Genomic DNA, 54,084 nt, shown 5'->3' with positions numbered 1-54,084 from the left:
CGGACGCTAGCCGGAGGCCGGGGAGACGGTCAAGGTGCGGGCGGCCGGCTCCGGCTGCCGGGCACTCGGCCCGGCCGGCGGGGCGCCGCTGGTCGCCATCAGGGGCTGCCGGGAGTCCGGCCGGGTCCTTCCACCTGTGTTCCTGAAGCCGCCGGGCCGGCCGCGGTGGCCCCGCGCCCGTCGCGGTCACCCAGGTGGGACGAGAGTCGCTGCCGGTCACCCGTGTAGTGCACCGCGCGCAACGCGAGCTCCACGTGGGCCGTGCAGACCTCGTCGACCGAGAGCTCCTTCGACGGGTCGAACCACCGGGTGAGCCCCATGCCGACATCCAGGAGGGCGAACGCCGCGACCGGCACGTGCGGCACGGTGAAGACGCCCTCCGCCACGCCGGCTGACACGATCGTCTGCAGTCTGCCCGCGTAGTCCCGCCGGCGCTCCATCACGGTGCGGTACCGGCGCGACTCCAGGCTCTGCAGCTGCCGGTTGGCGATGCCGGCCAGCCGGGGATGCATGGCGTGGAAGCGACTGTGGGCGTCGACGAAGGACACGAACTGCTCGACCGTTCCCGAAGCCGACGAGGCGGAGCTCATTTGCGCATCGCTCAGGGCTCGCCAGGACCGCTGCACGATCTCCCAGAGGATGTCCTCCTTGGACCGGTAGTGGTTGTAGAGGCTTGCCGGGGTGACCCCGACGGCAGCGGCGATCTCGCGCATGGACGCGCCCTCGTAGTTCCTGCCGACGAACAGATCGACGGCGGCGTCGAGGATCGCCTGCGCCGTGCCGGGCAGGCGGTCGTCCTCCGGGGCAGTGCTCACCGCGCGGCCCTCCCGATGGTGCAGGTACGTCGACGTCCGGTCGGAGCGTGAGGCAACCTAGCAGTGAACGTGCGTTTGTTCACACGTGCGTCGTCACCGAAACGTGACCCGGCCGATCGCAGGCGTGGCGTTGACGGTTGTCCGACCCCCACCTAGCTTCCGTGTGACCTGTTTAACAAACGTCGGTTAGCGGAGGGTTTCTGCATGAACGCAACAGCACGCATCGGCTGCGCCGGTGCATCGGTGGTAGCCGGTGGCCCTGGTGGGGGTCGTGGGGGGGTGATGACGCGGGCCCTCGCTCTCGGTGCAGCAGCTCTTCTCCTCGCTGCCTGCGGAACCTCCGGCGACGGTGGCGACACCACCGCGGCCGAGGGCGGCGGCGCCGACGGCGGCGGGTGCGAGGTGAACGGCGAGGCCTACCCCTCGGGGCCGATCGAGTACATCATGCCGTACGCGGCGGGCGGCGGGACCGACGTCCTGGGCCGCGCTCTCGCCCAGGGGATGAGCGACGAGCTCGGCGTCCAGGTCAACGTGGTGAACATGCCCGAGGGCTCGGCCGTCGTCGGCAAGACGGCGCTCGCGAACGCGGAGCCGGACGGCTCCACCATCGGCTCGGTCACCGTGCAGACGATGATCTATCCCCGCGTGGGACTGGGGAACGTGACCAAGGACGACCTGACGCCGATCTCCGTGGTCAGCACCGTCCCCGCCGGCGTCACCGTCCGCGCGGACGCCCCCTACGACTCGATCGAGGAACTGCTCGCCTACGCGGAGGAGAACCCGGGCGAGCTGGTGGGCTCGGGCACGGGTGCCGGCGGAGTCTGGGACATCGCCCGGGCCGGCATGCTGATCGAGGCCGGCCTGCCCCTCGACACCATTCGCTGGGTGCCGAGCCAGGGTGCCGCGCCCGCCCTCCAGGAGGTCCTGGCGGGTGGCATCGACATCTCCTTCGCCTCCCTGCAGGAGAACCAGGCCATGATCGAGGAGGGGCGGGTCAAGGCCCTCGCGGTCATGGCCGACGAGCGGGAGGAGGGCTTCCCGGACGTTCCCACGCTGACGGAGCAGGGGGTCGACTTCACGCACTCCGTGTGGCGCGGCGTCGGTGGTCCGGCGGGTCTGCCGGACTGCGTCGTCGAGACTCTGGACGGGGCGGTCGCCACGACCGTCGAGAGCCAGGAGTTCATCGACTTCATGGCCAACACCAACTCCGCCATCACGTACATGGACGCCGCTGAGACGGCGGAGTTCTGGGAGGAGCAGGACCAGGCCATGGCGGAGCTCATCGACCAGATGGGGATCGGGACCAGCTGAGCACCACGACCGACGAGGGACGTTTCGATGCAGCTCACGCGCACGCAACGGCGAGACGACACGGTCGTGGCACTCGTGTGCCTGGCTCTGGGATTGGCCGCGATCTGGGAATCACGATCCTTCCCCGAGGCTGCCGGCGGCTATCCCGGTCCGGGGCTGTTCCCGACCTTGGTCGGGGCCGTGTTCGTGGCGTGCGGGCTGCTGCTCCTGGCCCGGGTCCTGCTCAGTCTGCGCAGGACCCGGGCGCCGGAGGACGCGTTCACCACCCGGGGGGAGGCGGTCGAGCGCCCCACGCGTCGGGCACTGCTCAACGCGGCCGCGATCCTGCTGGCGGTGCCGGTGTACGTCTTCCTGTCCGACGTCCTCGGCTTCTTCCTGACCGTGGCGCTAGTCGTCGGTGGCCTGATGGTCGTGCTCGGCACCAAGGTGCTGAAGGTCGCCGTGCCGGTGGCCATCGGTGTCGCCGGCTTCGTCTGGTACATCTTCGGCGAGATCCTGCTGGTGCCTCTGCCCAGCGCCATCTGGGAGGGCTGACGCGTGGGCAACCTGACCGACGCCGCGCTCATGATCCTGGATCCGACGGTCCTGCTGGTCATCTTCCTGTCGGCGATCTACGGCCTGTTCATGGGCGCGATCCCCGGCCTGACCGCGACGCTGGCCACCGCGCTGCTGGTGCCGTTCGCCTTCTTCCTCGAGCCGGTGGCCGCACTGGCGTCGATCATCACGATGTCGGCGATGGCCATCTTCGCGGGGGACATCCCGAGCGCGCTGGTGCGCATGCCCGGCACCCCGGCCAGCGCGGCCTACACCGATGACGCCTACTTCCTGACCCGGCAGGGAAAGGGCGACCTCGCGCTGGGCATCGGCCTGGTCGGATCGGCCGTCGCCGGGATCATGGGCAGTGTCGTGCTCATCCTGGCGGCCCCGATCGTGGCCGAGTTCGCGCTGCAGTTCACCTCCTTCGAGTACTTCTGGTTCGCCGTCCTCGGCCTCAGCACCGCCGTGGTGATCTCACGCGGCTCGCAGGTCAAGGGCGTCATCGCCCTGTCGCTGGGGCTGCTGCTGGGCACCGTCGGGCTGGACCCGACCATGGGCTTTCCCCGCTTCACCTTCGGATCGGATGGACTGCTCGGCGGGATCAACTTCATCCCCGCGATGATCGGCCTCTTCGGGCTGTCCGAGGTGCTGCGCAACGTGCTCGCCAAGCATGTGGTGCAGCGGCCGCCGCGCATCGACATGAAGGGGTTCTGGCGCCGCATCGGCCGTCATAGCCGTCGCGAGAGCCGGCACATGCTGCGCGGCGGTGCCATCGGTTCTGTCGTCGGAGCCCTGCCCGGGGCAGGTGGCGACGTGGCCGCCTGGGTGTCCTACGGCACCGCCAAGAACGGGGCCAAGGAGCCGGGGAAGTTCGGCAAGGGCAGCACCGAGGGCATCGCCGCCGCCGGCTCGGCCAACAACTCCTCGCTGGCGTCGGCCTGGGTTCCGACGCTCACCCTCGGTATCCCCGGCGACACCATCACGGCCATCCTGATCGGTGTCCTGTACCTCAAGGGGCTCACGCCCGGTCCGGCCATCTTCCGTGACCAGCCGGAGCTGGTCACGGCCGTCTACCTGATCTTCATCCTGGCCAACCTGCTGCTGATCCCCCTCGGCTACCTCGCCATTCGGATGAGCGGGTTCGTCCTGCGGGTCCCACGGCATGTACTGCTGCCGGTCATCGTCGTCTTCTGTGTCGTCGGCAGCTATTCGGTCAACAACAGCTTGCTCGGCATCTGGGTGATGCTGGGGATGGGAATCGTCGGCTTCCTGATGGAGCGCGCCGGCATTCCGCTGGCACCTGTCGTGCTCGGACTGGTGCTCGGCCCGATCGTGGAGCGGAACTTCACCGCCGCCGTGACCGTGACGAACTGGGACCTGGCGCAGTTCTTCACCCGGCCGGTGAGCGCCGCCCTCATCGTCGCGGTCCTGCTGACGTGGATGTGGCCGCTGTTCTCGATGCTCCGCGGCCGTACGAAGGGATCAGGTGATCGACCTGGCGACGGGGACGGCGGAGGGGCGGATGGGACGGGCGCGGATGACGAGCCGGGGACTCCCGTGTCCGTGGAGGCCGACGCGAGTCCGTCCACGCCCACGGCACGGGAGGTTCGTGTCGACCGCGGGATCAGGCCCCCCGGGGATGGTCCGTAGCGTTCGTCGCGGCCCAGGGGTGTCGGGGACTTCTCGCCTCGGGGCCCGGTTGGGAACGGCTGCGGACCGGGCGCCGTCTCGGACAGTGGGACCTCCGGGGGCCTTCGCGATCGCGAAGGCCCCCGGCGGCTCTCCCCGGCCTGCGGGGCCTGCAGCTTGCTCAGCCGGCGAGGCGCTTCATCGTCTCCACGGTCTTCAGGCGGCCCGCACGGCTGCCGTCGAGGGGCTGGAGCATGAGGGTGGTGACCCCGGCCTCGCGGAAGGCCGCGATGCGCTCCGCGACGTGGCCCTCGGGGCCGATGAGCGACGACGCCCGCACCAGCTCGTCCGGCACCGCGGCGGCGGCCTCGTCCTTCTTCCCGCCGAGGTAGAGGTCCTGGATGGTCTTCGCCTCCGCCTCGTAGCCGTACCGAACGGCGAGGTCGTTGTAGAAGTTCTTGCCCCGTGCCCCCATGCCACCGATGTACAGCGCCAGCGACGGCTTCACGAACTCCAGCATCGGCTCGACGTCCTCGCCGATCGCCACGGGGACGCCGGTGGTGACCTGCAGGTCGCCGAGCGCCGGGTCCCGCCTGGCCTTGCCGGCGGCGAGGGACTCGCCCCACACCGACGCCGCCTTCTCGGGCACGAAGAAGATGGGCTCCCAGGCCTCGGCGATCTCGGCAGCGAGCTCGACGTTCTTGGGGCCCAGCGCGGCCAGCATCACCGGGATGCGCTCGCGCACCGGGGTGTTGATGAGCTTGAGCGGCTTGCCCAGGCCGGTGCCCTGATCGGCCGGCAGCGGGATCGTGTACTTCCTGCCCTGGTGGTCCAGGCGGTCGCGACGCCACACCTGCCGGCAGACCTCCACGACCTCGCGGGTGCGCTGCAGCGGGGCGTCGTAGGGGACGCCGTGCCAGCCCTCGATCACCTGCGGGCCCGAAGCGCCCAGGCCGAGGGTGAAGCGCCCGCCGGAGACGAAGTCCAGGCCGGCCGCGGTCATCGCGGTGAGCGCCGGGGTCCGGCTGTAGATGGGGAAGATCGCGCTCAACAGCTCGACCCGCTCGGTGACCGCCGCGAGGTAGCCCAGCTGGCTCACCGCGTCGAAGGTGTAGACCTCGGCCACCGCGGCCAGGTCGAGCCCCGCGGACTCGAGGTCGCGGATCTCCGTCGCCGTCTCCTGGAAGCCGCCGCTGTAGCTGGCCTGGATGCCGATGCGCACGTGCACTCCTCTGTGTCGCGGCGCCACCGTCGGCGCCGCCCCGCACGCTATCGGGCGCCGCGCGGGAAGAGTGGAGGAGCTGTGCCTCGGCGGCACGCAGCGGTAGCGTGCGGACAGTTCGTCCCTGCCCGGCCCCTCCGGTCGACGCGTCGACGTGTGTGAGGGACCCGCCTTTGACCGTCTCCACCGGCACGGGTATCGTGGTCAGCCGTGCCCAGGGTGCCCTGGGCCTGCTCCCGTTCGGGGTGCGCCTGGGTGGCCAGAGGTGAGAACTTCAGGCCGCCGGGGACCGCCCTTCCGGACCTGATCCGGAGGGTGGCGGCGCCGAGTCGCGAGGGGCAACCGAGTTCGGTCCGACACCGGACCGGTCCCGGGAAGGGCGACACACCCGACCGCGTGGACCGGACGTTGGAACACGACCGCCCCCGGGAAGGTTCCGCCGAGGAGCCGGCACCCCAGCACCACCGCAGAGCAGTCAGCAGGTATTCGACAGCACCACCCAGCGCAGGTAGGAGATCCAGGCCACCCATGCCCACGATCAACCAGCTGGTCCGCAAGGGCCGCGAGGACAAGGTCGAGAAGACCAACACCCCGGCGCTGAAGGGTTCGCCCCAGCGTCGCGGTGTCTGCACGCGCGTGTACACGACGACGCCGAAGAAGCCGAACTCGGCGCTGCGCAAGGTCGCTCGCGTCCGCCTCACCAGTGGCATCGAGGTGACCGCCTACATCCCGGGCGTCGGCCACAACCTGCAGGAGCACTCGATGGTGCTCGTGCGCGGCGGCCGTGTGAAGGACCTGCCCGGCGTGCGGTACAAGATCATCCGCGGCTCGCTGGACACCCAGGGTGTCCGCAACCGCAAGCAGGCTCGCAGCCGGTACGGCGCGAAGAAGGAGAAGAGCTAATGCCGCGCAAGGGCCCCGCACCGAAGCGTCCGCTGGTCGCCGACCCGGTGTACCAGTCGCCGCTGGTCACCCAGCTGGTGAACAAGGTGCTGGTCGACGGCAAGCGTTCGGTCGCCGAGGCGATCGTCTACGGCGCCCTCGAGGGCGCCCGCGCCAAGACCGACACCGACCCGGTCGTCACGCTGAAGCGCGCGCTGGACAACGTGAAGCCGGCCCTCGAGGTCCGCAGCCGCCGCGTCGGTGGTGCGACCTACCAGGTCCCGGTCGAGGTCCGAGCCTCCCGCAGCACGACGCTCGGGCTGCGCTGGCTCATCCAGTACAGCCGGGCCCGTCGCGAGAAGACGATGACCGAGCGCCTGATGAACGAGCTGCTCGACGCGAGCAACGGCCTGGGTGCCGCCGTGAAGCGGCGCGAGGACACGCACAAGATGGCCGAGTCGAACAAGGCCTTCGCGCACTACCGCTGGTGACGTCCGTCCACCAGCACCCGCGGCCGGCGGGAAGTCCGGGCCACCCCCGGACCCCGCTCGCGGACCAGAGCAAAGAGGAGAAGTAATGGCCAGCAACGAGGCCCAGCTGCGTAAGACCCGCAACATCGGGATCATGGCGCACATCGACGCCGGCAAGACCACGACGACCGAGCGCATCCTCTTCTACACCGGCATCACGTACAAGATCGGTGAGGTCCACGACGGCGCGGCCACGATGGACTGGATGGAGCAGGAGCAGGAGCGCGGCATCACCATCACGTCGGCCGCGACGAAGTGCTCCTGGAACGGCCACGACATCAACATCATCGACACCCCCGGGCACGTCGACTTCACCGTCGAGGTGGAGCGGTCGCTGCGGGTGCTCGACGGCGCGGTCGCGGTCTACGACGGTGTCGCCGGTGTGGAGCCGCAGACCGAGCAGGTGTGGCGGCAGGCCGAGAAGTACGGCGTCCCGCGCATGTGCTTTGTCAACAAGCTCGACCGCACGGGCGCCGACTTCTTCCGCTGCGTCGACATGATGGTGGAGCGGCTGGCCGCCAACCCGCTGGTGCTGCAGCTGCCGATCGGTGCCGAGGCCGACTTCATCGGCGTCGTCGACCTGGTCGAGATGCGCGCCCTCACGTGGCGCGGCGAAACCAAGATGGGCGAGGACTACGCGGTCGAGGAGATCCCGGCCGAGCTCGCCGACCAGGCCGCCGAGTACCGCGAGAAGCTGCTCGAGAACATCGCGGACTTCGACGACTCGCTCATGGAGGACTACCTCGGTGGCGAGGAGATCTCCGTGGACCGGCTCAAGGCCGCCATCCGCAAGGCCACCATCGGTGGTCAGGTGAACCCGGTCCTGACCGGCACCGCCTTCAAGAACAAGGGCGTGCAGCCCCTGCTCGACGCGGTCGTCGACTACCTGCCCAGCCCGTTGGACATCGAGGCGATCGTGGGCACGGCCCTCGACGGCGAGACCGAGGTGCTGCGGCACGCCGACGAGGACGAGCCGTTCTCCGCTCTGGCGTTCAAGATCCAGACCGACCAGCACCTGGGCAAGCTGACCTACATCCGCGTCTACTCCGGCCGGCTCGACGCCGGGTCCCCGGTGCTGAACAGCACCAAGGACCGCAAGGAGCGGATCGGCAAGATCTACCAGATGCACGCCAACAAGCGCGAAGAGCGCGAGGGCGTGGGCGCCGGCCAGATCGTGGCCGTCAACGGCCTGAAGCAGACGACGACGGGTGACACCCTCTGCGACCCGCAGAAGCCGGTGATCCTCGAGTCGATGACCTTCCCGGCCCCGGTCATCTCGGTCGCCATCGAGCCCAAGACCAAGAGCGACCAGGAGAAGCTGGGCACCGCGATCCAGAAGCTCGCCGAGGAGGACCCGACCTTCCAGGTGAAGCTGGACGAGGAGACCGGGCAGACCGTCATCTCCGGCATGGGCGAGCTCCACCTGGAGATCCTGGTGGACCGGATGCGCCGCGAGTTCAACGTCGAGGCCAACGTCGGCAAGCCGCAGGTGGCCTACCGCGAGACGATCCGCAAGGCCGTCGAGCGCTACGACTACACGCACAAGAAGCAGACGGGTGGCTCCGGGCAGTTCGCGAAGGTCCAGATCGCGATCGAGCCGCTCGAGATGAGCGCCGACTCTGCGACCTACGAGTTCGAGAACAAGGTCACCGGTGGTCGCATCCCGAGGGAGTACATCCCCTCGGTCGACCAGGGCATGCAGGACGCGATGCAGTACGGCGTCCTGGCCGGCTACCCCATGGTGGGCGTCAAGGCCAGCCTGCTCGACGGCCAGTACCACGAGGTCGACTCGTCGGAGATGGCCTTCAAGATCGCCGGCTCCATCGCCTTCAAGGAGGCAGCGCGCAAGGCCAGCCCGGCCCTGCTCGAGCCCCTGATGGCGGTCGAGGTCACGACGCCCGAGGACAACATGGGCGACGTGATCGGCGACCTGAACTCCCGCCGCGGGATCATCCAGGCGATGGAGGAGCGCTCCGGCGCCCGCGTCGTCCGGGCCCTGGTCCCGCTGTCGGAGATGTTCGGCTACGTGGGCGACCTGCGCAGCCGCACCCAGGGACGGGCGAGCTACTCGATGGTGTTCGACTCGTACGCCGAGGTCCCGGCCAACGTCGCCAAGGAGATCATCGCGAAGGCGACGGGAGAGTGAGCATCGCAGGGCCGTCCGCGGCCCGAGGAGCGGAGCGATCCCGGAGCCGAGTCACGAACTCCGCGAAGGCGTCCGGCGAGTAACCGGGGGGCGGGCCGACAGCCCGCGACCTCCTGAGCAGAGCCCCACCCCAGAGCACGCACCACCTGCGTAACCACGAGGAGAGGAACCCAGTGGCCAAGGCCAAGTTCGAGCGGAACAAGCCGCACGTCAACATCGGCACCATCGGGCACATCGACCACGGCAAGACGACGCTGACCGCGGCGATCACCAAGGTCCTGCACGACAAGTACCCGAACCTCAACGAGGCGTCCGCGTTCGACCAGATCGACAAGGCGCCCGAGGAGAAGGCTCGCGGGATCACGATCTCGATCGCGCACGTCGAGTACCAGACCGAGAACCGGCACTACGCGCACGTCGACTGCCCCGGGCACGCCGACTACATCAAGAACATGATCACCGGTGCCGCGCAGATGGACGGTGCGATCCTGGTCGTGGCCGCCACCGACGGCCCGATGCCGCAGACCAAGGAGCACGTCCTCCTGGCCCGCCAGGTCGGCGTCCCCTACATCGTCGTGGCGCTCAACAAGGCCGACATGGTCGACGACGAGGAGATCCTCGAGCTCGTCGAGCTGGAGGTCCGCGAGCTGCTCAGCGAGTACGAGTTCCCGGGCGACGACGTCCCCGTGGTCCGCGTCTCCGCGCTGAAGGCCCTCGAGGGCGACGCCGAGTGGGGCGACAAGCTCATGGAGCTCATGGACGCCGTCGACTCGGCGATCCCCGAGCCGGAGCGCGAGATCGACAAGCCGTTCCTCATGCCCGTCGAGGACGTCTTCACGATCACCGGTCGCGGCACCGTCGTCACCGGTCGCGTGGAGCGCGGCATCGTGAAGGTCTCCGAGGAGATCGAGATCGTCGGTATCCGCGAGGGTTCGACGAAGACGACCGTCACCGGCGTCGAGATGTTCCGCAAGCTGCTCGACCAGGGCCAGGCCGGCGACAACGTGGGCCTGCTCCTCCGCGGCATCAAGCGTGAGGACGTGGAGCGCGGCCAGGTCGTCGTGAAGCCCGGCTCGATCACCCCGCACACCAACTTCGAGGGTTCGGTCTACATCCTCTCGAAGGACGAGGGTGGCCGTCACACGCCGTTCTTCAACAACTACCGTCCCCAGTTCTACTTCCGGACGACGGACGTGACCGGCGTCGTGACCCTGCCCGCCGGCACCGAGATGGTCATGCCGGGCGACAACACCGAGATGACGGTGGAGCTGATCCAGCCCATCGCCATGGAGGAGGGCCTCCGGTTCGCCATCCGCGAGGGTGGCCGGACCGTCGGCGCTGGGCGCGTCACGAAGATCATCAAGTAACACCCTGACAGGCGGCGGCCGGGGATCCGGCCGCCGCCCGGTCATGGGTCTGGGACAACCCGGATCCGCCCGGGTCAGCAGACCCACTTGAACCTTCACAACCGATCGGCAGGAGCGAGAACAGGCGATGGCGGGACAGAAGATCCGCATCCGGCTGAAGGCATACGACCACGAGGCCATCGACGCCTCGGCGCGGCGCATCGTGGAGACGGTGACGAAGACCGGAGCGCGCGTCGTCGGCCCGGTGCCGCTGCCGACGGAGAAGAACGTGTACGCGGTGATCCGTTCGCCGCACAAGTACAAGGACTCGTTCGAGCACTTCGAGATGCGCACGCACAAGCGGCTCATCGACATCCTCGACCCGACGCCGAAGACGGTCGACGCGCTCATGCGCATCGACCTGCCGGCTTCGGTCGACGTCAACATTCAGTAAGGGCAGTCAGCAGACATGGCGAGCACATTTCGTGGTCTCCTCGGCGAGAAGCTGGGGATGACCCAGGTTTTCGACGAGAACAACCGCCTCGTGCCGGTGACCGTCGTCAAGGCGGGCCCGTGTGTGGTGACCCAGGTGCGCACCCCCGAGGTCGACGGCTACTCCGCCGTCCAGCTCGGTTTCGGTGAGATCGACCCGCGCAAGGTGAACCGTCCCGAGGGCGGGCACTTCACCAAGGCGGGCGTCACGCCGCGGCGGCACCTGGTGGAACTCCGCACCTCGGACGCCGGCAGCTACACGGTCGGCCAGGAGCTGACCACCGAGGTCTTCGACGGCGTGGCCAAGGTCGACGTCATCGGCACCAGCAAGGGCAAGGGCACGGCCGGTGTCATGAAGCGTCACGGCTTCAAGGGTCTGGGCGCCGGTCACGGCACGCACCGCAAGCACCGGGCCCCCGGCTCGATCGGTGGCGCGTCCACCCCCGGCCGGGTCTTCAAGGGCCTGCGCATGGCCGGCCGCATGGGCGCGGTCAAGACCACGACCCTGTCGCTCAACGTCCACAAGGTGGACGCCGAGCGTGGCCTGCTGCTGATCAAGGGCGCCATCCCCGGCCCGAAGGGCGGCCTCGTGCTGGTCCGTTCGGCGGTCAAGGGTGGGCCCGTGGGGAGTGACGACAAGTGACCCAGTCCACCGAGACGCGCACCGACCGCCAGGTCGACGTGCGCACCCCGGCGGGGGAGACCTCCGGCAGCGTCACGCTGCCCGGTGAGCTCTTCGACGCCGATGCCAACGTCTCCCTCATGCATCAGGTGGTCGTGGCCCAGCTGGCCGCGGCCCGCCAGGGCACGCACGCGACCAAGACGCGGGCGCAGGTCCGCGGTGGTGGCGTCAAGCCGTACCGGCAGAAGGGCACCGGCCGGGCCCGCCAGGGCTCGATCCGCGCGCCGCAGTTCACCGGCGGTGGCATCGTGCACGGCCCCACGCCGCGCAACTACGAGCAGAAGACCCCGAAGAAGATGAAGGCCGCCGCCCTGCGCGGAGCCCTCTCCGACCGGGCCCGCGAGGGCCGGGTGCACGTGGTCTCCGCATTCGTGGACGGCGACGCCCCGAAGACGAAGGCCGCCCTGGCGACCCTCAACGCGGTGACGCAGGCCAAGCGGGTCCTCATCGTCCTGGACCGCGAGGACATCGTGAACTGGGTCAGCCTCCGCAACGTCCCCGAGGTGCACCTGATCGAGGCCGGTCAGCTCAACACCTACGACGTGCTGGTCTCCGACGAGGTGATCTTCACGGAGGCGGCGCTGGCCGAGTTCGTCGCCGGTCCGGCCAAGGGCAAGCGCTCCGGCGCCGACCTGCCGGACCTCGCCACCCACGAGATCGCCGGTGGCGTCCCGTCCATCGCCCCCGCCGCCGGCGAGGGCACCGTCGAAGAGACCACCGAGGAGAAGGCATGAGCGTCCGCGACCCCCGGGACGTCCTGCTCGCCCCGGTCATCTCCGAGAAGAGCTACGGCCTGCTCGACGGCAACCAGTACACGTTCATCGTGCGGCCGGACGCCAACAAGACGCAGATCAAGATCGCGGTCGAGCAGATCTTCAAGGTGAAGGTCCTCGGCGTGAACACGATCAACCGCCAGGGCAAGCGCAAGCGCAGCCGGGGTACACAGATGGGCAAGCGCAAGGACACCAAGCGCGCCATCGTCTCCGTGGCTGCCGGCGACCGCATCGAGATCTTCGGTGGTCCCGGCGCCTGAGCGCCGTGACCGTTCGGACCAGAGATAGAGGACTGAGTCAGCAATGGCTATCCGCAAGTACAAGCCGACGACGCCGGGCCGCCGCGGCTCCAGCGTCGCCGACTTCGCCGAGGTCACGCGAGACCACCCCGAGAAGTCGCTGGTCCGACCGCTGCACGGTCGTGGCGGGCGCAACGTGCACGGGAAGGTCACCGCTCGTCACCAGGGCGGCGGCCACAAGCGTGCGTACCGGGTGATCGACTTCCGTCGCGCCGACAAGGACGGCGTGCCGGCCAAGGTCGCGCACATCGAGTACGACCCGAACCGCACGTCGCGGATCGCGCTCCTGCACTTCGCCGACGGCGAGAAGCGCTACATCATCGCGCCGGCCCGCCTGAAGCAGGGCGACACGGTCGAGTGCGGCCCCGCCGCCGACATCAAGCCGGGCAACAACCTGCCGTTGCGGAACATCCCGGTCGGCACGGTGGTTCACGCCATCGAGCTCCGTCCCGGTGGCGGCGCGAAGATCGCCCGGTCCGCGGGTACCAGCGTCCAGCTGGTCGCCCGTGAGGGCCGGTTCGCCCAGCTGCGCATGCCGTCGGGCGAGATCCGCAACGTCGACGTGCGCTGCCGCGCGACCGTCGGTGAGGTGGGCAACGCCGAGCAGTCGAACATCAACTGGGGCAAGGCAGGCCGGATGCGGTGGAAGGGCAAGCGCCCGACCGTCCGTGGTGTCGCCATGAACCCGGTGGACCACCCGCACGGTGGTGGTGAGGGCAAGACCTCCGGTGGACGCCACCCGGTGAACCCGAAGGGCAAGCCGGAGGGCCGGACGCGCAAGCGGAAGGCCAGTGACGCCCTGATCGTGCGCCGCCGGCGCACCAACAAGAAGCGCTGAGCGGGTAAAGGAGTCCGATAGACATGCCACGCAGCCTGAAGAAGGGCCCGTTCGTCGACGACCACCTGCTCGCCAAGGTGGACGCCCAGAACGAAAAGGGCACCAAGAACGTGATCCGTACCTGGTCGCGCCGCTCGACGATCATCCCCGACATGCTGGGCCACACCCTCGCGGTGCACGACGGCCGCAAGCACGTCCCGGTGTTCGTCACCGAGGCGATGGTCGGGCACAAGCTCGGGGAGTTCGCGCCGACGCGCACCTTCCGCGGGCACATCAAGGACGACCGCCGCTCGCGGCGGGGCTGACCAGGTAGAGAGAGATTCCGATGACTTCCCAGTTGGGACAGGAGGCGCCGGTCGCCCGGGCAACGGCCCGGTTCGTCCGCGTGACCCCCATGAAGGCCCGCCGGGTGGTGGACCTGATCCGCTACCTGCCGACCGACGAGGCCCTGGCGCTGCTGCGGTTCGCCCCGCAGTCGGCCAGCGAGCCGGTCGCCAAGGTCGTCGCCAGCGCGGTGGCCAACGCCGAGCACAACCTGCAGCTGGACCCGGCTGCACTCGTGGTCAGCGCCGCCTACGTCGACGAGGGCCCCACGCTCAAGCGGATCCGTCCGCGTGCGCAGGGCCGGGCGTTCCGCATCAACAAGCGGACCAGCCACATCACCATCGAGGTGAGCGAGGTGGCCACCAGCGCCGTCCTCGCGCAGAAGTCGCGCAAGGCGCGCCGGGACACCGGCCAGTCCGGCCCGGCTACCCAGCAGTCCACCAGCAACACGAGGGGAGGGACCCGCTAGTGGGTCAGAAGGTCAACCCGCACGGGTTCCGACTCGGGATCACCACCGACTACAAGTCCCGGTGGTACGCGGACAAGCTGTACAAGGACTACGTCAAGGAAGACGTCGCGATCCGCAAGCTCATGTCCAAGGGCATGGAGCGGGCCGGCATCTCCAAGGTGGAGATCGAGCGCACCCGTGACCGGGTCCGCGTCGACATCCACACCGCCCGTCCGGGCATCGTCATCGGCCGCCGCGGCGCCGAGGCCGACCGCATCCGCGGCGAGCTGGAGAAGCTCACCGGCAAGCAGGTGCAGCTGAACATCCTTGAGGTGAAGAACCCCGAGTCCGACGCGCAGCTGGTCGCCCAGGGCGTGGCCGAGCAGCTCTCCAGCCGGGTCAGCTTCCGCCGTGCCATGCGCAAGGCGATGCAGTCCGCGCAGCGGAGCCCGCAGGTCAAGGGCATCCGGGTGCAGTGCTCGGGCCGCCTCGGCGGCACCGAGATGAGCCGCTCGGAGTTCTACCGCGAGGGCCGCGTGCCCCTGCACACGCTCCGGGCGAACATCGACTACGGCATCTACGAGGCCCGGACGACCTTCGGTCGCATCGGCGTCAAGGTGTGGATCTACAAGGGCGACGTCAGCGGCTCCCGCGCCGAGCGGGAGGCCCTCGAGGCCCTCGCCGCCCGTCAGGGGCAGCGTCGCGAGCGCCCGCAGCGTCCGCGTCGGTCCGGCTCGTCCGGCACGACCGCCGGTGGCACCGAGGCCGGCCGCGCCGCTGCCGAGGGCACCACGCCCGTCGCCGCTGCGGATGACGCAGTGGTCACGCAGACCTCCGGCGAGGCTCCTGCCGAGCAGACGCTCGGCCAGGCTGCCGGCCCGGAGGCCACCGCCGCTGCCGAGACCACGGCCGCCGAGAACACCACGGCTACGAGTTCGGAAGAGGGGGCCTGACGCCATGCTCATCCCACGGCGCGTCAAGCACCGCAAGCAGCACCACCCGAGCCGTTCCGGCCGGGCCAAGGGCGGCACCGAGATCAACTTCGGTGAGTACGCCATCCAGGCCCTGGAGCCGGCCTACGTCACGAACCGGCAGATCGAGTCGGCGCGTATCGCGATGACCCGGCACATCAAGCGTGGCGGCAAGGTGTGGATCTCGATCTACCCCGACCGGCCCCTGACGAAGAAGCCCGCCGAGACCCGCATGGGCTCCGGTAAGGGGTCGCCCGAGTGGTGGGTGGCCAACGTCAAGCCCGGCCGCGTGCTGTTCGAGCTGTCCGGTGTCGCCGAGCCCGTGGCCCGCGAGGCCATGCGCCGCGCGATCCACAAGCTGCCGATGAAGTGCCGCTTCATCACGCGTGAAGGAGAAGTGTGATGGCCGCCGGTCTGACCGCTCCCGAGCTGCGCGAGCTGTCCGCTGACGAGCTCGCCTCGCGGCTGCGTGAGTCGAAGGAAGAACTGTTCAACCTGCGCTTCCAGGTGGCCACCGGCCAGCTGGACAACAACCGGCGACTGCAGACCGTCCGCCGCGACATCGCCCGGATCTACACGATCATGCGCGAGCGCGAGCTGGGTCTCTCGGTCGCCCCGAACGAGGGTGTGGCATGAGCGAGACCCAGGAGTCGTCCGGCCCCGGCCTGGCCGGCCGTGGCTACCGCAAGGTCCGCGAGGGCCTCGTCGTCAGCGACAAGATGGAGAAGACCATCGTCGTCGAGGTCGAGGACCGCGTGAAGCACGGCCTGTACGGCAAGGTCATCCGCCGGACGAGCAAGCTGAAGGCGCACGACGAGCAGGGGGTCGCCGGCATCGGTGACCGCGTGCAGATCATGGAGACCCGGCCCACGTCGGCCACCAAGCGGTGGCGGCTGGTCGAGGTCGTCGAGAAGGCCAAGTAAGCCTGCGCCAGGCGGCCCTCCGGGGCCGCTGCGGGTGGGAGTACCCTGGACGACTGGCGCGCGCCCCGGTGCGCGCCACATCCCGGTACCCGTGCTCCGGACGCACCGGCGGCGATCAGCCGCCGGTGCGTCCGCACGCGGGTGCCGGACAGCCGGTTCACCGTTCCGGCCCGGCTGTCACCACAAGTATTTGGGAGAAGGACGTGATCCAGCAGGAGTCGCGGCTGCGAGTCGCCGACAACACCGGTGCGAAGGAGATCCTCTGCATCCGGGTTCTCGGAGGCTCCGGGCGACGCTACGCGGGCATCGGTGACGTCATCGTCGGCACCGTGAAGGACGCGCTGCCGGGCGCCGGCGTGAAGAAGGGCGACGTGGTCAAGGCTGTCGTCGTCCGCACGGTGAAGGAGCGCCGTCGTCCGGACGGCTCCTACATCCGCTTCGACGAGAACGCCGCCGTGATCATCCGCGACAGCGGCGACCCGCGCGGCACGCGCATCTTCGGGCCGGTGGGCCGGGAGCTCCGTGACAAGCGCTTCATGCGGATCATCTCGCTCGCCCCGGAGGTGCTGTGATCATGGCTCAGGCAGCCAGCGGGAAGACCCCGTCGATGAAGGTCAAGAAGGGCGACACCGTCCTCGTGCTGTCCGGCAAGGACAAGGGCGCGAAGGGCCGCGTCATCGCCGCCTACCCCAAGCTCCAGAAGGTCCTGGTCGAGGGCGTCGGCCGGGTGAAGAAGCACACCCGCATCAGCTCGACGCAGCGGGGCGCCCAGCAAGGCGGGATCGTCACGCAGGAGGCTCCCATCCACGTCAGCAACGTGATGGTGATCGACTCCGAGGACAAGCCGACCCGGGTCGGCTACCGCAAGGACGAGGAAGGCCGCAACATCCGGGTCTCGCGGCGCACCGGTAAGGACCTCTGATCATGAGCGCACCCACCCGTGAGCTGCCCCGCATGCTCGCCAACTACCGCGACAACATCGTGCCGACGCTGCAGGGCGAGTTCGGCTACGAGAACGTCATGCAGATCCCGCGCCTGACGAAGATCGTCGTCAACATGGGCGTCGGCGAGGCCACCCGCGACGCGAAGCTGATGGACGGCGCGGTCCGCGACCTCACCGCCATCACCGGCCAGAAGCCGGCCGTCGTCCGGGCACGGAAGTCCATCGCGCAGTTCAAGCTGCGCGAGGGCATGCCGATCGGCGCCAAGGTCACCCTTCGCGGCGACCGCATGTGGGAGTTCCTCGACCGTCTGCTGTCGCTGGCTCTTCCCCGTATCCGTGACTTCCGCGGCCTCAACGCCAAGCAGTTCGACGGTCACGGCAACTACACCTTCGGGCTGACGGAGCAGTCGATGTTCCGCGAGATCGACGTCGACAAGATCGACCGGTCGCGCGGCATGGACATCACGCTCGTCACCACCGCCACCACCGACGAGGAGGGTCGCGAGCTGCTCCGCCAGCTCGGGTTCCCCTTCGCCGGCCAGCCCGTCGTCACGACCGTCCGCTGAGTCGGGCAGGAGAGAAGCTATGGCCAAGAAGGCGCTGATCAACAAGGCGGCCCGCAAGCCGAAGTTCGCGGTTCGCGGTTACACCCGCTGCCAGCGGTGCGGTCGCCCGCACTCGGTCTTCCGCAAGTTCGGCCTGTGCCGGATCTGCCTGCGGGAGATGGCCCACGCCGGGGAGCTCCCCGGCGTCCGCAAGAGTTCCTGGTAACGAAACAACCCCATGGCCTCGTCCAGAGGCTCGACCCGAGCGTGCGAGGGTCGACAGGGATGAGGTCTTTCTACGATCGCCGAGAGGCCCACGCGCCAAGTCCGGGAAGACCCGGCGCATGAGGAACCGCGGCGAGAGAGGCACCACTACGCCATGACCATGACCGACCCGATCGCAGACATGCTGACGCGTGTGCGGAACGCCAACCAGGCGTACCACGACTCCGCGGTCATGCCGTCGTCGAAGCTCAAGACGCACATCGCCGAGATCCTCCAGCAGGAGGGCTACATCGCCGGCTGGCGCGTCGATGACACCGACAAGGACGGCAACCCGTTCAAGCAGCTGGTGATCGACCTCAAGTACGGCCCCAACCGCGAGCGCAGCATCGCCGGGGTCCGACGGGTGTCCAAGCCCGGTCTGCGGGTGTACGCGAAGTCCACCGCACTGCCCAAGGTGCTCGGCGGCCTCGGCGTGGCGATCATCTCGACCTCGACCGGGCTGCTCACCGACAAGCAGGCGAACAAGAAGGGCGTGGGTGGGGAAGTCCTCGCCTACGTCTGGTAAGAGGAGCGAGCAGAGATGTCACGGATCGGACGACTCCCGATCGCCGTGCCCGGTGGTGTCGACGTCGCCATCGACGGTCAGACGGTCAGCGTGAAGGGACCCAAGGGCGAGCTGCGCCACACGGTCGCCGCGCCGATCACCGTCGTGCGCGACGAGGACGGCACGCTGCGGGTGCAGCGCCCCAACGACGAGCGTCAGAACCGCGCCCTCCACGGGCTCTCGCGGACTCTGATCGCCAACATGATCACCGGCGTCACCGAGGGCTACACCAAGACCCTCGAGATCGTCGGTGTCGGATACCGCGTCCAGGCGCGCGGCTCGGACCTCGAGTTCGCCCTGGGCTACAGCCACCCCGTGCCGGTGAAGGCCCCGGAGGGGATCTCCTTCGCCGTCGAGTCGCCGACCCGCCTGCGGGTCAGCGGCATCGACAAGCAGCTGGTCGGCGAGGTGGCGGCCAAGATCCGCAAGATCCGCAGGCCCGACCCCTACAAGGGCAAGGGTGTGCGGTACCAGGGCGAGGTCGTCAAGCGCAAGGTCGGGAAGACGGGTAAGTGATGGCTCAGGCAGAGAAGGCCGCCCGGGTGCACAAGCCCGTCGGCACCGACATCAGCACGGCGCGCCGCGTCTCGCGGCTCCGTCGTCACAACCGGCTGCGCAAGCGGGTCGCGGGCACAGCGGAGCGTCCGCGCCTGGTGGTCAAGCGCAGCGCGCGCCACATCCACGTGCAGGTCGTCGACGACACGGTCGGCCGCACCGTGGTGAGCGCCTCCACGATGGACGCCAGCCTGCGCGGCTCCGAGGGCGACAAGTCCACCCTCGCCCGTCAGGTGGGTGCTCTGGTGGCCGAGCGCGCGAAGGCCGCCGGCATCTCGGCGGTCGTCTTCGACCGCGGGGGCAACCGCTACGCCGGGCGCATCGCCGCTCTGGCCGACGGTGCCCGCGAGGGTGGGCTGGACTTCTGATGACCACCCACCCCACCAGCACGAGCGAGCAGATCGAGAGGGACGTCTGATGCCAGGACCACAGCGACGCGGCGGCGGCGCCGGCGGCGGTAACGACCGCCGCGACCGTCGTGACGGCGGGCGGGGCCCCGGAGGCGCGCCCGCCGAGAAGAGCAACTACATCGAGCGCGTGGTCGCCATCAACCGCGTGTCCAAGGTCGTCAAGGGTGGTCGGCGCTTCAGCTTCACCGCCCTGGTGATCGTGGGCGACGGTGACGGCACCGTGGGCGTCGGCTACGGGAAGGCCAAGGAGGTGCCCGCGGCGATCGCCAAGGGCGTCGAGGAGGCCAAGAAGCACTTCTACAAGGTGCCCCGCATCGCCAGCACCATCCCGCACCCCGTGCAGGGCGAGGCGGCCGCCGGTGTCGTGCTGCTCAAGCCGGCCAGCCCCGGTACCGGTGTCATCGCCGGTGGTCCGGTGCGCGCCGTGCTCGAGTGCGCCGGGATCCACGACGTGCTGTCCAAGAGCCTGGGCTCGTCGAACCCGATCAACATCGTGCACGCCACCATGCAGGCGCTGAAGGACCTCGTCCGCCCGGAGGAGATCGCGGCCCGCCGCGGCCTGCCGCTCGAGGACGTCGCCCCCGCCGCCATGCTCCGTGCGCGTGCGGGTCAGGGGGTCTGAGATGGCACAGCTGAAGGTCACCCAGGTCAAGTCGGTCATCGGCACCAAGCCCAACCAGCGCCAGACGCTGCGCTCGCTGGGCCTCAAGCGGATCAACGACTCGGTCGTCCAGGAGGACCGTCCCGAGATCCGCGGGATGGTCGCGACGGTGCCGCACCTGGTCACCGTCGAAGAGATCAGCTGACGCTGGTCCGACGAAGCGCTAGTAGGGACATCTCATGACTCTCAAGGTCCACCACCTGCGTCCGGCCCCCGGCGCCCACACCGCCAAGACCCGCGTGGGTCGCGGTGAGGGCTCCAAGGGCAAGACGGCCGGGCGCGGCACCAAGGGCACCGGCGCGCGGGGCACCGTCTCCGCGCGGTTCGAGGGTGGGCAGACCCCGCTGAACATGCGGCTGCCCAAGCTCTCGGGCTTCAAGCCGCCGAACAAGGTCGTCTTCCAGGTCGTCAACCTCGACCGGATCGCGGCGCTGTTCCCGCAGGGCGGAGCCGTCAACCCGGACACCTTGGCGGAGGCCGGCGCCGTGCGCCGCGGCCAGCCGGTCAAGGTGCTCGGCACCGGCGAGCTCGGCGGCGTCAGGGTCGACGTGCAGGCGAACGCCTTCTCCGCCTCCGCCGCCGAGAAGATCGCCGCGGCCGGAGGCAGCACCACCCGAATCTGACGGTCGAAGGACCCCCGGCCCTCCCGGCCCCCTCGCGGGGGGCGGGGGGCAGGGGGTCCTTCGACTTCTGCCGCCCTGCACGATCGCGGGGCCGGCCGATTGCTAACCTCACTCGACCGATCAGGGGAGGGCACGTGCTGCAGGCGTTCGCCGCGGCGTTCCGGACGCCAGACCTCCGGCGCAAGCTGCTGTTCTCCCTGGCGATCATCGCCGTGTACCGGCTCGGCGCCGCGGTCCCCGGACCGGGCGTCTCGGTGGAAGCGATCAACAGCTGCCTCGAGCAGGCCCAGGCGTCCGACCAGCGCGACATCTACTCGCTGGTCAACCTGTTCTCCGGCGGCGCGTTGCTGCGACTGAGCGTGTTCGCGCTCGGGATCATGCCGTACATCACGGCGAGCATCATCGTGCAGCTGCTCGTGGTGGTCATCCCGCGCTTCGAGCAGCTGAAGAAGGAAGGGCAGTCGGGTCAGGCGAAGCTGACCCAGTACACCCGCTACCTGACCATCGCGCTCGCGGTCCTGCAGAGCACCGGCATCATCGCCCTCGCCCGCAGCGGCCAGCTGTTCCCCAACTGCACCCAGACGATCATCCCGTCCGACTCGGTCTGGACGACGGTCATCCTCGTCGTCGCGCTCACTGCCGGTACCGCGCTGATCATGTGGCTCGGCGAGCTGCTCACCGAGAAGGGGATCGGCAACGGCATGTCCGTGCTGATCTTCACCTCGATCGCCGCGCGCATCCCCGCCGAGGGCGGCTCGATCCTGCAGACCCGCGGTGGCGTCGTGTTCGCCGTCGTCTGCGCCTTCGCCGTCGTCATCATCGGCACGGTGGTCTACGTCGAGCAGGCCCAGCGCCGCATCCCGGTGCAGTACGCCAAGCGGATGGTGGGTCGCCGCATGTACGGCGGGACCTCCACCTACCTGCCGCTCAAGGTGAACCAGGCCGGCGTCATCCCGGTCATCTTCGCCTCCTCGCTGCTGTACCTGCCGCAGCTGATCGCCCAGCTGCAGGGCAGCGAGACCGGCACGGTGCGACGGTTCTTCGAAAACTACATCATCGACCAGAGCAGCCCGGTCCACGTCGCGATCTACTTCGCGATGATCATCTTCTTCACGTACTTCTACGTGTCGATCACGTTCAACCCGGAGGAACGGGCCGACGACATGAAGCGCTACGGCGGCTTCATCCCCGGCATCCGGCCGGGCCGGCCGACCGCGGAGTACCTGCAGTACGTCCTGTCCCGGATCACGCTTCCGGGCTCGATCTACCTGGGTCTGGTCGCCGTCCTGCCGAACCTCTTCCTCTCCATCACGCAGGAGGGGCAGAACCAGAACTTCCCGTTCGGAGGGACCGCGGTCCTGATCATGGTCGGAGTGGGGTTGGAGACGGTGAAGCAAATCGAGACGCAACTGAACCAGCGCAACTACGAAGGGTTCCTGAAGTAGTGCGCGTCGTCCTCCTGGGCCCTCCCGGAGCGGGCAAGGGCACCCAGGCGCAGTTCATCGCCGGTGAACTCGGCGTCCCCGCGATCTCGACCGGTGACATCTTCCGGGCCAACGTCAGCGGGCAGACAGAGCTGGGGCAGAAGGCCAAGGTCTACATGGACGCCGGTGACCTCGTGCCCGACGAGATCACCGTCGCCATGGTGAGGGACCGGCTGGCCGAGGAGGACGCCCGGGCGGGCTTCCTCCTGGACGGGTTCCCCCGCACGATCTCGCAGGCCGAGCAGCTCCGCGCATCGCTGGCCGAGCTCGGACACGGCCTCGACCGGGTCCTCGAGCTGGTGGTCGACGAGGAGGAGTTGGTCCGGCGGCTCTCCGGCCGGCGGATGCTGGTCGACGGGCAGATGGTCCAGCGTGACGACGACAAGCCCGAGACGGTGCGGCACCGGCTGAAGGTCTACCGGGAACAGACTGCCCCGCTGTCCGGCTTCTACGAGGACCAGGGTCTGCTGGCCCGCATCGACGCGATCGGTGCGGTCGAGGAGGTCACGGCCCGTGCGCTCGCCGCACTGGGTACGGACGGCGCGCAGCCGAGCGCAGACTGATCACCGGGCACCGGAGGCGGATCTGCACATGACAGGCGGGATCCTCGGCCGCCTTCCGCTGCTCGCGAAGTGGAGTGGACGCATGATCCAGATCAAGACCCCGCACGAGATCGAGCTGATGCGGGGCGCCGGCCTCGTCGTCGCCGGGGCCATCGCCGCCGTTCGCGCCGCGATCCGTCCCGGGGTGACCACCGGTGAGCTCGACGCGATCGCCGAGGACCGCATCCGCAGCGCGGGCGCGATCCCGTCCTTCCTCGGATACCACGGTTTCACCGGCAGCATCTGCGCCTCCATCAACGACGAGGTCGTGCACGGGATCCCGGACATGAACCGAGCGCTGGCCGCGGGCGACAACATCTCCATCGACTGCGGGGCGATCCTGCAGGGCTGGCACGGCGACTCCGCCGTGACGGTCACGGTGGGGGAGCCCTCCGCCGAGGACGCAGCCCTGATAGCCGTCACCGAGCGGTCGATGTGGGCCGGCCTGGCCCGGGCGCTGGCCGGTGGCCGGCTCACCGACATCAGCTCCGCGGTGGAGCAGGCGATCCGGGACGAGGACCACCCGTACGGCATCGTCGACAACTACGGCGGTCACGGCATCGGCACCGAGATGCACCAGGACCCGCACGTGCTCAACTACGGACGTCCCGGCCGTGGCCCGAAGCTGGTCCCCGGGCTGGCCCTGGCCATCGAGCCCATGGTCACCGTGGGTGATCCGGCAACCGTCGAGCTCGAGGACGGGTGGACCGTGGTCACCAAGGACGGCTCCCGCGCCGCCCACTTCGAGCACACGGTGGCCATCACCCCTGAGGGCCCGTGGGTTCTGACGGCCGAGGACGGCGGCGTCGCCGGCCTGGCCCCGTTCGGGATCAGCCCGCGTACCTGAGGCCCGTGCAGGAATCCGCCGCGAGCCTCCGCGTGGCGGGGAGCACGGGGTGCTTGCTGGAGGCCGGGTTGGATCGGCGCGCCGGGCCGAGGTACAGTAGCCGTTGGCGCTAGCGCCGTTCTGCCGTCGTGCTGTGGCCGCACGACCCGGAACGCCCTCTGCGATGGTGCCTGCACCACCTGTTCTGCAATCTCCGAGCGCGTCCAGCCGGGCACCGGCGCGGGCGCACGAGGATCCAGTACCACCGAGTCAAGGAGCGCGTGTCGGGCATGGCGAAGAAGGACGGGGCCATCGAGGTCGAGGGTCGCGTCGTCGAGCCGCTGCCCAATGCGATGTTCCGGGTCGAGCTGCAGAACGGACACCGGGTGCTCGCCCACATCAGCGGCAAGATGCGGCAGCACTACATCCGCATCCTGCCCGAGGACCGCGTGGTCGTGGAGCTCTCGCCCTACGACCTGACCCGCGGTCGCATCGTCTACCGCTACAAGTGACCGTCGGCGGCCCGCACATCGTGTGGGGTCCCGGCACATCGATTTCGAGGAATGAGGGGCGGCACCGGTGAAGGTCCAGCCGTCGGTGAAGAAGATCTGCGACAAGTGCAAGGTGATCCGCCGGCACGGCCGGGTCATGGTCATCTGCGACAACGCCCGGCACAAGCAGCGCCAGGGCTGAGGGAGTACCTGAACATGGCACGACTGGCTGGCGTCGACCTGCCCCGCGAGAAGCGGATGGAGATCGCGCTCACGTACATCTATGGCATCGGCAGGCACCACGCCAAGGAGACCCTGGCCGCGACGGGCGTCAGCCCGGACCTGCGCGCCAAGGACCTCAGCGACGAGGACCTGCTCAAGCTGCGCGACTACATCGACGAGCACTTCCGCGTCGAGGGTGACCTGCGGCGCGAGGTCGCCGGCGACATCCGCCGGAAGATCGAGATCGGTTCCTACCAGGGGCTTCGGCACCGGCGTGGGCTCCCGGTGCACGGTCAGCGCACCAAGACCAATGCGCGCTCGAGCAAGGGCCCGCGCAAGACCATCGCCGGCAAGAAGAAGGCCGGCAAGAAGTAGACACACGGGGGGCTCCGCCCCCCGTGGACCCCCCGCCCGCCCGCGCGTTCGCAGGGACGGCGAGCGGGGGCCAGGCCACGAAGAGAAGGAACCCGACAGACATATGCCTCCCAGGGCTCGCGCCGCGGCTGGTGCCAAGAAGGTCCGCCGCAAGGAGAAGAAGAACGTCGCTCACGGTGCTGCGCACATCAAGAGCACGTTCAACAACACGATCGTCTCGATCACCGACCCCAACGGCAACGTGATCAGCTGGGCCTCGGCCGGCCACGTCGGCTTCAAGGGCTCCCGCAAGTCCACGCCCTTCGCCGCGCAGATGGCCGCCGAGAACGCGGCCCGCAAGGCGCAGGAGCACGGCATGCGCAAGGTGGACGTCTTCGTGAAGGGTCCCGGCTCCGGCCGCGAGACCGCGATCCGCTCCCTGCAGGCCACCGGCCTCGAGGTCGGGCAGATCCAGGACGTCACGCCGCAGCCGCACAACGGCTGCCGCCCCAAGAAGCGCCGCCGGGTCTGACCGGTCACTGACGAGACGAAGAGGTAGATAGACGTGGCCCGTTACACCGGAGCCGACTGCCGCATGTGCCGGCGCGAGAAGATGAAGCTGTTCCTCAAGGGCAGCAAGTGCGAGTCACCGAAGTGCCCGATCGAGATTCGGCCGTACCCGCCGGGCGAGCACGGCCGTGGCCGGAGCAAGGACAGCGAGTACCTGCTCCAGCTCCGCGAGAAGCAGAAGGCCCGCCGCATCTACGGCGTGCTGGAGAAGCAGTTCCGCGGCTACTACGAAGAGGCCAACCGCAAGACCGGCAAGACCGGTGAGGTCCTGCTGCAGATCCTCGAGTCGCGGCTGGACAACGTGGTCTACCGGGCCGGCTTCGCCGAGTCCCGCGACATGGCCCGCCAGCTGGTGCGCCACGGTCACATCCGGGTGAACGGGCGCAAGGTCGACATCCCGTCGTACCGGGTCAGCGAGAACGACATCATCGAGGTCGCCGAGAAGTCGCGCACCATGATGCCGTTCGAGGTCGCCCAGGCCCGCGCCGGCGAGCGTCCGGTGCCGGCGTGGCTCGAGGTCATCAGCAGCCAGCTGCGCGTGCTCGTGCACAGCATCCCGGCCCGCCAGGTGATCGACACCCCGGTCCAGGAGCAGCTGATCGTCGAGCTGTACTCGAAGTAGCAGGACCCCGTCCTCCTCACCCCTCGCAGGCTCGGGGTGAGCCTCTGGACGGGGCCACGGCTCCGGCGGGCGGACAGATGCCCGCCGGAGCCCGCACCACCCCTCACGGCGTCATATGGCGGGTGCCGGAGGACCTGAAGGAGAAGCAATGCTCATCGCACAGCGCCCCACGCTGACCGAGGAGACCATCTCGGAGCAGCGCTCGCGGTTCATCATCGAGCCGCTCGAGCCGGGTTTCGGCTACACCCTCGGCAACTCCCTGCGGCGCACGCTGCTGTCGTCCATCCCCGGTGCGGCTGTGACCAGCATCCGCATCGAGGGCACCCTGCACGAGTTCACCACCGTGCCGGGCGTCAAGGAGGACGTCACCGAGGTCATCCTGAACCTCAAGGGGCTCGTGGTCAGCTCCGACTCCGACGAGCCGGTGACCATGTACCTGCGCAAGCAGGGCCCCGGCGAGGTCACCGCGGCGGACATCGCCCCGCCGGCCGGCGTCGAGGTGCACAACCCCGAGCTGCACATCGCCACCCTGAACGGGAAGGGCCGGCTCGAGATCGAGCTGGTCGTCGAGCGGGGTCGCGGCTACGTGCCCGCGCCGCAGAACAAGCAGCCCGGCCAGGAGATCGGCCGCATCCCCGTGGACTCGATCTACTCGCCGGTCCTCAAGGTGACCTACGCCGTCGAGGCGACCCGTGTCGAGCAGCGCACCGACTTCGACCGGCTGGTGGTCGACGTCGAGACGAAGCCGTCGATCGCCCCGCGCGACGCCATCGCGTCCGCCGGGTCCACGCTGGTCGAGCTCTTCGGCCTGCTGCGCGAGCTGAACGTCGAGGCCGAGGGCATCGAGGTCGGGCCCAGCCCGGCCGAGGCAGCCGACATCGCTAACTTCTCGATGCCGATCGAGGACATGGACCTCACGGTCCGGTCCTACAACTGCCTCAAGCGCGAGGGCGTGCACACGGTCGGGGAGCTCGTCACCCGTTCCGAGGCCGACCTGCTCGACATCCGGAACTTCGGGGCCAAGTCGATCGACGAGGTCAAGATGAAGCTGGCCGCCATGGGCCTCGCGCTCAAGGACAGCCCGCCCGGGTTCATCCCCACCTCGGTCGAGAGCTACGACGAGGGCTACGAGACCGACGCCTACCAGGGCACGGGCGAGTACGCCGCGGGCTACGACCAGGCGCAGTACGACGAGGGTGCCTACCAGGAGACCGAGCAGCTCTGAGAACGGACCCCGCTGCACCCCGCCGCTCGCACGCGCGCGGCGGGCCCCTGCAGCGGGGCCACTCGGGGCGCGCCACACTGACGCCACGAGCAGTGCAGCACCACCGCAGTACGGACGACAGCAGCACCACGGATGCAGCCGGCAGCGAGCGCCCGGCGGCCTGAGGAAGGACCGACATGCCCACCCCCACCAAGGGTCCCCGTCTCGGCGGGTCCCCCGCGCACGAGCGGCTGATGCTGGCCAACCTGGCCACCTCGCTGTTCGAGCACGGGCGGATCACCACCACCGAGGCGAAGGCCAAGCGGCTGCGTCCGCTGGCCGAGAAGCTGGTGACCTTCGCCAAGCGCGGTGACCTGCACGCCCGTCGTCAGGTGATGACGACCATCCGTGACAAGGACGTCGTCCACACGCTCTTCGCCGAGATCGGTCCTCGCTTCGAGAACCGTCCCGGCGGCTACACCCGGATCACCAAGGTCGGTCCCCGCAAGGGCGACAACGCGCCGATGGCGGTCATCGAGCTGGTCGAGGCCCTCACCGTCGCCCAGCAGGCGGTCGGCGAGGCCGAGCGGGCACGCGGCACGCAGTTCGCCTCGGGCGCCGGTGCCGCCTCCGCGGCCGGTGAGGTCACCGCCGACGCCGTCGAGCCGACGGACTCCGCCGACTCGGTGGAGAGCGTCGACTCGGTCGACAGCGCGGACTCGGCCGACAGTGCGGACACCCCGGACGAGGTCGTCGGCGACGCGCCGGCCGCCCAGGACGAGGGCACGGACGCGCGATGAGCAACCCCGAGAACGTCGCCGGCGCGGGCGCGGCCGGCGTGTCCGCCGGCGGCGGCGACCAGGGGGCCACGTTCGAGGGTGAGACGACCGGGCCCGGCGGGGACACCTCCCCGGCCGTGACCGACGGCAGCGTCACCGACGAGGCGCAGGATGTCGTCGCCGACGTCTTCAGCCCCGACGGTCAGCGCCAGGACGACGGGGACGTCACCCCGGAGCCGGAGCGCGAGAACGTGGCCGTGGTCGAGGACCCGGCGCTCTCGCCGGAGGTGGCCCGGGCGGCGGCAGCGGAGATCGAGGCCGCCGAGTTCGGGGACGCCGCCACCGCCAGCCAGCAGTACCAGGGCGGCGACGCCGCGCCCGACCCGAAGTGACCCGCCGCTGACCATCCATCAGCAGACGGACGAGCCCGCCACCGGTCCCGGTGGCGGGCTCGTCCGTCTTCGTCTGGCGGTCCAGTACGACGGCACCGCGTTCCACGGCTGGGCTCGCCAGCCCGGGCTGCGGACCGTGCAGGGCGAGCTGGAGCGGGGCCTGGCCACGGTGCTGCGCACCGACGTCGACCTCACCGTCGCCGGCCGCACCGACGCCGGGGTGCACGCCACCGGGCAGGTGGTGCACGTCGACGTCCCCCGCGGCGTGTGGGCGGACCAGCGGGCCAAGCTGGTCCGCCGGCTCCGGGGGGTGCTGCCGGCGGACGTGGCCGTTCCGCAGGTGGCGGAGGCGCCCCCGGACTTCGACGCCCGGTTCGGGGCCCTGGCGCGGCACTACGTGTACCGGCTGACCGACGGGCCGGCCGGACCGTCGCCGCTGCGCCGGGCCGACACCGTGGCGTGGCCGCGCAGGCTGGACGCCGCCGCGATGGACCTGGCCGCCGGCCTCCTCCTCGGCCAGCACGACTTCGCCGCCTACTGCAAGCGGCGTGACGGTGCGACGACCATCCGGACCCTGCTGCGGCTCGCCGTGGCCCGTCGGACGGAGGACGACGGCTCCGAGACGGTGCGGATCGAGGCATCGGCCGACGCGTTCTGCCACTCCATGGTCCGCAGCCTGGTCGGCGGGCTCGTCGCCGTGGGGGAGGGGCGGCGCCCGCTGGGCTGGCCGGCAGGCCTGCTGGCCCGCAGGGAGCGGGCGAGCGACGTGCCGGTCGCGCCCGCGCACGGGCTGACGCTGGTGGCGGTCGACTACCCGGACGACGCGGAGCTGGCCGCCCGCGCTGCGGTCACCCGGGCCCGCCGGGCCTGATGCCCGGACCGGCGAGGAGCCGGTCCGGCCGCGGTGCCGTCACGGCACCGCGGCGACGGCCTCGGCCACGGGGGTCTCGCCGGAGACCAGCTCCACGACGGCGCCGTCGCGTGGGGAGTCGAGGAAGGCCAGGAGCACGGCGGCGACGTCGTCGCGGGGGATCTCGCCGCGCTCGACGTGCCGGTCCAGGGTGACCCGGCCGGTGCCGGGCCCGTCGGTGAGGCCGCCCGGCCGCAGGACCGTCACGGCGAGCGCCGGACGCGCCAGGAGGTCCTGCTCGGCGGCCAGTTTGGCGCGCAGGTAGGCGGCGAACACCTCGTCGACACCCTCCGGGGCGGCGCCGTCGGCGACCAGGTCGGTGCCCATGGACGAGACCAGCAGGTACGTGCGCACCCCCGCCCGCTCGGCGGCGTCGGCGAGCAGGACGGCCGCGCCGCGGTCGACCGTGTCCTTGCGGGCCGCGCCGCTACCGGGCCCGGCGCCGGCGGCGAAGACCACCGCGTCGGCGCCGGACAGGACCTCGGCCACCTCGTCGACCGACGCGGACTCGAGGTCGAGGACCACCGGCGTGACGCCGTCGTCCTCGAGGTCGGACCGGTGGTCGGGATTGCGGACGAGGCCGAGGACGGTGTCGTCGCGGGCGGAGAGCAGACGGCCGAGGCGGCGGGCGACCTGCCCGTGAGCCCCGGCGAGGACGATGCGCATCCGCAGGGCCTACCCGGTAGCGCCGGGGGCTACCTCCCGTGCCCGGGCCAGCTCCTCGGGGGTGTCGCAGTCCAGCCACGGAGCCACCTCGCCGGGCGCCGGCGCGGGGTGGTGCCGGTCCACCGCGAGGCCGGCCACCGCGCGGTGCAGCGCCCGCGGGCCGTCCGGGTCACCGACCGCGCCGCGCAGCGCCGCGGTGCGCCACACGCCCAGCAGGAGCTGGTCCCGCCCGGCGTCGTCGACGACGAGGACGCCGTCCCGGTGGAGCCGCCGGCGCAGCTCGCCGACGAGCCCGTGGGTGACGAAGGGCAGGTCGGCGGCGAGGACCGCCACCACGTCGGCGTCCACGGCGACCAGCCCGGCCCGCAGCGCCGCCACGGGCCCGCCGCCCGGCGGGTCCTCCCGGGTGAGGACGACGTCCCGCGGAACCTCCTGCCGAGGGCCGACCACGATCCGCTGCGCCGCGTCGCCCACGGCGGTCAGGACGGCGGCGAGCATCGTCCGGCCGCCGACCCGCAGCTGCGGCTTGGCCTGCCCGCCCAGCCGCTGGGCCCGGCCGCCGGCCAGCACCACGGCCGCGTACGGCGGGAACTCGTCCATGGCAGCACCGTAGGCCGCCGGGCGTGGGTACCGTCCACGCCGTGGGACGAGTCACCAGCCGCACCCCGGTGCTGCGCATCCGTGGTCAGCACCGCACCACCCGACCCGACGCCGTGGCGGCGGAGGAGCCGTTGGAGATCCGGCTGAACGGCACGCCGCTGGCGGTGACGATGCGCACCCCGGGCGACGACTTCGACCTGGTCCACGGCTTCCTCGCCACCGAGGGGGCGATCCGCGGTGCCGACGACGTGGCCGGCCTGCGCTACTGCGATTCCGTGGACGCCGACGGGCGCAACACCTACAACGTCGTGGACGTCGACCTCGCACCCGGCGTGCCCATGCCGGACACGGGGCTCGAGCGGAACTTCTACACGTCCAGCTCCTGCGGGGTGTGCGGCAAGGCCAGCATCGACGCGATCCGCACCAAGACCGCCTACGACGTCGCCGACGACGCGGTCCGCCTGCCGCTGGAGGTGCTCCTGGCGCTGCCGGACCGCCTGCGGGCCGCCCAGCAGGTCTTCGACAAGACCGGCGGGCTGCACGCGGCCGGGCTGGCCACGGCCGCCGGGGAGCTCGTGGCGGTGCGGGAGGACGTCGGCCGGCACAACGCGGTGGACAAGGTGATCGGCGACGGCGTCCGCGAGGGACGGCTGCCGCTGGCCGGGCACGTGCTGATGGTGAGCGGCCGGGCGAGCTTCGAGCTGACCCAGAAGGCGGCGATGGCCGGCATCCCGGTGCTCGCCGCGGTGTCGGCGCCGTCGTCGCTGGCCGTGGAGCTGGCCCGCGAGGTCGGCATCACGCTGGTCGGCTTCCTCCGGGGTGACGGCTGCAACGTCTACACCCACCAGGACCGGATCGTGCTGGACTGACCTGACCTGACCCGACCCGACCCGACCCGACCCCGCCACCTCGCCACCGTGAGCCGCCTGCGATGGCGGTGCCGGCGGCTCCTCCGACGGTGACGCGGACTCGCTCAACGCAGCCGGGGGACGGCCGTTGGCCGCGGTGTCGTCCGGAGGACGACATCAAGCATGGTCGCCGCCACGGAGCTGGCTCACGACGTGCGGGAGCAGCGGCCCGAGGACGGCGAGGCCGTCCTTCACCCCGCCGGTGGAGCCGGGCAGGTTGACGATCAGCGTGCGGGCCGCGGTGCCGGCCACCCCGCGGGAGAGCACCGCCGTCGGCACGCCGTTGTCGCTGCCGTACCGCCGGACGGCCTCGGCGAGGCCGGGCGCCTCCCGCTCGAGCACCCGGCGGGTGGCCTCCGGGGTGACGTCGGTGGGGGAGAGGCCGGTCCCGCCGGTGGTGACGACCACGTCGACCCCGAGGTCCACCGCCGCCCGGATGACCGCCTCGAGTTCGTCGACGTCGTCGGGGCGCACGTGCGGCCCCTCGACAGCGAAGCCGAGCTCGCGCAGCCCGGCGGCGAGCGCCCGACCGCTGCGGTCCTCGTACACACCCGCGTAGGCCCGGTTCGAGGCCGTCAGCACCCACGCCCGGGCGGCCATCGGCAGCTCGCTCACCGGGTCCACTCCCCGCTCCTGCCGCCGCTCTTGCGCAGCAGCCGCACGTCGGTGATCGACGCCCGCGGATCGACCGCCTTCACCATGTCGATCATCGTCAGCCCGGCGACGGCGACCGAGGTCAGCGCCTCCATCTCCACACCGGTGCGGTCCGCCGTGCGGGCGGTCGCGGTGATCTCGACGGCGTCGTCGGTCACCTCGAGCTCGACCGTGACGCCGTGCAGCGCGATGGGGTGACACAGCGGGACGAGGTCGGGCGTCCGCTTGGCCCCGGCGATGCCGGCGATCCGGGCCACGGCGACCGCGTCGCCCTTGGGCACGCCGGTCCCGCGGAGCAGGTCGACGACCTCCCGGCTGACCAGCACCCGGCCGGCGGCGGTCGCCTCCCGGGCGGTGACCCCCTTGGCGCTGACGTCGACCATGCGCGCGGCCCCGTGCTCGTCGACGTGGGTGAGACGTGTCTCGGTCATTGGAGCGCTCCCTCGATCAGCACGACGTCGACCTCGGCGCCGGCGGGCAGTTCGGTGACGTCCTCGGGGACGACCACCAGGCAGTTGGCGCGGGCCAGGTGGGCCACCAGGTGCGACCCGGGGCCGCCGACCTGGGAGACGACTCCGCCGTCGTAGCGGCCGCGCAGGAACTGACGCCGGCCGGCGGGTGAGCGCAGGGCGCCGGCGAGCCGGGCCGGGACGCGCAGCCGGTCCGGCGCGGTGTGCCCGAGCGCCCGGCGCAGCGCCGGGCGGACGAAGACCTCGAAGGAGACGAACGCGCTCACCGGGTTGCCGGGGAGGGTGACCACCGGCACGCCGTCGACCGTGCCGGCGCCCTGCGGCCCGCCGGGCTGCATCGCGACCTTGACGAAGTCGACGGTGCCCAGGGTTCCGAAGGCGTCCTTCACGACCTCGTAGGCGCCGGCGCTCACGCCGCCGCTGGTGACCAGCAGGTCCGCGGTCGCGAGCTCCGCCCGGACCGTGCCGAGGAACTGGTCGACGTCGTCGGGGACGAAGTGCAGCCGCCGGGCGGTGCCGCCCGCCTCCTCGACCGCCGCCACCAGCAGTGTCGAGTTCGACTCGTAGATCTGGCCCGGGGCGAGCTCCTCGCCGGGGGCGACCAGCTCGCTGCCGGTCGAGAGCACCAGCACCCGAGGGCGCCGCCGGACCCGCAGCTCGGTGACGCCCACGGCGGCGGCCAGCCCGAGCTGCGCGGCGCCGAGCGGTGCGCCGGGGGAGAGGGCGACGGTGCCGGCCGCGATGTCCTCGCCGGCGCGGCGCAGGTGGCTGCCGACCGGGGGGCAGTCCCGCAGCTCGACGACGTCGGTGCCGCCGTCGGTCAGCTCGACCGGGACGACGACGTCGGCTCCGGGGGGCAGCGGGGCGCCGGTCATGATGCGCTGTGCCGTGCCCGGCGCCAGCGGGACGACGTCGGTGCGCCCGGCCGGGATGTCCTCGGCCACCGGCAGTCGCACGGGGACGCCCGCGCCGCCGACCTCGGCCCAGCGCACGGCGTAGCCGTCCATCGCGGAGTTGTCGAACCCCGGCAGCGGCACCGCGGCGACGACGTCGCGGGCCAGCACCCGGCCGTGGGCCGCCGCGAGCGGCACCGTCTCCTCGGGGGAGGCCTGCAGCAGGGCGTCCACCACCGCCTGGTGTTCCTCGACCGTGCGCACCAGCCCATCCTGGCCGATTCCGCCCGGGCCCACCTCGCCGCCCGCCGGTTAGTGTCCCCCCACCACCAGGAGAGGGAGGGTGCCGGATGGCCGAGATCGACCGGATGCTCGAGGCGAACGAGCAGTGGGCGCAGCAGTTCCCCGGCAGCAAGCCGGTGGCGCCGGCGCGGAAGGTCGCCGTCGTCGCCTGCATGGACTCGCGGATGCCGCTGTTCCCGCTGCTGGGACTCGAGGTGGGTGACGCGCACGTCATCCGCAACGCCGGCGGAGTGGTCACCGAGGACACCGTCCGTTCCCTGACGATCTCCCAGCACCTGCTCGGCACCCGCGAGATCGTGCTGGTGCACCACACCGACTGCGGGCTGCAGAAGAGCAACGACGTCGACTTCGCCGACCTGGTGGAGAAGGCCACGGGCCGTCGGCCGCCGTGGGCCGCACGCACCTTCACCGACGTCGACGCCGACGTGCGCGAGTCCATCCGCCTGCTGCAGGACTGCCCGTACCTGCTCTCGCACGAGGTGCGCGGAACCGTCTACGACGTGGAGACCGGCCGGCTGCGCGAGATCGAGGACCCTGCTGCCCCCCACCGCTCGTAGACTCGCGACGGGCCCTGCAGGAGGGCCGGGCCGAGGTCGTGGCTCGGGCTGGTATCGTGCTTGGTTGGCGCGTGTGCCGGCTGGTGCCGCGCGTCGTCCCTGTCTCCCGTGCTCGGTGAGGCGATCCCACCAGCCATCCCGACGACGACGGAGGACGCGAGCGCCGTGCGCACGTACACCCCCAAGCCCGGCGAGGTCGCCCGGGCCTGGCACGTCATCGACGCCACTGACGTGGTGCTCGGTCGACTGGCCAGCCAGACCGCGCAGCTCCTGCGCGGCAAGCACAAGCCCCAGTACGCCCCGCACGTCGACGTCGGCGACTTCGTCGTCATCGTCAACGCCGGCAAGGTCGCCCTGACCGGGTCGAAGCGGGACGACAAGCTCGCCTACCGGCACTCCGGTCACCCGGGTGGTCTCAAGACCATCAACGTCGGCGACCAGCTGCGCACGCACCCCGACCGGGTCATCGAGCGCGCGATCAAGGGCATGCTCCCGCACAACACCCTCGGTCGGCAGATGCTGAAGAAGCTCAAGGTCTACGCCGGCCCGGAGCACCCGCACGCCGCGCAGCAACCCCAGACCTACGAGATCAAGCAGGTGGCCCAGTGACCAGCGCACTGACCGTGACCGACGCCGACGGGCGTCCGGTCCAGACCGTCGGCCGGCGCAAGGAAGCGGTCGTCCGCGTCCGGCTGCTCCCCGGCACCGGCCAGTTCACGCTGAACGGCCGGACCCTCGAGGAGTACTTCCCCAACAAGGTGCACCAGCAGCTCATCCGTGAGCCGTTCGTGACCCTGGAGAAGGGCGAGCAGTACGACGTCGTCGGCATCCTCAAGGGTGGCGGCGTCACGGGCCAGGCCGGCGCGCTGCGCCTGGCCATCGCCCGCGCCCTCATCGAGGTCGAGGCCGAGGACCGCCCCGCCCTCAAGAAGGCCGGCTTCCTGACCCGTGACCCGCGGGTCAAGGAGCGCAAGAAGTACGGGCTCAAGAAGGCCCGCAAGGCGCCTCAGTACTCCAAGCGCTGACCGGTACGTCCGTGGGTCGCCTCTTCGGGACCGACGGCGTCCGGGGTCGGGCCAACTCCGACCTCACGCCGGAGATGGCCCTCTCGGTGGCGCGTGCCGCCGCAAGCGTGCTCGCCGACCGCGACGGGACCTCGCGTCCCGTCGCGGTCGTCGGCCGCGACCCCCGTGCCAGCGGGGAGATGCTCGAGGCTGCGGTCGTCGCGGGCCTCACGAGCGCCGGAGCCGAGGTGCTCCTCGCCGGGGTGGTCCCCACGCCGGCGCTGGCCTGGCTGACCGGCCGCAGCGACGCCGACCTCGGCGTCATGATCTCGGCCAGCCACAACCCGATGCCCGACAACGGCATCAAGCTGTTCAGCCGGGGTGGGCACAAGCTCCCCGACGCGCTCGAGGCCGCGATCGAGCGGACCGTCACCTCCGACTCGCTGGAAGGGCACCGCCCCACGGGCAACCTGATCGGCCGCGTGAGCGCGCTGGCCGACGGGACCGACGCCTACGTCGAGCACCTGCTCTCCACCGTGGACCGGCCCCTGACCGGGCTGTCCGTCGTCGTCGACGCCGCCCACGGTGCGGCCGCCGCCGCCGCGCCGGAGGTCTACCGCCGCGCCGGGGCCACCGTCCACGCGATCGGCTGCGAACCCGACGGCTGGAACATCAACGACGGCGTCGGATCGACCCACCTCGAGCCGCTGATCGCGGCCGTCCGCGAGCGCGGCGCCGACATCGGCATCGCCCACGACGGTGACGCCGACCGCTGCCTCGCCGTGACCGCCGCCGGTGACGTCGTCGACGGCGACGCCATCCTCGCGGTGTGCGCGCTGGCCCTGCACGAGCGCGGGGCGCTGAAGTCCGACACCGTCGTCGCCACGGTGATGAGCAACCTCGGCTTCCACCACACCATGCGCGACGCCGGCATCTCGGTGAGCACCACGGCCGTGGGCGACCGCTACGTGCTGGAGACCCTGCGCGCGCACGACCTCAGCCTCGGCGGGGAGCAGAGCGGGCACCTGGTCTTCCTGGACCACGCCACCACGGGCGACGGTCTGCTCACCGGCCTGGCCCTGCTCTCCCGCATGGCCGCCACCGGCGCCTCTCTGGCGGAGCTGACCTCCGTGGTGCAGCGGCTGCCGCAGGTGCTGATCAACGTCCCCGTCTCCGACCGGCTCGCCGTCGCCGAGAGCGACGAGGTCGCCGCCGCCGTCAACGCGGTGGCGGCGGAGCTGGGCGACGCCGGCCGGGTGCTGCTGCGCCCGTCGGGCACCGAGCAGCTGGTCCGCGTGATGGTGGAGGCTCCCACCCAGGAGCAGGCCGACACCGTCGCCCGGCGTCTCGCGGCCGTCGTCGCCGCGGCGGGCTGACGGCCTCACCCGTCGGGGCTGCGGGGACCCGCGCGCGGGCACGATCGCCGGTCGGCTCCCGGTACCCTCGGTCCAATGTGCGGCATCGTGGGATACGTCGGCCCTCAGGACGCCCTCGGCGTCGTCCTCGAGGGGCTGCGCCGGCTCGAGTACCGCGGGTACGACTCCGCGGGCATCGCCGTCGTCGCCGGTGGTGAGCTGAGCACGGCGAAGAAGGCCGGCAAGCTGGCCAACCTGGAGAAGGTGCTGGCCGACCAGCCGCTGCCGGAGGCCACGATCGGCATCGGGCACACCCGCTGGGCCACCCACGGCGGCCCGACCGACCGCAACGCCCATCCGCACGTCTCCGCCGACGGCGCGGTCGCGGTGATCCACAACGGGATCATCGAGAACTTCGCGGCGCTGCGGGCCGAGTGCGAGACCGCCGGCGTGGAGTTCACCTCCGAGACCGACACCGAGGTGGTCGCCCACCTGCTCGCCGCCGTCTACGAGACCACCCCCGAGGGGTCCGGGCGGCTGGCCGAGGCGATGCGGGCCGTCTGCCAGCGGCTGGAGGGGGCATTCACCCTCGTCGCCACGCACGTCGCCGAGCCGGACACCCTCGTCGCCGCCCGCCGCAGCAGTCCGCTCGTGGTCGGGGTCGGGGTCGGGGAGGGCGAGTACTTCCTGGGGTCCGACGTCGCCGCCTTCATCGGCCACACCCGGGAGGCCCGCGAGCTCGGCCAGGACCAGGTCGTCGAGATCGACCGCACCCGCGGGCTGTCGGTGACCGGCTTCGACGGCACGCCGGCCGAGCCGACCGCCTACACGGTCGACTGGGACGCGGCCGCCGCCGAGAAGGGCGGCTACGACTGGTTCATGCTCAAGGAGATCGCCGAGCAGCCGCAGGCGGTCGCCGACACCCTGCTCGGCCGCCTGGCCGAGAACGGCGAGCTGGTGCTCGACGAGGTGCGCCTGTCGGACCAGGAGCTGCGCGACGTCGACAAGATCTTCGTCGTCTCCTGCGGCACCAGCTACCACGCGGGGCTGATCGCGAAGTACGCCATCGAGCACTGGACCCGCATCCCCGTCGAGGTCGAGGTCGCCAGCGAGTTCCGCTACCGCGACCCCGTCCTCGACCGCTCCACGCTGGTCATCGTCATCAGCCAGTCCGGCGAGACGATGGACACCCTGATGGCGCTGCGGCACGCCAAGGAGCAGAAGGCCCGCGTGCTGGCCATCTGCAACGCCAACGGCTCGACGATCCCGCGGGAGTCCGACGCCGTCCTCTACACCCACGCCGGCCCCGAGATCGCCGTCGCCTCGACCAAGGCGTTCCTCAGCCAGGTCGTGGCCTGCTACCTGGTCGGGCTGTTCCTCGCCCAGGTGCGCGGGGTGAAGTACGAGGACGAGATCGCCGCGATCGTCGACGATCTCCGGTTGCTGCCCGACGCCGTCGCGCAGGTCCTCGAGCAGATGGAGCCGGTGCGCGAGCTGGGCCGGTCGCTGGCCGACGCGGACACGATCCTGTTCCTGGGCCGCCACGTCGGCTTCCCCGTGGCCCTCGAGGGGGCGCTGAAGCTCAAGGAGCTGGCCTACATCCACGCCGAGGGATTCGCCGCCGGCGAGCTCAAGCACGGGCCGATCGCCCTGATCGACCAGGGCACTCCCGTGGTGGTGGTGGTGCCCTCGCCGCGCAGCCGCAACTCGGTGCACGGCAAGGTCGTCTCGAACATCCAGGAGGTCCGGGCGCGCGGAGCGCGGACGATCGTCATCGCCGAGGAGGGCGACGACGACGTGGTGCCCTACGCCGACCACCTGATCCGGGTGCCGAGCACGCCCACGCTCATGGCCCCGGTGGTGACCACGGTGCCGCTCCAGGTGCTCGCCTGCGAGATCGCCGACACGCGCGGCTACGACGTCGACCAGCCGCGGAACCTTGCCAAGAGCGTCACGGTGGAGTGAGTTCCCCGACGATCCAGGTCACCCGGGTCCAGGCGGTGGCCCTGGCTCACCGTCGACGTGAGCCAGGACCCGCTGCGGTGAGCCAGGACGGCGGGCAGGCGGCAGACTGGGCGGATGATCGTCGGGGTCGGGATCGACGTCGTGCCGGTGGACCGCTTCGCGGCCTCACTCGCCCGGACGCCGGGGCTGCGGGACCGGCTGTTCACCACCGACGAGCAGCGCACGCCCTCGGGAGGCCCGCGCACCGGTGAGTCGCTGGCCGCGCGGTTCGCCGCCAAGGAGGCGCTCGCGAAGGCCCTCGGCGCCCCCGGCGACCTGCACTGGCACGACGCGGAGGTGACCGTCGGGGAGCACGGCCGCCCACACCTGGAGGTCCGGGGCTCGGTGGCCGGCCGGGCGGCGCAGCTCGGGGTCACCGCCTGGCACGTCTCGCTCAGCCACGACGGCGGCATCGCCTCGGCGGTCGTCGTCGCCGAGGGCCTGGCCCGGGAGGGCACGTGATCGGACTGCATCCCGCCGCGGAGATCCGGGCGGCCGAGGCCCCGCTGCTCGCCTCCCTGCCCGATGGCGCGCTCATGCAGCGCGCGGCCGCGGGGCTGGCCACCGTCTGCCTCCGGCTGCTGGGCCGCTCCTACGGCGCCCGTGTCGGGCTGCTCGTGGGCGGGGGTAACAACGGTGGCGACGCGCTGTTCGCCGGCGCCCGGCTGGCCGCCCGGGGGGCACGGGTCACGGCAGTCCTGCTCGATCCCGCACGGGCGCACGCCGCGGGCCTGTCCGCGCTGCGCGCCGCCGGCGGCCGCAGCGTGCAGCCCGGGGCGGCCGGGCCGGTCCTCGATCGCGCGGACCTGGTCCTCGACGGGATCGTCGGCATCGGCGGCACCGGCGGCCTGCGGCCGGAGGCCGCCGCGCTGGTCGAGCGGGCGGCCGCCGGGCCCGCGCTGAGGGTCGCCGTCGACGTGCCGAGCGGGGTGGATGCCGACACCGGGGCCGTCGAGGGCGCCGCCTTCCCCGCCACGCACACGGTCACCTTCGGTGCGGTCAAGCCAGGGCTGGTCGTGGGGGAGGGGCGCGGTCACGCCGGCGAGGTGCACCTGGTCGACATCGGGCTGGGTCCGCACCTGCCCCGGCCCTCCGCCGGCCGCTTCACCGACGCCGACGCGGCCGCGCGGTTGCCGGTCCCGGACGCCGACGACGACAAGTACTCGCAAGGGGTCGTCGGCGTCGTCGCCGGCTCGGCCACCTATCCGGGCGCCGGCGTGCTGTGCACCGGGGCCGCGCTGCGCACCCGGCCCGGACTGGTCCGCTACGCCGGCACCGCCGCCGAGGGCGTGCGCGCCGCCTGGCCGGAGGCCATCGTGACCGAGGGTCGCCCGGCCGACGCCGGCCGGGTCCAGGCCTGGGTGGTGGGCCCCGGCACGGGCACCGACGACGACGCGCGCAGCGTCCTGGCCGAGGTGCTCGGCACCGACCTGCCGGTGCTCGTGGACGCCGACGCGTTGACGCTGCTCGCCCGGGAGCCGGAGCTGGTGCGGCAGCGGGCGGCTCCCACCGTGCTGACGCCCCACGACCGGGAGTTCGCGCGGTTCGGGTCGGCCGGGGGCGGTGGAGCCGGTGGCGGAACGGTCGGCGACGACCGGATCGGCGCCGCGCGGCGGCTGGCGGGGGATCTGGGCATCGTCGTCCTGCTCAAGGGAGAGGCCACCGTGGTCGCCGGCCCGGACGGCACCGCCTTCGTCAACGCCACCGGCACCCCCTGGCTGGCCACGGCAGGCACCGGCGACGTCCTGTCCGGCATCGCCGGCGCGCTGCTGGCCACGGGGCTGCCCGCAGCGGAGGCGGCCGCCACGGCGGCGCACGTGCACGGGCGGGCCGGCCAGGTCGCCGCGGCGAACGGCCCGCTGATCGCCGGCGACCTCGTGCGGCACCTCCCCGCGGCGATCGACCGGGTACGCGGTGCCCGGTCGATCGGCCTGCCAGACTCGGAGCCGTGACGAACGGGACCGGAGCGGAGGTCGTCGTCGACCTCGACGCGATCGCGGCGAACACCGCGGTGCTGCGCGAGCGCGTCGGCCGCCCGCTGATGGCGGTCGTGAAGGCCGACGGCTACGGGCACGGCCTGGTGCCCGCCGCGCGCGCGACCCTCGCCGGCGGGGCCGACCAGCTCGGGGTGGCCGTCCTGGACGAGGCGCTGGCGCTGCGGGCCGCCGGGATCACCGCGCCGGTGCTCGCGTGGCTGCACGGGCCGGGCGCCGACTTCTCCGCGGCGCTCGCCGCCGACGTCGAGGTGTCGGTGAACGCCGCCTGGGGCCTGGCGGAGGTGGTGGCCGCCGCCCGCGCGACCGGCCGCACCGCACGGCTGCACCTGTTCGTCGACACCGGGCTCTCCCGCGAAGGCGCTCCCATGGCCGAGTGGCCCGGGCTGGTGGACGCAGCCGCGCGGGCCCAGGGCGACGGCGACGTCGCCGTGGTCGGGGTGTGGAGCCACATGGCCTACGCCGACGCCCCGGCGCACCCCACCATCGCCGCCCAGGTGCGGGTGTTCGAGGAGGCGATCGCCCTCGCGCGCGCGGCCGGGCTGACCGAGGCCCGCTGCCACCTGGCGAACTCCGCGGCCACCGTGGCCCTGCCGGGCACCTGGTTCGACATGGTGCGCCCGGGCATCGCCGTCTACGGGCTGGACCCGCTGGGCGGGAACGCCACCGACCACGGTCTCCGGCCGGCGATGACGGTGCGCGCCCGCGTCGCGCTGACCAAGCGGGTGGCCGCCGGGGCGGGGGTGTCCTACGGGCACACCTACGCCACCGCGGCCGAGACGACGCTCGCCCTCGTGCCGGCCGGCTACGCCGACGGGGTGCCGCGGGCCGGCGGGAACCGGGCCCCGGTGCTCGCGGCCGGGCGGCAGCGGACGATCGCCGGGCGGGTGTGCATGGACCAGTTCGTCGTCGACGTCGGGGACGACCCGGTCGCGCCCGGCGACGAGGTGGTGCTCTGGGGCCCGGGGAGCGACGGGGAGCCGACCGCCCAGCAGTGGGCCGACGCCGTCGACACGATCCACTACGAGCTGGTCACCCGGATCGGTGGCCGGTTCACCCGCCGGTACGTCGGCTCGGCGGGGGCGGTCTGATGACGCGCGCCCGCCCGCCCGCGGGCCGGCACACCCGGGCGCAGACCGCCGGCCTGCTCGGCGCGGTCCTCGGGCTGGCGGCCGCCGGCACCGCCGCCGGGGTGGCCGTCAGCCGCATCGCCGCGCGCCGCGTGCGCGCCGCCGAGCTCGGCCCGGCCGCGGAGCTGCCGCGCGAGCTGACCGACGGGCAGCTCCGCCAGGTCGACCCGCTGGGCGTCGCGGCCCGACCGGCCGACCGCACCGCGCTGGTCCAGGCCGACGACGGCGTGCTGCTCGCCGTGGAGGAGATCGGTCAGCGGGACGCCCCGCTGACCGTCGTCTTCGTGCACGGCTACACCCTGTCGATGGGGTCGTGGGCCTTCCAGCGGCGCACGCTCGCCGCGGAGCTGGCCACCGGGAACGGGCACCGCCCGCAGGCGCGCCTGATCTTCTACGACCAGCGGGGCCACGGCTCGTCCGGCCGCGGCCCGGCCGAGCACTCCACGATCGAGCAGCTGGCCGCCGACCTCGGGTCGGTCCTGGACGCCCGGGCTCCGCGGGGGCCGGTCGTCCTCGTCGGGCACTCCATGGGCGGCATGACGATCATGGGCCTGGCGGCGATGCGGCCGGAGCTGTTCGGCACCCGGGTCAAGGGTGCCGCGCTGGTCTCCACCTCCAGCGGCAACCTGGCCGGGCTCAGCCTCGGCCTGCCCGAGATGCTCACCCGCGTCCGGGCCGCGGTGCTGCCGGTCGCCGCGTGGACCATGCGGTACCGGCCGGCCTTCGCCGAGCGCACCCGCCGGGCGGCCGCCGAGCTCGTGTCGGCGGCGACGAGGGCGCTGTCGTTCGGCTCGGCCGACGTCGACCCCGCCGTCGTCCGCTACGTCGATGCGATGATCGCCGGCACCCCCGTCGACGTGATCGCGGAGTTCTACCCGGCGTTGGCCGGCCTCGACGAGACCGGCCGGCTGGAACCCCTGCGCCGGGTGCCCACGCTCGTCCTGACCGGGGACCGGGACAAGATGATCCCCAAGGAGCACAGCGACCTCATCGTGGAGCGGCTCGAGCAGACGGGGGAGAACGCCGTCGACTACGTCGTCGTCCCGGGCGCCGGGCACATGGTGACCCTGGAGGAGCCCGACGAGGTGAGCCGTGCGCTGACCGCCCTGCTCCGGCGCGTGGCCGCCGGGCACAGCGTGGAAGTGACGGGCTGACGCGGCCGCCCCGCCGCGGTAGGCGGCGAGCCTGGCGTCGCTGTGGTGGACCCCGCGCGACCGGCGACCGGGCCGGCCCGGCGGGAGCACGGCCCGACGGGGCAGTGGTCCCGGGCGAGCGTCCCCGCGTCCGCGGTTAGGGTGCGCGGGTGGCCGCACCCCGTCCGCCCCGGCTCGACGCCGCCGCCGAAGAGGTGGCGCGCGCCGCCGGGGCGGCCCCGGACTGGGGGTCCCTGGCCCGCTCGGCGAGCGGGTGCCTGGCCTGTCCCGAGCTGGTGGCCGCGCGGCGCCACGTCGTCGTCGGCGACGTCCCGGTCACCGACCGCCCGCTGGTGGCGATCGTCGGAGAGGCCCCGGGCGCGACGGAGGACGAGACCGGCCGGCCGTTCGTGGGCAGGAGCGGGGCGCTGCTGGACCAGCTGCTGGCCGAGGCGGGGCTGGACCGGGGCCGGACCGCGGTGCTCAACGTGGTGAAGTGCCGCCCGCCCGGCAACCGGACGCCCCGGGCCGACGAGGTGGCCCGCTGCAGCGGCTGGCTGCGGCGCCAGCTCGAGCTGCTCGACCCGCCGGCCGTCCTCGCCCTCGGCCTCTCTGCGGCGAAGTGGTTCCTGGGCCCGCGGACGGTGCTCGCCCGGGCACGGGAGACCGGGCCCGTCCCGTGGGAGGGCCGGGGGCTGCACGTCACCTACCACCCGTCGGCGGCCATCCGGTTCGGGCCCAACGGTGCGCCGCGGGCCGCGCTGGCCGCGGACCTCCGCCGGCTGGCGTACCTGGTCGGCGCGCGGGAGACACCGTGAAGCGCGCGCACGAGCTGGCCACCCTGGCCGACACCCACGCCCTGGGCGAGGCGCTGGCCGCGCTCGCCCGGCCCGGCGACCTGCTCGTGCTGGTCGGCCCCCTGGGGGCGGGCAAGACCGCCCTGACCCAGGGCATCGGTGCCGGCCTGGGCGTCCGCGAGCCGGTCACCTCGCCGACGTTCGTCATCGCCCGTGTGCACGCGGGCGGCCGCATCCCCCTCGTGCACGTCGACGCCTACCGCCTGGGCGGGCACGCCGACGTCGACGACCTCGATCTGGATGCCTCGACGGAGGAGTCGGTGACCGTGGTCGAGTGGGGGCAGGGACTGGTCGAGCAGCTGGCCGACGAGCACCTCGAGGTGCGGCTGGACCGCCGCGAGGACGACGTCCGCACGGCGCTGCTCGTGCCGCACGGCCCAGGGTGGACGGCCCGGGTCGACGCGACCTGAGCCGTCCGGATCAGCCGGCCGCGGAGAACGACCGGCCGCCGACAACCTTCCGCCGTGGACGTGCGGGTGGAGCTGGTCGAGCTGTGCCCGGCCGCGCTGCGCGCGCTCGCGAACGGCGACCTGGAGATCGTCCACGAGGTGGCGGCCGGCACTCGCCTACGCTGATCGGTCGTGCTGGTCCTCACGCTCGACACCGCCACCCCGACGCTCGTCGCCGGGCTGGCCCGCTGGGCGGCCGACGCCGGCGCCACGGTGCTCGCCGAGCGGGCGGTGCCGTCGGGGACGAAGCACGCCGAGCTGCTCACGCCCGCGATCCAGGGCGTGCTCGCCGACGCCGGCCTGGCGCTGGGCGACGTCGACGCCGTGGTCACCGGTCTCGGCCCCGGGCCGTTCACCGGGCTGCGGGTCGGGGTGGTGACCGCCGCCGCGCTCGCCGACGCCCGGGGCCTTCCGGTGGTCGGGGTGTGCTCGCTGGACGCGGTGGGGTCCGGGGCCCGCACGGTGGTCACCGACGCCCGGCGCAAGGAGGTCTACTGGGCCTCCTACGACGCGGACGGCGTGCGCACCGAGGGCCCGGCGGTCGTCCGGCCCGAGGAGCTCGGGCTGCCCGGGCCGTTCGTGGGCGACCCGGCCTTCGCCGGTCGGCTGGGAGCAGACGTGGTGCCGGCCGAGGTCACCACCGCCGGGCTGCTGCGCGCCGCCGGCCCCCAGCTGGCCGACCCGTCCTCCGCCGGGCCGTTGGTGCCGCTCTACCTGCGCCGCCCGGACGCCGTCCCGCCGACGTCGATCAAGCCGGTGACGCGGTGACCCGGCTCCGGCCGATGCGGCTGGCCGACCTGCCGGCGGTGATGGCGCTCGAGGAGGAGCTGTTCGCGCCCGACACCTGGACGGCGGCGATGTACCGCGACGAGCTGTCCCGGACCGACACCCGGCACTACCTCGTGGCCGACGACGACGGCGCCGTGGTCGGCTACGCCGGGTTGATCGCCTACGACGACGAGGCCCACGTGGCGACCATCGGCGTGACCGGCGCCCGGCAGGGCGAGGGCATCGGCGCCCAGCTCCTGGACGCACTGCTGGCCGAGGCCGACCGCCGCTCGCCGGTGGTGCTGCTGGAGGTCCGGGCGGACAACGGGACGGCCCAGGGCCTCTACCGGCGCCGCGGGTTCGCCGAGATCGGCCGGCGGCGCGGCTACTACCAGCCGAGCGGCGAGGACGCCGTCGTCATGAAGAGGGAGCGCCCCGCGGGAGCGCCCGGGGGCAGGGGGAAGCCGTGAAGCAGGAACCGGTCGTCCTGGGTTTCGAGACGTCCTGCGACGAGACCGGCGTCGGCATCGTCCGCGGGCACACGCTGCTCGCCGACGCACTGGCCACCTCGATGGCCGAGCACGAGCGCTTCGGCGGCGTCGTCCCCGAGATCGCCTCCCGGGCGCACCTGGAGGCGATGGTCCCCACCGTCCACCGAGCGCTGGCCGACGCCGGGATCCGTGCCTCCGACGTCGACGCGGTCGCGGTCACCTCCGGCCCCGGGCTCACCGGCGCGCTGCTGGTCGGCGTCGCGGCGGCGAAGGCCTACGCCCTGGCGCTGGACAGGCCGCTCTACGGCGTCAACCACCTGGCCGCGCACGTCGCCGTCGACGAGCTGCAGCACGGCCCGCTGGCCGAGCCGTCGATCGCGATGCTCGTCTCCGGTGGCCACAGCTCGCTGCTGCTCGTGCCGGACCTCGCGCAGGAGGTGCAGTCGCTCGGCCGGACGATCGACGACGCCGCGGGGGAGGCCTTCGACAAGGTCGCCCGCGTGCTCGGCCTGCCGTTCCCCGGCGGCCCGCCCATCGACCGGGCCGCCCGGGACGGCGACCCGTCGGCGATCGCCTTCCCGCGGGGCCTCACCGGCTCCCGCGACGCGGCCTACGACTTCTCCTTCTCGGGGCTGAAGACCGCCGTCGCCCGGTGGGTGGAGGCTCGGCAGCGCGCGGGCGAAGCCGTGCCGGTGGCCGACGTCGCGGCGTCGTTCCAGGAGGCGGTCGCCGACGTGCTGACGGCGAAGGCGGTGCGGGCCTGCCGTGACCACGGCGTCGACCACCTGGTCCTCGGCGGGGGAGTGGCGGCCAACTCGCGGCTGCGTGCGCTGGCCGAGGAGCGGTGCGCTGCGGCCGGCATCGTGCTGCGGGTCCCCAGCCCGAAGCTCTGCACCGACAACGGCGCGATGGTGGCCGCGCTCGGCTCCCGGCTCGTCGCCGCGGGCGTCGCGCCGTCGGCCCCCGACCTCGGCGCGGACAGCTCGCTGCCGATCGACGTGGTCAGCCGCTGACGTCGCAGACGATGGCGGTCGGGGTGCCGGCGACGCGGGTGACGACGACGGTCGCCGTCCCGGAGGCGTCGGTGCGGAGGTGGCGGGAGAGGGTCTCCGGCTCGATCGCCGAGCCCCGCTTCTTGACCACGACCCGGCCGACGCCGCGCTCGCGCAGCAGCGCCTTGAGCTTCTTCTGGTTGAACGGCAGCACCTCGTCGACCCGGTAGGAGCTGACCCAGGGGGAGTCCGCCGGGCCGTCGGAGGTCAGGTAGGCGATCGTCGGGTCGACCAGGGTCGCGCCGAGGCCGGCGGCCGCCAGGGAGACCAGGCCGGAGCGGATGACCGCGGGGTCGGGCTCGTGCAGCCACCCGCGCACGGGGCCAGCGGGCGCCGGCCCCGGATCGGCGTCGGCGGTCAGCTCGTGCACGACGCCGTCGCGGACGACCGCCGCCCGCCGCCACGCCTCGGAGACGGCCGGGCCCCACAGCAGCGCCTCGACGATCGAGCCGCCGACGGAGACCCATTCCGCTTCGACGCCCTCGGGCACCCGGTCGTGGTCGAGCCCCGGCGCCACCTTGACCACCGACGTCGGCACCCGGTCGAGCAGCTCCGCGACGGTGGACCACGGGGGCGACCAGCGGTCGGGGTCCAGCTGCCGGCGGCCGCCGGCCCGGCGGGCGGGGTCGAGCACGGCGGCGCCGCAGCCGGCCACCTCGCCCCCGCGCGCCGCTGCCACCAGCTCCACCGCGTCCCCGGCGACCACCCAGACGTCGTCGGCGACCCCCATGGCCTCGACGTTGGCGGCCGTCAGCTCGCGGGCGACCGGATCGACGTCGACCGCCAGCACCCGGGCTCCGGCGCGGGCGAGGGCGATCGTGTCGGTGCCGGCCGCGCACCCGAGGTCGGCGACGGAGTCGGCACCTCCGGCCAGCAGGCGGGCCGCGCGACGGGCGGCGAGCTCCGGGCGGCCGGCCTGCTCGAGCGCGTCGGAGGTGAACAGCAGCCGGTCGGCGTCGGCTCCGAACGTCGACCGGGCCTTCCGCCGCTGACGGGCGATGCCCCACGCCGGTCCGGCCAGGTCCGTGCCCACCTCGGTCCGCAGCCGGGTCAGCGCGGCGACCGCGTCCACCCCCTCGATCAGGAGCGACGCTGCCCGGGACAGCGCCGCGGCCCCCTCGGGCGTCGTCAACGCCCGCAGCTGGCGCAGCGTCTCAGCGGTCTGCTCCTCGGGTTCCCGGTCCACCGGCACAGCGTGGCGCACGGGCCCGTCCGTCCCGACGTCACCCACCCCGGGGACCAGGTTGAGCGGCTGGCACTCTCCTGGGTAGAGTGCCAAACGACACGGGCTGGCGCCCGACCCCCGCGACGGCGGGTGCCCGGATCCCGTGCCACAGCATCGAACATCCCTGCCGTCCTACACCGAAGGGGGCGTCACCGACGTGACGACCGCTACCAAGGTCAGCATCAAGCCGCTGGAGGACCGCGTCGTGGTCCAGGCCAACGAGGCCGAGACCACCACCGCGTCCGGTCTGGTCATCCCGGACACCGCCAAGGAGAAGCCCCAGGAGGGCACCGTCGTCGCCGTGGGCCCCGGCCGCATCGACGACAACGGCAACCGCGTTCCGCTCGACGTGAACGTCGGCGACGTGGTCATCTACTCGAAGTACGGCGGCACCGAGGTCAAGTACGCGGGCGAGGAGTACCTGGTGCTCTCCGCTCGCGACCTGCTCGCCGTCGTGGAGAAGTAGAACACCCCGTCCTCCGCACCCCTCGCACGCTCGGGGGAAGCCTCTGGACGGGGCTGCCGTTCCAGCACGTCACGACCGCCCCGGGCGACCCGAACTCGGGTCCCGGGGCGGTCGCCTTTTGCCCTGCACTGACTGATCGGAAGAGCCCATGGCCAAGATCATCAAGTTCAACGAGGACGCCCGGCGCGCCCTCGAGCGCGGCGTCGACAAGCTCGCCGACGCGGTGAGGGTGACGATCGGCCCGCGCGGCCGCAACGTCGTCATCGACAAGAAGTTCGGCGCCCCGACGATCACCAACGACGGCGTGACCATCGCCCGCGAGATCGAGCTCGAGGACCCCTACGAGAACCTCGGCGCCCAGCTGGCGAAGAACGTCGCCACCAAGACCAACGACGTGGCCGGTGACGGCACCACCACCGCCACGGTGCTCGCCCAGGCGCTCGTGCACGAGGGCATGCGCAACGTCGCCGCCGGGGCCAACCCGATGGCCCTCGGCCGGGGCATGCGCGCCGCCGTCGATGCCGTGCACGCCGCCCTCGACGCCGCCGCCATCCCGGTGGAGAAGCGTGCGGCCGTCGCCGAGGTGGCCACCATCTCCGCGCAGGACGCCGAGGTGGGCGACCTGATCGGCGAGGCGATGGAGCGCGTCGGCAAGGACGGCGTGATCACCGTCGAGGAGAGCAACACCCTGAACACCGAGCTCGACGTCACCGAGGGCGTCCAGTTCGACAAGGGCTACCTCTCGCCGTACTTCGTCACCGACCAGGAGGCGATGGAGGCCGTCCTCGACGACGCCCTGGTCCTGCTGGTCAGCGGCAAGGTCAGTGCCCTGGCCGACCTGCTGCCGCTGCTGGAGAAGGTGCTCTCGACCGGCGGTCGCCCGCTGCTGATCGTCGCCGAGGACGTCGAGGGCGAGGCGCTGTCCACCCTCGTCGTGAACTCCATCCGCAAGACCGTCAAGGTCGTCGCGGTGAAGTCGCCGTACTTCGGTGACCGGCGAACGGCGTTCATGACCGACCTCGCCGTCGTCACCGGCGGCCAGGTGGTCAGCGAGGACGTCGGCCTCAAGCTCGACCAGGTCGGCCTCGAGGTGCTCGGCACCGCCCGCCGCGTCACCGTCACCAAGGACGCCACCACGATCGTCGACGGCGGCGGAACCTCCGAGGCCATCGGTGACCGCGTCGCGCAGATCCGCCGCGAGATCGATGCGACCGACTCCGACTGGGACCGCGAGAAGCTGCAGGAGCGGCTGGCCAAGCTGGCCGGCGGCATCGGCATCATCCGGGTCGGCGCGGCCACCGAGGTGGAGCTCAAGGAGCGCAAGCACCGGATCGAGGACGCCATCGCGGCCACCCGCGCGGCGGTGGAGGAGGGCGTCATCCCCGGCGGTGGCTCGGCGCTCGTGCACGCCGCCGCGGCGGTCGACGCGCTCGACCTGTCCGGTGACGAGCTGACCGGTGCCCGCGCCGTCCGCACCGCGCTGGACGCCCCGGCGGTGCAGATCGCCGAGAACGCCGGCTTCGAGGGCCGGGTCGTGGTGAGCCGGGTCCGCGAGGCAGGTCAGGGGCAGGGCTTCAACGCCGCCACCGGTGAGTACGGGGACCTGGCCGCCGAGGGCGTCATCGACCCGGTCAAGGTCACCAAGGCCGCGCTGGACAACGCCGTCTCGATCGCCGCGATGGTGCTGACCACCGACTCCGCCGTCGTCGAGGCTCCCGAGGAGGAGGACGACCACGCCGGCGGTGGTCACCACACCCACGGCCACGCGCACGGCCACGGGCACAGCCACTGAGAATCACCCCGTTCTCCTCACCGCTCGCACGCTCGTGGTGAGCCTCTGGACGGGGTGGGGTCCTGGCTCGGCACCAGCGCTGAGCCAGGACCCCACCGGCTGAGCCAGGACGGCGGTCGCGCCGTCCGAGCACGCGAGAGGGCCCGGTCCAGGAAGTCCTGGACCGGGCCCTCTCGCGTTGTCCGGGGCTCAGACCCCCGCGGCGACTGCAGCGGGTTCGGCCGCGATCAGCCGGGCCCGCTCCTCCTCGCTCATGCCGCCCCACACGCCGTACGGCTCGCGGACGGCGAGAGCGTGCTTGAGGCACGCATCGACGACCGGGCACCGACCGCAGACGGCCTTGGCCGCGCTCTGCCGCCGCGCGCGGGCCGGCCCACGCTCACCGTCGGGGTGGAAGAAGAGGGACGTGTTCTCGCCACGGCACGCGCCGTGGAGCTGCCAGTCCCAGACCTCGGCGACGGGCGTCGGGAGTCTGCGGATGTCGGCCATGTCTCCTCCAGAACTCGATCGAGCCGGAGGGGGCTGTCCGGCTGCAAGGGGCCCGGTGCCCTCGGCGTCCCACCGTCAAACACGGCCGATTCGCAACTTTTCGGGATGTGCACTGCCTCACCGCCCGTCAGGGCTGCTCACCCCGGGGGGTGAGGGCGTCTGTTCCCCCGGCCGGGAGTCGATCACTGTGGCTCCAGGTCGCGTCGACGTCCGGGAGGGGGAGCAGCCCGGACGGCCCGCTGACCTCCGCAGAGGTGGAGGGCCCCGCCGGGGCCCTCCACCCGAGCGGCACCCGGCCGGGCGCCTCCCGGGCGGTGGGGGACCCGGCCGCCGAGCGGCCGGGAGGAGCGAGGAGCAGGCGTGATCGAGGACAGGCTGCGGGCACCCGTGCACGGTGCGACGGTGTGGGTCTACGACGAGCGACGGCGGGTCCGTGACGACGTCGCCTCGCGGCTGGTCGCCCTGCCGTTCGTCGGCCGGGTCGAGGTCGTGGGGGACGGGCAGTCCCTGATGTCCCGGCTCGCGACCCGCACCCCCGACGTCCTGGTGGTCGGCACCCAGCGCGCCGTCGACACCGGGCTCTCGGCCGCCACGCAGGCTCTGCGGGCGCACCCGGGCCTGCCGGTGCTCGTGCTCGGCGCCCCCGACGACACCGAGAGCGTCCGGGCCGCCGTCGCCTTCGGCGCCCGCGGCTACCTCCGCTGGGACGCGACCCCGTTCGAGATGGGCCTGGGCCTCTCCCGCGTCGGCCTGCGGGCCGACGGCGGTCGCATCCCGCAGCAGGCGGCCGCCCCCGTGCCCGTGTGGAACGGAGCAGCGCCGCTGTCCGGCTCGGCGCCCACCACGGTCCGCTCCACGGTGCGCGACGCCGCTCCCGCCGTGGCGCTGTCCATGCGGGAGATGCAGGTGCTCACGGGGATGAGCCAGGGCAAGAGCAACGCCCAGATCGGCCGTGAGCTCTACCTCTCCGAGGACACCATCAAGACCCACGCGCGGCGGCTGTTCCGCAAGCTCGGTGCGAAGGACCGCGCCGAGGCGGTGGCCACCGGGTTCCGCCGCGGCATCATGACCTGACCGGTCACCGGGACCATCACGGACCGAGGGCTGCCTCCGGCATCGGGGGCAGCCCTCGGTGCGTTCTCGGGGGGTGCCTACGGCTTGGTCGGCCCGAGTGGGCCCCGGAGGGGTCCGCGCAGGGACGACGGCGGGGCTCAGCGGCACAGGGGAACGGCACCTGGCCGCAGTGCGATCCGGAGGATCGCAGCGTCAGCGCTCAGTCGTCGCGGGCGTGACGGCCGGTGCGGCGGCCGCTGGGCTCGTCGCGCTCGGCGAGGGCGGCGATGCCGTCGGCGTAGCCGCTGGCGTAGTCCCAGCTGACGTAGTCGTCGGGGTCGGGGTCGAACGGCGGCTCGTGCCGGCCGGTCTGCCCCTCCTCGAGCAGCTGGCGCAGGTTGGCCTGCATCAGCGCCCAGTCGACGTGGTGCTCCTCCTCGCAGTCGGGGCAGTCGACGACGATGCCCTTGATGCCGGTGGGCTCGAGGAGGGTGCGGAAGACCTCGAGCTCGGCCAGGTCGTCGAGGACCCCGGCGCGCTCCTCCATCGTGAGGGGCGGCGGGCCGGAACCGTCGGCCGGGCCGAAGTCCGGTCCGGAGGAATCGTCGAACGGAGACACGGTCACACGGTAGCCGTCGAACAGGCGGAGCACCGCCTCTCGTGCGCCGCGGCCTACGATCGGAACCGGTGCCGCGCGCCCGCGAGGTGCGTCGGCCGGTGTCCGACCCGATCTGCCCCGAAGGGTGGCCGCGCAGATGCAGCCCGACTCCGTGCCCGAGCTGCCGGCGAAGTTCGCCCGCCTCGGGCTCACCTACGACGACGTCCTCCTCATCCCCGGGGCGTCCGACGTCGTCCCGGCCGAGGTGGACACCAGCAGCCGGGTGACCCGCCGGATCACGCTCGCGGTGCCCCTGCTGTCCAGCGCGATGGACACCGTCACCGAGGCGCGCATGGCGATCGCCATGGCGCGGGTCGGCGGCATGGGCGTCCTGCACCGCAACCTCTCCGCCGAGGAGCAGGCCGGCCAGGTCGACCTGGTCAAGCGGTCGGAGGCCGGCATGGTGACCAACCCGGTCACCTGCTCCCCGGACAGCACCCTCGCCGAGGTCGACGCGCTGTCGGCCCGCTACCGGATCTCCGGCGCCCCCGTGGTCGACGCCGACGGCGTCCTGCTGGGCATCGTGACCAATCGCGACATGCGCTTCGAGACCGACCAGAACCGGCTCGTGCGCGACGTCATGACGCCGATGCCGCTGATCACCGCGCCCGTCGGCGTGGACGCCGACACGGCGCTGGCGCTGCTCTCGAAGCACAAGGTCGAGAAGCTGCCGCTGGTCGACGACGCCGGCCGGCTCCGCGGGCTGATCACCGTCAAGGACTTCGTCAAGCGCGACCAGTTCCCGCTCTCCACCAAGGACGCCGACGGCCGCCTGGTCGTGGGCGCGGCGCTCGGCGTGGGCGAGGACGCCTACAAGCGGGCCGGGCTGCTGGTCGACGCCGGCGTGGACGTGCTCGTCGTCGACACCGCGCACGGCCACCAGCGGGCGGTGCTGGAGATGGTCGCCCGCGTGAAGAAGGAGTTCGGCGGCGACGCGGGCGTGGAGGTCGTCGGCGGCAACGTCGCCACCCGTGCCGGCGCGCAGGCGCTGGTCGACGCCGGCGTCGACGCGGTGAAGGTCGGCGTCGGCCCCGGCTCCATCTGCACCACCCGGGTGGTCGCCGGCGTCGGCGTCCCGCAGATCAGCGCCATCTACGAGGCCTGGCTGGCCGCCGGCCCGGCCGGTGTCCCGGTCATCGCCGACGGCGGCCTGCAGTACTCCGGCGACATCGCCAAGGCGCTGGTCGCCGGCGCCGACACGGTGATGATCGGCGGGCTGTTCGCCGGCGTCGAGGAGGCCCCGGGCGAGCTGGTCTTCATGAACGGCAAGCAGTACAAGACCTACCGCGGCATGGGCTCTCTGGGTGCCATGCAGAAGCGCGGCAACCAGTCGTTCAGCCGCGACCGCTACTTCGCCGACGACGTCCTCTCCGACGACAAGCTCGTCCCGGAGGGCATCGAGGGCCAGGTGCCCTACCGCGGTGCGCTGGCCGGCGTCGCCCACCAGCTCGTGGGCGGCCTGCAGGCCTCCATGGGCTACGCCGGGGCCGGCACCATCGCCGACCTCAAGGAGCGCGGTCAGCTGACCCGCATCACCTCGGCCGGTCTGGTGGAGAGCCACCCCCATGACATCCAGATGACCGTCGAGGCACCGAACTACCGGGGGCGCTGAGCATGAGCGTGCGCGACACCGTCGAGATCGGCCTCAACCGCTTCGCCCGCCGGGGCTACGACCTCGACGAGGTCTCGATCGTCCCCTCCCGGCGCACCCGCGACGTCGACGACGTCTCGACCGCCTGGCAGATCGACGCCTTCCGGTTCGAGATCCCGCTGGTCACCAGCCCCAGCGACGCCGTGGTCAGCCCGGCGACGGCGATCGCCGTGGGGCAGGCCGGCGGGCTGGGCGTGCTCAACGGCGAGGGCCTGTGGACCCGCTACGACGACCCGGCACCGGTCTACCGCGAGATCGCCGAGGCGGCTGCC

General features: G+C 72.1%; 70 protein-coding genes (1 of these 70 cut by a window edge). 60 read left to right on the top strand and 10 right to left on the bottom strand.

Annotated elements, in window-relative coordinates; genetic code table 11:
• Positions 1–98 precede the first annotated feature (98 nt).
• Entirely contained in the window at positions 99–815 is a 717-nt protein-coding gene (locus ACI791_RS12005; RefSeq protein ID WP_456586250.1) for a TetR/AcrR family transcriptional regulator, read from the bottom strand.
• Between the two features lie 282 nt (positions 816–1,097).
• Between ACI791_RS12005 and ACI791_RS12000 the strand changes: the two genes are divergently transcribed.
• From ACI791_RS12000 to ACI791_RS11990, 3 genes are all read left to right on the top strand, one after another.
• A complete protein-coding gene (locus ACI791_RS12000) occupies positions 1,098–2,126 on the top strand; it encodes a tripartite tricarboxylate transporter substrate binding protein (RefSeq protein WP_456586249.1) in 1,029 nt (342 codons plus the stop codon).
• 66 nt (positions 2,127–2,192) lie between these two features.
• The gene (locus ACI791_RS11995) at positions 2,193–2,660 is read left to right on the top strand and encodes a tripartite tricarboxylate transporter TctB family protein (protein WP_456586248.1); all 468 of its coding nucleotides are present in this window, start codon (positions 2,193–2,195) and stop codon (positions 2,658–2,660) included.
• 3 nt (positions 2,661–2,663) lie between these two features.
• On the top strand, positions 2,664–4,313 hold the full coding sequence (locus ACI791_RS11990) for a tripartite tricarboxylate transporter permease (protein WP_456586247.1): 1,650 nt from the start codon (positions 2,664–2,666) through the stop codon (positions 4,311–4,313).
• Between the two features lie 160 nt (positions 4,314–4,473).
• Here ACI791_RS11990 and ACI791_RS11985 read toward each other — a convergent pair whose 3' ends face one another.
• Complete coding sequence (locus tag ACI791_RS11985; RefSeq protein ID WP_456586246.1) at positions 4,474–5,514, bottom strand: LLM class F420-dependent oxidoreductase; 1,041 nt, start codon at positions 5,512–5,514, stop codon at positions 4,474–4,476.
• Between the two features lie 528 nt (positions 5,515–6,042).
• Here ACI791_RS11985 and rpsL point away from each other — a divergent pair.
• The 37 genes from rpsL to truA all read left to right on the top strand — a co-directional run bounded on the left by rpsL (position 6,043) and on the right by truA (position 29,151).
• Entirely contained in the window at positions 6,043–6,417 is a 375-nt protein-coding gene (gene rpsL / locus ACI791_RS11980) for a 30S ribosomal protein S12 (RefSeq protein ID WP_347058017.1), read from the top strand.
• Positions 6,417–6,887: a 30S ribosomal protein S7 gene (gene rpsG / locus ACI791_RS11975; RefSeq protein ID WP_091929116.1), complete on the top strand. Its 471-nt coding sequence runs from the start codon at positions 6,417–6,419 to the stop codon at positions 6,885–6,887. The genes rpsL and rpsG overlap by 1 nt, the downstream gene beginning before the upstream one ends.
• 85 nt (positions 6,888–6,972) lie before the next feature.
• Positions 6,973–9,072 carry an elongation factor G gene (fusA, locus tag ACI791_RS11970; RefSeq protein ID WP_347058016.1) on the top strand — a complete coding sequence of 700 codons (2,100 nt, stop codon included), beginning with the start codon at positions 6,973–6,975 and terminating at the stop codon, positions 9,070–9,072.
• 173 nt (positions 9,073–9,245) lie between these two features.
• Positions 9,246–10,439 (top strand): elongation factor Tu, encoded by a 1,194-nt coding sequence (gene tuf, locus ACI791_RS11965; RefSeq protein WP_347058015.1) that lies wholly within the window; start codon positions 9,246–9,248, stop codon positions 10,437–10,439.
• A gap of 127 nt (positions 10,440–10,566) precedes the next feature.
• Positions 10,567–10,872, top strand: a complete 306-nt coding sequence (gene rpsJ / locus ACI791_RS11960; protein WP_014377994.1) for a 30S ribosomal protein S10 — start codon at positions 10,567–10,569, stop codon at positions 10,870–10,872.
• A gap of 15 nt (positions 10,873–10,887) precedes the next feature.
• On the top strand, positions 10,888–11,553 hold the full coding sequence (gene rplC / locus ACI791_RS11955) for a 50S ribosomal protein L3 (RefSeq protein WP_456586245.1): 666 nt from the start codon (positions 10,888–10,890) through the stop codon (positions 11,551–11,553).
• Entirely contained in the window at positions 11,550–12,326 is a 777-nt protein-coding gene (rplD, locus tag ACI791_RS11950) for a 50S ribosomal protein L4 (protein WP_456586244.1), read from the top strand. The genes rplC and rplD overlap by 4 nt, the downstream gene beginning before the upstream one ends.
• Positions 12,323–12,625 (top strand): 50S ribosomal protein L23, encoded by a 303-nt coding sequence (rplW, locus tag ACI791_RS11945; RefSeq protein WP_347058012.1) that lies wholly within the window; start codon positions 12,323–12,325, stop codon positions 12,623–12,625. The genes rplD and rplW overlap by 4 nt, the downstream gene beginning before the upstream one ends.
• A gap of 43 nt (positions 12,626–12,668) precedes the next feature.
• Positions 12,669–13,502 carry a 50S ribosomal protein L2 gene (gene rplB, locus ACI791_RS11940; protein WP_073421345.1) on the top strand — a complete coding sequence of 278 codons (834 nt, stop codon included), beginning with the start codon at positions 12,669–12,671 and terminating at the stop codon, positions 13,500–13,502.
• 23 nt (positions 13,503–13,525) lie between these two features.
• Positions 13,526–13,807 (top strand): 30S ribosomal protein S19, encoded by a 282-nt coding sequence (gene rpsS, locus ACI791_RS11935; protein ID WP_091536448.1) that lies wholly within the window; start codon positions 13,526–13,528, stop codon positions 13,805–13,807.
• Between the two features lie 20 nt (positions 13,808–13,827).
• The gene (rplV, locus tag ACI791_RS11930) at positions 13,828–14,295 is read left to right on the top strand and encodes a 50S ribosomal protein L22 (protein ID WP_442864569.1); all 468 of its coding nucleotides are present in this window, start codon (positions 13,828–13,830) and stop codon (positions 14,293–14,295) included.
• Positions 14,295–15,227, top strand: coding sequence for a 30S ribosomal protein S3 (rpsC, locus tag ACI791_RS11925; protein WP_456586243.1), 933 nt, complete (start codon positions 14,295–14,297; stop codon positions 15,225–15,227). The genes rplV and rpsC overlap by 1 nt, the downstream gene beginning before the upstream one ends.
• A 4-nt stretch (positions 15,228–15,231) precedes the next feature.
• The gene (gene rplP, locus ACI791_RS11920) at positions 15,232–15,648 is read left to right on the top strand and encodes a 50S ribosomal protein L16 (protein WP_040338546.1); all 417 of its coding nucleotides are present in this window, start codon (positions 15,232–15,234) and stop codon (positions 15,646–15,648) included.
• Positions 15,648–15,881, top strand: coding sequence for a 50S ribosomal protein L29 (gene rpmC, locus ACI791_RS11915; protein ID WP_097194642.1), 234 nt, complete (start codon positions 15,648–15,650; stop codon positions 15,879–15,881). Before rplP ends, rpmC begins: the two co-directional genes overlap by 1 nt.
• Positions 15,878–16,168: a 30S ribosomal protein S17 gene (gene rpsQ, locus ACI791_RS11910; protein ID WP_456586242.1), complete on the top strand. Its 291-nt coding sequence runs from the start codon at positions 15,878–15,880 to the stop codon at positions 16,166–16,168. The genes rpmC and rpsQ overlap by 4 nt, the downstream gene beginning before the upstream one ends.
• A 203-nt stretch (positions 16,169–16,371) precedes the next feature.
• Positions 16,372–16,740: a 50S ribosomal protein L14 gene (rplN, locus tag ACI791_RS11905; protein ID WP_091929103.1), complete on the top strand. Its 369-nt coding sequence runs from the start codon at positions 16,372–16,374 to the stop codon at positions 16,738–16,740.
• A gap of 2 nt (positions 16,741–16,742) precedes the next feature.
• Complete coding sequence (rplX, locus tag ACI791_RS11900; RefSeq protein ID WP_442864571.1) at positions 16,743–17,090, top strand: 50S ribosomal protein L24; 348 nt, start codon at positions 16,743–16,745, stop codon at positions 17,088–17,090.
• Positions 17,091–17,092: 2 nt separating this feature from the next.
• Positions 17,093–17,677 (top strand): 50S ribosomal protein L5, encoded by a 585-nt coding sequence (gene rplE / locus ACI791_RS11895; RefSeq protein WP_456586241.1) that lies wholly within the window; start codon positions 17,093–17,095, stop codon positions 17,675–17,677.
• Between the two features lie 19 nt (positions 17,678–17,696).
• A complete protein-coding gene (locus ACI791_RS11890; RefSeq protein ID WP_089336472.1) occupies positions 17,697–17,882 on the top strand; it encodes a type Z 30S ribosomal protein S14 in 186 nt (61 codons plus the stop codon).
• A gap of 159 nt (positions 17,883–18,041) precedes the next feature.
• A complete protein-coding gene (gene rpsH / locus ACI791_RS11885; RefSeq protein ID WP_442864573.1) occupies positions 18,042–18,446 on the top strand; it encodes a 30S ribosomal protein S8 in 405 nt (134 codons plus the stop codon).
• A 15-nt stretch (positions 18,447–18,461) separates the two neighbouring features.
• Positions 18,462–19,001: a 50S ribosomal protein L6 gene (rplF, locus tag ACI791_RS11880; protein ID WP_347058009.1), complete on the top strand. Its 540-nt coding sequence runs from the start codon at positions 18,462–18,464 to the stop codon at positions 18,999–19,001.
• A complete protein-coding gene (gene rplR / locus ACI791_RS11875) occupies positions 19,001–19,408 on the top strand; it encodes a 50S ribosomal protein L18 (protein ID WP_347058008.1) in 408 nt (135 codons plus the stop codon). The genes rplF and rplR overlap by 1 nt, the downstream gene beginning before the upstream one ends.
• A 49-nt stretch (positions 19,409–19,457) precedes the next feature.
• Entirely contained in the window at positions 19,458–20,072 is a 615-nt protein-coding gene (gene rpsE / locus ACI791_RS11870) for a 30S ribosomal protein S5 (protein WP_026857030.1), read from the top strand.
• A 1-nt stretch (position 20,073) separates the two neighbouring features.
• Entirely contained in the window at positions 20,074–20,256 is a 183-nt protein-coding gene (gene rpmD / locus ACI791_RS11865) for a 50S ribosomal protein L30 (RefSeq protein WP_347058007.1), read from the top strand.
• A gap of 34 nt (positions 20,257–20,290) precedes the next feature.
• On the top strand, positions 20,291–20,734 hold the full coding sequence (gene rplO, locus ACI791_RS11860) for a 50S ribosomal protein L15 (protein WP_347058006.1): 444 nt from the start codon (positions 20,291–20,293) through the stop codon (positions 20,732–20,734).
• A gap of 134 nt (positions 20,735–20,868) precedes the next feature.
• Complete coding sequence (gene secY / locus ACI791_RS11855; protein WP_456586240.1) at positions 20,869–22,179, top strand: preprotein translocase subunit SecY; 1,311 nt, start codon at positions 20,869–20,871, stop codon at positions 22,177–22,179.
• Positions 22,179–22,781, top strand: a complete 603-nt coding sequence (locus ACI791_RS11850) for an adenylate kinase (protein ID WP_456586239.1) — start codon at positions 22,179–22,181, stop codon at positions 22,779–22,781. Before secY ends, ACI791_RS11850 begins: the two co-directional genes overlap by 1 nt.
• Before the next feature lie 28 nt (positions 22,782–22,809).
• Positions 22,810–23,667 (top strand): type I methionyl aminopeptidase, encoded by an 858-nt coding sequence (map, locus tag ACI791_RS11845; protein WP_456586238.1) that lies wholly within the window; start codon positions 22,810–22,812, stop codon positions 23,665–23,667.
• A 269-nt stretch (positions 23,668–23,936) separates the two neighbouring features.
• Complete coding sequence (gene infA / locus ACI791_RS11840; RefSeq protein WP_012950459.1) at positions 23,937–24,158, top strand: translation initiation factor IF-1; 222 nt, start codon at positions 23,937–23,939, stop codon at positions 24,156–24,158.
• Between the two features lie 67 nt (positions 24,159–24,225).
• Complete coding sequence (gene rpmJ / locus ACI791_RS11835; protein ID WP_012950458.1) at positions 24,226–24,339, top strand: 50S ribosomal protein L36; 114 nt, start codon at positions 24,226–24,228, stop codon at positions 24,337–24,339.
• 14 nt (positions 24,340–24,353) lie between these two features.
• Complete coding sequence (gene rpsM / locus ACI791_RS11830; RefSeq protein ID WP_347058002.1) at positions 24,354–24,734, top strand: 30S ribosomal protein S13; 381 nt, start codon at positions 24,354–24,356, stop codon at positions 24,732–24,734.
• A 103-nt stretch (positions 24,735–24,837) separates the two neighbouring features.
• Positions 24,838–25,245 carry a 30S ribosomal protein S11 gene (rpsK, locus tag ACI791_RS11825; protein ID WP_014377968.1) on the top strand — a complete coding sequence of 136 codons (408 nt, stop codon included), beginning with the start codon at positions 24,838–24,840 and terminating at the stop codon, positions 25,243–25,245.
• 33 nt (positions 25,246–25,278) lie between these two features.
• Complete coding sequence (gene rpsD / locus ACI791_RS11820) at positions 25,279–25,905, top strand: 30S ribosomal protein S4 (protein WP_347058001.1); 627 nt, start codon at positions 25,279–25,281, stop codon at positions 25,903–25,905.
• 148 nt (positions 25,906–26,053) lie between these two features.
• On the top strand, positions 26,054–27,130 hold the full coding sequence (locus ACI791_RS11815) for a DNA-directed RNA polymerase subunit alpha (protein WP_456586237.1): 1,077 nt from the start codon (positions 26,054–26,056) through the stop codon (positions 27,128–27,130).
• 176 nt (positions 27,131–27,306) lie between these two features.
• Complete coding sequence (gene rplQ, locus ACI791_RS11810; RefSeq protein WP_347057999.1) at positions 27,307–27,909, top strand: 50S ribosomal protein L17; 603 nt, start codon at positions 27,307–27,309, stop codon at positions 27,907–27,909.
• Complete coding sequence (locus ACI791_RS11805) at positions 27,906–28,280, top strand: hypothetical protein (RefSeq protein WP_456586236.1); 375 nt, start codon at positions 27,906–27,908, stop codon at positions 28,278–28,280. Before rplQ ends, ACI791_RS11805 begins: the two co-directional genes overlap by 4 nt.
• Positions 28,281–28,287: 7 nt before the next feature.
• Positions 28,288–29,151 carry a tRNA pseudouridine(38-40) synthase TruA gene (gene truA / locus ACI791_RS11800; RefSeq protein ID WP_456586363.1) on the top strand — a complete coding sequence of 288 codons (864 nt, stop codon included), beginning with the start codon at positions 28,288–28,290 and terminating at the stop codon, positions 29,149–29,151.
• A gap of 39 nt (positions 29,152–29,190) precedes the next feature.
• Here truA and ACI791_RS11795 read toward each other — a convergent pair whose 3' ends face one another.
• Together ACI791_RS11795 and mobA are read right to left on the bottom strand one after the other, a co-directional pair.
• Positions 29,191–29,856, bottom strand: a complete 666-nt coding sequence (locus ACI791_RS11795) for an NAD(P)H-binding protein (protein WP_456586235.1) — start codon at positions 29,854–29,856, stop codon at positions 29,191–29,193.
• A gap of 9 nt (positions 29,857–29,865) precedes the next feature.
• Positions 29,866–30,456, bottom strand: coding sequence for a molybdenum cofactor guanylyltransferase (mobA, locus tag ACI791_RS11790; RefSeq protein ID WP_456586234.1), 591 nt, complete (start codon positions 30,454–30,456; stop codon positions 29,866–29,868).
• A gap of 41 nt (positions 30,457–30,497) precedes the next feature.
• Between mobA and fdhD the strand changes: the two genes are divergently transcribed.
• Positions 30,498–31,325, top strand: a complete 828-nt coding sequence (gene fdhD, locus ACI791_RS11785; RefSeq protein WP_456586233.1) for a formate dehydrogenase accessory sulfurtransferase FdhD — start codon at positions 30,498–30,500, stop codon at positions 31,323–31,325.
• Between the two features lie 156 nt (positions 31,326–31,481).
• Here the strand turns inward: fdhD and ACI791_RS11780 are convergent, their stop codons facing one another.
• The 3 genes from ACI791_RS11780 to moeA are packed head-to-tail and all read right to left on the bottom strand — an operon-like array spanning position 31,482 to position 33,645.
• The gene (locus ACI791_RS11780) at positions 31,482–31,979 is read right to left on the bottom strand and encodes a MogA/MoaB family molybdenum cofactor biosynthesis protein (protein ID WP_456586232.1); all 498 of its coding nucleotides are present in this window, start codon (positions 31,977–31,979) and stop codon (positions 31,482–31,484) included.
• The gene (gene moaC / locus ACI791_RS11775) at positions 31,976–32,449 is read right to left on the bottom strand and encodes a cyclic pyranopterin monophosphate synthase MoaC (protein WP_347057993.1); all 474 of its coding nucleotides are present in this window, start codon (positions 32,447–32,449) and stop codon (positions 31,976–31,978) included. Before moaC ends, ACI791_RS11780 begins: the two co-directional genes overlap by 4 nt.
• Entirely contained in the window at positions 32,446–33,645 is a 1,200-nt protein-coding gene (moeA, locus tag ACI791_RS11770) for a molybdopterin molybdotransferase MoeA (RefSeq protein ID WP_456586231.1), read from the bottom strand. Before moeA ends, moaC begins: the two co-directional genes overlap by 4 nt.
• 86 nt (positions 33,646–33,731) lie before the next feature.
• Here moeA and ACI791_RS11765 point away from each other — a divergent pair, with 86 nt between their 5' ends.
• The 14 genes from ACI791_RS11765 to tsaD all read left to right on the top strand — a co-directional run bounded on the left by ACI791_RS11765 (position 33,732) and on the right by tsaD (position 46,439).
• On the top strand, positions 33,732–34,241 hold the full coding sequence (locus ACI791_RS11765; protein WP_347057991.1) for a beta-class carbonic anhydrase: 510 nt from the start codon (positions 33,732–33,734) through the stop codon (positions 34,239–34,241).
• 165 nt (positions 34,242–34,406) lie between these two features.
• On the top strand, positions 34,407–34,850 hold the full coding sequence (rplM, locus tag ACI791_RS11760) for a 50S ribosomal protein L13 (RefSeq protein WP_091929078.1): 444 nt from the start codon (positions 34,407–34,409) through the stop codon (positions 34,848–34,850).
• Positions 34,847–35,266, top strand: a complete 420-nt coding sequence (gene rpsI / locus ACI791_RS11755; RefSeq protein ID WP_347057990.1) for a 30S ribosomal protein S9 — start codon at positions 34,847–34,849, stop codon at positions 35,264–35,266. The genes rplM and rpsI overlap by 4 nt, the downstream gene beginning before the upstream one ends.
• A gap of 11 nt (positions 35,267–35,277) precedes the next feature.
• Entirely contained in the window at positions 35,278–36,621 is a 1,344-nt protein-coding gene (glmM, locus tag ACI791_RS11750) for a phosphoglucosamine mutase (RefSeq protein ID WP_456586230.1), read from the top strand.
• Positions 36,622–36,696: 75 nt separating this feature from the next.
• Positions 36,697–38,565, top strand: coding sequence for a glutamine--fructose-6-phosphate transaminase (isomerizing) (gene glmS, locus ACI791_RS11745; protein ID WP_456586229.1), 1,869 nt, complete (start codon positions 36,697–36,699; stop codon positions 38,563–38,565).
• Positions 38,566–38,679: 114 nt separating this feature from the next.
• Complete coding sequence (locus tag ACI791_RS11740) at positions 38,680–39,066, top strand: holo-ACP synthase (RefSeq protein WP_456586228.1); 387 nt, start codon at positions 38,680–38,682, stop codon at positions 39,064–39,066.
• A complete protein-coding gene (locus tag ACI791_RS11735; RefSeq protein WP_456586227.1) occupies positions 39,063–40,556 on the top strand; it encodes an NAD(P)H-hydrate dehydratase in 1,494 nt (497 codons plus the stop codon). Before ACI791_RS11740 ends, ACI791_RS11735 begins: the two co-directional genes overlap by 4 nt.
• Positions 40,553–41,689: an alanine racemase gene (gene alr / locus ACI791_RS11730; RefSeq protein WP_456586226.1), complete on the top strand. Its 1,137-nt coding sequence runs from the start codon at positions 40,553–40,555 to the stop codon at positions 41,687–41,689. The genes ACI791_RS11735 and alr overlap by 4 nt, the downstream gene beginning before the upstream one ends.
• Complete coding sequence (locus ACI791_RS11725; protein ID WP_456586225.1) at positions 41,689–42,882, top strand: alpha/beta fold hydrolase; 1,194 nt, start codon at positions 41,689–41,691, stop codon at positions 42,880–42,882. The genes alr and ACI791_RS11725 overlap by 1 nt, the downstream gene beginning before the upstream one ends.
• 149 nt (positions 42,883–43,031) lie before the next feature.
• On the top strand, positions 43,032–43,679 hold the full coding sequence (locus tag ACI791_RS11720) for a uracil-DNA glycosylase (RefSeq protein ID WP_456586224.1): 648 nt from the start codon (positions 43,032–43,034) through the stop codon (positions 43,677–43,679).
• On the top strand, positions 43,676–44,128 hold the full coding sequence (gene tsaE / locus ACI791_RS11715) for a tRNA (adenosine(37)-N6)-threonylcarbamoyltransferase complex ATPase subunit type 1 TsaE (RefSeq protein ID WP_456586223.1): 453 nt from the start codon (positions 43,676–43,678) through the stop codon (positions 44,126–44,128). The genes ACI791_RS11720 and tsaE overlap by 4 nt, the downstream gene beginning before the upstream one ends.
• 171 nt (positions 44,129–44,299) lie before the next feature.
• Positions 44,300–44,935, top strand: coding sequence for a tRNA (adenosine(37)-N6)-threonylcarbamoyltransferase complex dimerization subunit type 1 TsaB (tsaB, locus tag ACI791_RS11710; RefSeq protein ID WP_456586222.1), 636 nt, complete (start codon positions 44,300–44,302; stop codon positions 44,933–44,935).
• The gene (rimI, locus tag ACI791_RS11705; protein WP_456586221.1) at positions 44,932–45,405 is read left to right on the top strand and encodes a ribosomal protein S18-alanine N-acetyltransferase; all 474 of its coding nucleotides are present in this window, start codon (positions 44,932–44,934) and stop codon (positions 45,403–45,405) included. The genes tsaB and rimI overlap by 4 nt, the downstream gene beginning before the upstream one ends.
• Positions 45,402–46,439, top strand: a complete 1,038-nt coding sequence (gene tsaD, locus ACI791_RS11700) for a tRNA (adenosine(37)-N6)-threonylcarbamoyltransferase complex transferase subunit TsaD (RefSeq protein ID WP_456586220.1) — start codon at positions 45,402–45,404, stop codon at positions 46,437–46,439. The genes rimI and tsaD overlap by 4 nt, the downstream gene beginning before the upstream one ends.
• Here the strand turns inward: tsaD and ACI791_RS11695 are convergent.
• Positions 46,429–47,664 carry a THUMP-like domain-containing protein gene (locus ACI791_RS11695; protein WP_456586219.1) on the bottom strand — a complete coding sequence of 412 codons (1,236 nt, stop codon included), beginning with the start codon at positions 47,662–47,664 and terminating at the stop codon, positions 46,429–46,431. The genes tsaD and ACI791_RS11695 overlap by 11 nt on opposite strands.
• A 196-nt stretch (positions 47,665–47,860) precedes the next feature.
• Between ACI791_RS11695 and groES the strand changes: the two genes are divergently transcribed.
• The gene (groES, locus tag ACI791_RS11690) at positions 47,861–48,169 is read left to right on the top strand and encodes a co-chaperone GroES (RefSeq protein ID WP_014377938.1); all 309 of its coding nucleotides are present in this window, start codon (positions 47,861–47,863) and stop codon (positions 48,167–48,169) included.
• Positions 48,170–48,317: 148 nt separating this feature from the next.
• Positions 48,318–49,961 (top strand): chaperonin GroEL, encoded by a 1,644-nt coding sequence (groL, locus tag ACI791_RS11685; RefSeq protein ID WP_347057977.1) that lies wholly within the window; start codon positions 48,318–48,320, stop codon positions 49,959–49,961.
• A 189-nt stretch (positions 49,962–50,150) separates the two neighbouring features.
• Here groL and ACI791_RS11680 read toward each other — a convergent pair whose 3' ends face one another.
• Positions 50,151–50,450, bottom strand: a complete 300-nt coding sequence (locus ACI791_RS11680; protein ID WP_347057976.1) for a WhiB family transcriptional regulator — start codon at positions 50,448–50,450, stop codon at positions 50,151–50,153.
• A 360-nt stretch (positions 50,451–50,810) separates the two neighbouring features.
• Between ACI791_RS11680 and ACI791_RS11675 the strand changes: the two genes are divergently transcribed.
• A complete protein-coding gene (locus ACI791_RS11675; RefSeq protein ID WP_456586218.1) occupies positions 50,811–51,524 on the top strand; it encodes a response regulator transcription factor in 714 nt (237 codons plus the stop codon).
• 199 nt (positions 51,525–51,723) lie between these two features.
• Here the strand turns inward: ACI791_RS11675 and ACI791_RS11670 are convergent, their stop codons facing one another.
• Positions 51,724–52,122 carry a DUF5319 family protein gene (locus tag ACI791_RS11670; protein WP_347057974.1) on the bottom strand — a complete coding sequence of 133 codons (399 nt, stop codon included), beginning with the start codon at positions 52,120–52,122 and terminating at the stop codon, positions 51,724–51,726.
• A 136-nt stretch (positions 52,123–52,258) separates the two neighbouring features.
• On the opposite strand from ACI791_RS11670, the gene guaB reads away from it, so the two are divergent.
• The gene (guaB, locus tag ACI791_RS11665) at positions 52,259–53,773 is read left to right on the top strand and encodes an IMP dehydrogenase (RefSeq protein WP_456586217.1); all 1,515 of its coding nucleotides are present in this window, start codon (positions 52,259–52,261) and stop codon (positions 53,771–53,773) included.
• Between the two features lie 2 nt (positions 53,774–53,775).
• A protein-coding gene (locus ACI791_RS11660) for a GuaB3 family IMP dehydrogenase-related protein (RefSeq protein ID WP_456586216.1) crosses the window boundary here: on the top strand, positions 53,776–54,084 show its 5' end (the start). Its footprint extends 819 nt past the window's final position; only the first 309 of its 1,128 coding nucleotides appear in the window; the start codon lies at positions 53,776–53,778; its stop codon lies off the right edge, out of view.

Source organism: Blastococcus sp. SYSU DS0973, assembly GCF_054051055.1.
The sequence above is the reverse complement of the archived record's forward strand: the minus strand, read 5'-3'. Positions and strand labels throughout refer to the sequence as shown.

Coding starts and splice junctions, on each gene's coding strand:
- map (WP_456586238.1), top strand. CDS start 22,810: ATGACAGGCGGGATCCTCGGCCGCCTTCCGCTGCTCGCGAAGTGGAGT.
- ACI791_RS11765 (WP_347057991.1), top strand. CDS start 33,732: ATGGCCGAGATCGACCGGATGCTCGAGGCGAACGAGCAGTGGGCGCAG.
- ACI791_RS11740 (WP_456586228.1), top strand. CDS start 38,680: ATGATCGTCGGGGTCGGGATCGACGTCGTGCCGGTGGACCGCTTCGCG.
- ACI791_RS11815 (WP_456586237.1), top strand. CDS start 26,054: ATGCTCATCGCACAGCGCCCCACGCTGACCGAGGAGACCATCTCGGAG.
- rpsE (WP_026857030.1), top strand. CDS start 19,458: ATGCCAGGACCACAGCGACGCGGCGGCGGCGCCGGCGGCGGTAACGAC.
- rpsG (WP_091929116.1), top strand. CDS start 6,417: ATGCCGCGCAAGGGCCCCGCACCGAAGCGTCCGCTGGTCGCCGACCCG.
- rplV (WP_442864569.1), top strand. CDS start 13,828: ATGACTTCCCAGTTGGGACAGGAGGCGCCGGTCGCCCGGGCAACGGCC.
- rplX (WP_442864571.1), top strand. CDS start 16,743: ATGGCTCAGGCAGCCAGCGGGAAGACCCCGTCGATGAAGGTCAAGAAG.
- rpmD (WP_347058007.1), top strand. CDS start 20,074: ATGGCACAGCTGAAGGTCACCCAGGTCAAGTCGGTCATCGGCACCAAG.
- rpsS (WP_091536448.1), top strand. CDS start 13,526: ATGCCACGCAGCCTGAAGAAGGGCCCGTTCGTCGACGACCACCTGCTC.
- ACI791_RS11795 (WP_456586235.1), bottom strand. CDS start 29,856: ATGCGCATCGTCCTCGCCGGGGCTCACGGGCAGGTCGCCCGCCGCCTC.
- rpsM (WP_347058002.1), top strand. CDS start 24,354: ATGGCACGACTGGCTGGCGTCGACCTGCCCCGCGAGAAGCGGATGGAG.
- infA (WP_012950459.1), top strand. CDS start 23,937: ATGGCGAAGAAGGACGGGGCCATCGAGGTCGAGGGTCGCGTCGTCGAG.
- rplC (WP_456586245.1), top strand. CDS start 10,888: ATGGCGAGCACATTTCGTGGTCTCCTCGGCGAGAAGCTGGGGATGACC.
- rpsQ (WP_456586242.1), top strand. CDS start 15,878: ATGAGCGAGACCCAGGAGTCGTCCGGCCCCGGCCTGGCCGGCCGTGGC.
- ACI791_RS11725 (WP_456586225.1), top strand. CDS start 41,689: ATGACGCGCGCCCGCCCGCCCGCGGGCCGGCACACCCGGGCGCAGACC.
- fusA (WP_347058016.1), top strand. CDS start 6,973: ATGGCCAGCAACGAGGCCCAGCTGCGTAAGACCCGCAACATCGGGATC.
- ACI791_RS11890 (WP_089336472.1), top strand. CDS start 17,697: ATGGCCAAGAAGGCGCTGATCAACAAGGCGGCCCGCAAGCCGAAGTTC.
- rpsH (WP_442864573.1), top strand. CDS start 18,042: ATGACCGACCCGATCGCAGACATGCTGACGCGTGTGCGGAACGCCAAC.
- rpmC (WP_097194642.1), top strand. CDS start 15,648: ATGGCCGCCGGTCTGACCGCTCCCGAGCTGCGCGAGCTGTCCGCTGAC.
- rpsL (WP_347058017.1), top strand. CDS start 6,043: ATGCCCACGATCAACCAGCTGGTCCGCAAGGGCCGCGAGGACAAGGTC.
- ACI791_RS11680 (WP_347057976.1), bottom strand. CDS start 50,450: ATGGCCGACATCCGCAGACTCCCGACGCCCGTCGCCGAGGTCTGGGAC.
- rplQ (WP_347057999.1), top strand. CDS start 27,307: ATGCCCACCCCCACCAAGGGTCCCCGTCTCGGCGGGTCCCCCGCGCAC.
- rplO (WP_347058006.1), top strand. CDS start 20,291: ATGACTCTCAAGGTCCACCACCTGCGTCCGGCCCCCGGCGCCCACACC.
- rpsJ (WP_014377994.1), top strand. CDS start 10,567: ATGGCGGGACAGAAGATCCGCATCCGGCTGAAGGCATACGACCACGAG.
- mobA (WP_456586234.1), bottom strand. CDS start 30,456: ATGGACGAGTTCCCGCCGTACGCGGCCGTGGTGCTGGCCGGCGGCCGG.
- rplF (WP_347058009.1), top strand. CDS start 18,462: ATGTCACGGATCGGACGACTCCCGATCGCCGTGCCCGGTGGTGTCGAC.
- moaC (WP_347057993.1), bottom strand. CDS start 32,449: ATGACCGAGACACGTCTCACCCACGTCGACGAGCACGGGGCCGCGCGC.
- rplE (WP_456586241.1), top strand. CDS start 17,093: ATGAGCGCACCCACCCGTGAGCTGCCCCGCATGCTCGCCAACTACCGC.
- groL (WP_347057977.1), top strand. CDS start 48,318: ATGGCCAAGATCATCAAGTTCAACGAGGACGCCCGGCGCGCCCTCGAG.
- ACI791_RS11805 (WP_456586236.1), top strand. CDS start 27,906: ATGAGCAACCCCGAGAACGTCGCCGGCGCGGGCGCGGCCGGCGTGTCC.
- rplP (WP_040338546.1), top strand. CDS start 15,232: ATGCTCATCCCACGGCGCGTCAAGCACCGCAAGCAGCACCACCCGAGC.
- rpsK (WP_014377968.1), top strand. CDS start 24,838: ATGCCTCCCAGGGCTCGCGCCGCGGCTGGTGCCAAGAAGGTCCGCCGC.
- rplW (WP_347058012.1), top strand. CDS start 12,323: ATGAGCGTCCGCGACCCCCGGGACGTCCTGCTCGCCCCGGTCATCTCC.
- ACI791_RS12000 (WP_456586249.1), top strand. CDS start 1,098: ATGACGCGGGCCCTCGCTCTCGGTGCAGCAGCTCTTCTCCTCGCTGCC.
- glmS (WP_456586229.1), top strand. CDS start 36,697: ATGTGCGGCATCGTGGGATACGTCGGCCCTCAGGACGCCCTCGGCGTC.
- rplR (WP_347058008.1), top strand. CDS start 19,001: ATGGCTCAGGCAGAGAAGGCCGCCCGGGTGCACAAGCCCGTCGGCACC.
- guaB (WP_456586217.1), top strand. CDS start 52,259: ATGCAGCCCGACTCCGTGCCCGAGCTGCCGGCGAAGTTCGCCCGCCTC.
- rplB (WP_073421345.1), top strand. CDS start 12,669: ATGGCTATCCGCAAGTACAAGCCGACGACGCCGGGCCGCCGCGGCTCC.